The organism is Paenibacillus prosopidis, assembly GCF_003337375.1.
Lineage (GTDB): Bacteria > Bacillota > Bacilli > Paenibacillales > Paenibacillaceae > Pristimantibacillus > Pristimantibacillus prosopidis.
This window is the reverse complement of the sequence record NZ_QPJD01000022.1, coordinates 49881-107551: the sequence shown is the minus strand read 5'-3', so window position 1 is coordinate 107551 and position 57671 is coordinate 49881. Positions and strand designations below refer to the sequence as shown.

48 protein-coding genes (1 of these 48 only partly in view) are annotated in these 57671 nt (G+C 40.6%); 7 read left to right on the top strand and 41 right to left on the bottom strand.

All coding sequences use genetic code 11. The features are described 5' to 3' along the window. The 4 genes from DFP97_RS26925 to DFP97_RS26910 all read right to left on the bottom strand — a co-directional run. Positions 1-703 carry the 5' portion of a DUF2357 domain-containing protein gene (locus DFP97_RS26925; protein WP_114383771.1) on the bottom strand. Its footprint begins 1124 nt before the window's first position, so the window shows 703 of its 1827 coding nt (coding positions 1-703); its start codon is at positions 701-703; its stop codon lies beyond the left edge, outside the window. Next, positions 687-2657: an McrB family protein gene (locus DFP97_RS26920; RefSeq protein ID WP_114383770.1), complete on the bottom strand. Its 1971-nt coding sequence runs from the start codon at positions 2655-2657 to the stop codon at positions 687-689. Before DFP97_RS26920 ends, DFP97_RS26925 begins: the two co-directional genes overlap by 17 nt. Positions 2658-2670: 13 nt before the next feature. Continuing rightward, on the bottom strand, positions 2671-3831 hold the full coding sequence (locus tag DFP97_RS26915; RefSeq protein WP_114383769.1) for a coiled-coil domain-containing protein: 1161 nt from the start codon (positions 3829-3831) through the stop codon (positions 2671-2673). A gap of 172 nt (positions 3832-4003) precedes the next feature. Then, positions 4004-4195 (bottom strand): hypothetical protein, encoded by a 192-nt coding sequence (locus tag DFP97_RS26910; RefSeq protein WP_114383768.1) that lies wholly within the window; start codon positions 4193-4195, stop codon positions 4004-4006. A gap of 419 nt (positions 4196-4614) precedes the next feature. Between DFP97_RS26910 and DFP97_RS26905 the strand changes: the two genes are divergently transcribed. Continuing rightward, positions 4615-5445 carry a DUF5677 domain-containing protein gene (locus tag DFP97_RS26905; protein ID WP_114383767.1) on the top strand — a complete coding sequence of 277 codons (831 nt, stop codon included), beginning with the start codon at positions 4615-4617 and terminating at the stop codon, positions 5443-5445. Between the two features lie 95 nt (positions 5446-5540). Here the strand turns inward: DFP97_RS26905 and DFP97_RS26900 are convergent, their stop codons facing one another. The 20 genes from DFP97_RS26900 to DFP97_RS26800 all read right to left on the bottom strand — a co-directional run bounded on the left by DFP97_RS26900 (position 5541) and on the right by DFP97_RS26800 (position 32528). Beyond that, positions 5541-5801, bottom strand: coding sequence for a hypothetical protein (locus DFP97_RS26900; protein ID WP_114383766.1), 261 nt, complete (start codon positions 5799-5801; stop codon positions 5541-5543). Between the two features lie 558 nt (positions 5802-6359). Continuing rightward, positions 6360-7286, bottom strand: coding sequence for a Fic/DOC family protein (locus DFP97_RS26890; RefSeq protein ID WP_245976618.1), 927 nt, complete (start codon positions 7284-7286; stop codon positions 6360-6362). A 32-nt stretch (positions 7287-7318) separates the two neighbouring features. Continuing rightward, positions 7319-7501 carry a hypothetical protein gene (locus DFP97_RS26885; RefSeq protein ID WP_114383763.1) on the bottom strand — a complete coding sequence of 61 codons (183 nt, stop codon included), beginning with the start codon at positions 7499-7501 and terminating at the stop codon, positions 7319-7321. A 49-nt stretch (positions 7502-7550) separates the two neighbouring features. Beyond that, a complete protein-coding gene (locus DFP97_RS26880; RefSeq protein ID WP_114383762.1) occupies positions 7551-8717 on the bottom strand; it encodes a toprim domain-containing protein in 1167 nt (388 codons plus the stop codon). 4 nt (positions 8718-8721) lie between these two features. After that, on the bottom strand, positions 8722-9024 hold the full coding sequence (locus DFP97_RS26875) for a helix-turn-helix domain-containing protein (protein ID WP_114383761.1): 303 nt from the start codon (positions 9022-9024) through the stop codon (positions 8722-8724). A 380-nt stretch (positions 9025-9404) separates the two neighbouring features. Continuing rightward, the gene (locus DFP97_RS26870; protein WP_147275099.1) at positions 9405-10415 is read right to left on the bottom strand and encodes a hypothetical protein; all 1011 of its coding nucleotides are present in this window, start codon (positions 10413-10415) and stop codon (positions 9405-9407) included. A gap of 211 nt (positions 10416-10626) precedes the next feature. Then, positions 10627-12111 (bottom strand): DNA/RNA helicase domain-containing protein, encoded by a 1485-nt coding sequence (locus DFP97_RS26865; RefSeq protein ID WP_181873697.1) that lies wholly within the window; start codon positions 12109-12111, stop codon positions 10627-10629. Between the two features lie 587 nt (positions 12112-12698). Continuing rightward, positions 12699-13451: a type II toxin-antitoxin system PemK/MazF family toxin gene (locus DFP97_RS26860; RefSeq protein ID WP_114383758.1), complete on the bottom strand. Its 753-nt coding sequence runs from the start codon at positions 13449-13451 to the stop codon at positions 12699-12701. A gap of 380 nt (positions 13452-13831) precedes the next feature. After that, positions 13832-20353, bottom strand: coding sequence for an Athe_2463 domain-containing protein (locus DFP97_RS26855; protein ID WP_114383757.1), 6522 nt, complete (start codon positions 20351-20353; stop codon positions 13832-13834). Positions 20354-20357: 4 nt separating this feature from the next. Beyond that, positions 20358-21335 carry an S-layer homology domain-containing protein gene (locus tag DFP97_RS26850; protein WP_114383756.1) on the bottom strand — a complete coding sequence of 326 codons (978 nt, stop codon included), beginning with the start codon at positions 21333-21335 and terminating at the stop codon, positions 20358-20360. Between the two features lie 237 nt (positions 21336-21572). Beyond that, the gene (locus DFP97_RS26845) at positions 21573-22304 is read right to left on the bottom strand and encodes an HD-GYP domain-containing protein (protein WP_114383755.1); all 732 of its coding nucleotides are present in this window, start codon (positions 22302-22304) and stop codon (positions 21573-21575) included. Positions 22305-22339: 35 nt separating this feature from the next. Beyond that, complete coding sequence (locus tag DFP97_RS26840; protein WP_114383754.1) at positions 22340-24595, bottom strand: hypothetical protein; 2256 nt, start codon at positions 24593-24595, stop codon at positions 22340-22342. Positions 24596-24611: 16 nt separating this feature from the next. Then, entirely contained in the window at positions 24612-25106 is a 495-nt protein-coding gene (locus DFP97_RS26835) for a hypothetical protein (protein WP_114383753.1), read from the bottom strand. A 5-nt stretch (positions 25107-25111) separates the two neighbouring features. Next, on the bottom strand, positions 25112-25510 hold the full coding sequence (locus DFP97_RS26830) for a hypothetical protein (protein WP_114383752.1): 399 nt from the start codon (positions 25508-25510) through the stop codon (positions 25112-25114). A gap of 244 nt (positions 25511-25754) precedes the next feature. Beyond that, positions 25755-26645: a hypothetical protein gene (locus DFP97_RS26825; RefSeq protein ID WP_114383751.1), complete on the bottom strand. Its 891-nt coding sequence runs from the start codon at positions 26643-26645 to the stop codon at positions 25755-25757. A 12-nt stretch (positions 26646-26657) separates the two neighbouring features. Further along, complete coding sequence (locus DFP97_RS26820) at positions 26658-27647, bottom strand: hypothetical protein (protein ID WP_114383750.1); 990 nt, start codon at positions 27645-27647, stop codon at positions 26658-26660. Positions 27648-27649: 2 nt separating this feature from the next. Beyond that, the gene (locus DFP97_RS26815; protein ID WP_114383749.1) at positions 27650-29305 is read right to left on the bottom strand and encodes an ATPase, T2SS/T4P/T4SS family; all 1656 of its coding nucleotides are present in this window, start codon (positions 29303-29305) and stop codon (positions 27650-27652) included. A gap of 12 nt (positions 29306-29317) precedes the next feature. After that, complete coding sequence (locus DFP97_RS26810; RefSeq protein ID WP_114383748.1) at positions 29318-30469, bottom strand: CpaE/TadZ family protein; 1152 nt, start codon at positions 30467-30469, stop codon at positions 29318-29320. A 14-nt stretch (positions 30470-30483) separates the two neighbouring features. Further along, entirely contained in the window at positions 30484-31206 is a 723-nt protein-coding gene (locus DFP97_RS26805; RefSeq protein WP_114383747.1) for an SAF domain-containing protein, read from the bottom strand. A 2-nt stretch (positions 31207-31208) separates the two neighbouring features. Beyond that, a complete protein-coding gene (locus DFP97_RS26800; protein ID WP_114383746.1) occupies positions 31209-32528 on the bottom strand; it encodes a hypothetical protein in 1320 nt (439 codons plus the stop codon). Positions 32529-32770: 242 nt separating this feature from the next. Here DFP97_RS26800 and DFP97_RS26795 point away from each other — a divergent pair, with 242 nt between their 5' ends. Further along, positions 32771-33244 (top strand): helix-turn-helix domain-containing protein, encoded by a 474-nt coding sequence (locus tag DFP97_RS26795; protein WP_114383745.1) that lies wholly within the window; start codon positions 32771-32773, stop codon positions 33242-33244. 48 nt (positions 33245-33292) lie between these two features. Here DFP97_RS26795 and DFP97_RS26790 read toward each other — a convergent pair whose 3' ends face one another. The 9 genes from DFP97_RS26790 to DFP97_RS26750 form a co-directional block, all read right to left on the bottom strand. Further along, a complete protein-coding gene (locus tag DFP97_RS26790) occupies positions 33293-34249 on the bottom strand; it encodes a M23 family metallopeptidase (protein ID WP_114383744.1) in 957 nt (318 codons plus the stop codon). Beyond that, entirely contained in the window at positions 34249-36111 is a 1863-nt protein-coding gene (locus DFP97_RS26785) for a VirB4 family type IV secretion system protein (protein WP_114383743.1), read from the bottom strand. Before DFP97_RS26785 ends, DFP97_RS26790 begins: the two co-directional genes overlap by 1 nt. Continuing rightward, the gene (locus tag DFP97_RS26780) at positions 36104-36808 is read right to left on the bottom strand and encodes a TraC-like domain-containing protein (RefSeq protein ID WP_114383742.1); all 705 of its coding nucleotides are present in this window, start codon (positions 36806-36808) and stop codon (positions 36104-36106) included. The genes DFP97_RS26785 and DFP97_RS26780 overlap by 8 nt, the downstream gene beginning before the upstream one ends. Next, a complete protein-coding gene (locus tag DFP97_RS26775) occupies positions 36805-37116 on the bottom strand; it encodes a PrgI family protein (protein ID WP_114383741.1) in 312 nt (103 codons plus the stop codon). Before DFP97_RS26775 ends, DFP97_RS26780 begins: the two co-directional genes overlap by 4 nt. Before the next feature lie 11 nt (positions 37117-37127). Beyond that, positions 37128-38015 carry a conjugal transfer protein TrbL family protein gene (locus tag DFP97_RS26770; protein WP_114383740.1) on the bottom strand — a complete coding sequence of 296 codons (888 nt, stop codon included), beginning with the start codon at positions 38013-38015 and terminating at the stop codon, positions 37128-37130. Positions 38016-38027: 12 nt separating this feature from the next. After that, complete coding sequence (locus tag DFP97_RS26765) at positions 38028-38372, bottom strand: hypothetical protein (protein ID WP_114383739.1); 345 nt, start codon at positions 38370-38372, stop codon at positions 38028-38030. A 27-nt stretch (positions 38373-38399) separates the two neighbouring features. Continuing rightward, on the bottom strand, positions 38400-40316 hold the full coding sequence (locus DFP97_RS26760; protein WP_114383738.1) for a VirD4-like conjugal transfer protein, CD1115 family: 1917 nt from the start codon (positions 40314-40316) through the stop codon (positions 38400-38402). A 115-nt stretch (positions 40317-40431) separates the two neighbouring features. Then, positions 40432-43077, bottom strand: a complete 2646-nt coding sequence (gene mobP3 / locus DFP97_RS26755; RefSeq protein WP_114383737.1) for a MobP3 family relaxase — start codon at positions 43075-43077, stop codon at positions 40432-40434. Beyond that, complete coding sequence (locus DFP97_RS26750; RefSeq protein WP_114383736.1) at positions 43074-43493, bottom strand: hypothetical protein; 420 nt, start codon at positions 43491-43493, stop codon at positions 43074-43076. The genes mobP3 and DFP97_RS26750 overlap by 4 nt, the downstream gene beginning before the upstream one ends. A gap of 175 nt (positions 43494-43668) precedes the next feature. Between DFP97_RS26750 and DFP97_RS30475 the strand changes: the two genes are divergently transcribed. Then, on the top strand, positions 43669-43941 hold the full coding sequence (locus DFP97_RS30475) for a hypothetical protein (protein ID WP_147275098.1): 273 nt from the start codon (positions 43669-43671) through the stop codon (positions 43939-43941). A 1421-nt stretch (positions 43942-45362) separates the two neighbouring features. Here DFP97_RS30475 and DFP97_RS26745 read toward each other — a convergent pair. The 3 genes from DFP97_RS26745 to DFP97_RS26735 all read right to left on the bottom strand — a co-directional run bounded on the left by DFP97_RS26745 (position 45363) and on the right by DFP97_RS26735 (position 48098). Next, positions 45363-46733 carry an FtsZ/tubulin family protein gene (locus DFP97_RS26745; protein ID WP_114383735.1) on the bottom strand — a complete coding sequence of 457 codons (1371 nt, stop codon included), beginning with the start codon at positions 46731-46733 and terminating at the stop codon, positions 45363-45365. 13 nt (positions 46734-46746) lie between these two features. Further along, positions 46747-47112, bottom strand: a complete 366-nt coding sequence (locus DFP97_RS26740) for a hypothetical protein (RefSeq protein WP_114383734.1) — start codon at positions 47110-47112, stop codon at positions 46747-46749. A 137-nt stretch (positions 47113-47249) separates the two neighbouring features. Next, positions 47250-48098, bottom strand: a complete 849-nt coding sequence (locus tag DFP97_RS26735; RefSeq protein ID WP_114383733.1) for a MerR family transcriptional regulator — start codon at positions 48096-48098, stop codon at positions 47250-47252. An 882-nt stretch (positions 48099-48980) separates the two neighbouring features. Here DFP97_RS26735 and DFP97_RS26730 point away from each other — a divergent pair. Together DFP97_RS26730 and DFP97_RS26720 are read left to right on the top strand one after the other, a co-directional pair. Then, entirely contained in the window at positions 48981-49394 is a 414-nt protein-coding gene (locus DFP97_RS26730) for a hypothetical protein (protein WP_114383732.1), read from the top strand. 556 nt (positions 49395-49950) lie between these two features. After that, the gene (locus tag DFP97_RS26720; RefSeq protein ID WP_114383730.1) at positions 49951-50280 is read left to right on the top strand and encodes a YolD-like family protein; all 330 of its coding nucleotides are present in this window, start codon (positions 49951-49953) and stop codon (positions 50278-50280) included. 933 nt (positions 50281-51213) lie between these two features. On the opposite strand, the gene DFP97_RS26715 is transcribed toward DFP97_RS26720, so the two are convergent. The 3 genes from DFP97_RS26715 to DFP97_RS26705 form a co-directional block, all read right to left on the bottom strand. Continuing rightward, positions 51214-52656 carry a replication initiation protein gene (locus DFP97_RS26715; protein WP_114383729.1) on the bottom strand — a complete coding sequence of 481 codons (1443 nt, stop codon included), beginning with the start codon at positions 52654-52656 and terminating at the stop codon, positions 51214-51216. Between the two features lie 1507 nt (positions 52657-54163). After that, positions 54164-54436, bottom strand: a complete 273-nt coding sequence (locus tag DFP97_RS26710) for a hypothetical protein (protein ID WP_114383728.1) — start codon at positions 54434-54436, stop codon at positions 54164-54166. Next, positions 54423-55190: a ParA family protein gene (locus tag DFP97_RS26705; RefSeq protein ID WP_114383727.1), complete on the bottom strand. Its 768-nt coding sequence runs from the start codon at positions 55188-55190 to the stop codon at positions 54423-54425. The genes DFP97_RS26710 and DFP97_RS26705 overlap by 14 nt, the downstream gene beginning before the upstream one ends. A gap of 383 nt (positions 55191-55573) precedes the next feature. Here DFP97_RS26705 and DFP97_RS26700 point away from each other — a divergent pair, with 383 nt between their 5' ends. Both DFP97_RS26700 and DFP97_RS30470 read left to right on the top strand, forming a co-directional pair. Beyond that, positions 55574-55921 (top strand): VOC family protein, encoded by a 348-nt coding sequence (locus DFP97_RS26700; protein ID WP_114383726.1) that lies wholly within the window; start codon positions 55574-55576, stop codon positions 55919-55921. Between the two features lie 108 nt (positions 55922-56029). Next, a complete protein-coding gene (locus tag DFP97_RS30470) occupies positions 56030-56401 on the top strand; it encodes a hypothetical protein (protein WP_147275097.1) in 372 nt (123 codons plus the stop codon). A gap of 274 nt (positions 56402-56675) precedes the next feature. On the opposite strand, the gene DFP97_RS26695 is transcribed toward DFP97_RS30470, so the two are convergent. Together DFP97_RS26695 and DFP97_RS26690 are read right to left on the bottom strand one after the other, a co-directional pair. Beyond that, positions 56676-56894: a transcriptional regulator gene (locus DFP97_RS26695; RefSeq protein ID WP_114383725.1), complete on the bottom strand. Its 219-nt coding sequence runs from the start codon at positions 56892-56894 to the stop codon at positions 56676-56678. A gap of 493 nt (positions 56895-57387) precedes the next feature. Beyond that, a partial coding sequence (locus tag DFP97_RS26690; RefSeq protein WP_220271197.1) for a hypothetical protein occupies positions 57388-57671 on the bottom strand: 284 nt, incomplete at its 5' end.

The window sequence follows — 57671 nt, the reverse complement described above, 5'->3', positions numbered from 1 at the left end:
ATTTGGTCTGGAGAGTACGTACTGTCACATGGTCAATCTGTCTTGCACGGTATTCCCTCGTCCATCGATATTCCTTTCTAATCCGATAATTTGCTTTTTTATAAATATCAGTTAAAGCTGCCATAACCGATGGATAATGCTTTTTTATCATCATAAACTGTCTTAAAAGTTGAGGTGGGAGTGCTTTATTCTGGTTGTCTGCTGCGGAATAAACTTTTTTCACAAAATCAATAGCAAGCCCCCTCACTGTATCTTCCAAATCCTTTTTCATGATCTCTAATTGATCCTCAGTAACCTGTTTTGTACGCACTTTGAACGGGAGATAATAAGTAGTCCCTTCCGTTATAATCCTAGCCAAATATGTACCCGGAATTAATGGATAATAGTCCTTAGCATATAGTGCTATCGGTGTGGCCGACGGCTTCAGATATACATCGCCATTTTCATCAAGTTCTAACTTCTCATCTGTTAGCGATTCTAACCCGTACATATATAAACGAGCATTTTTGTCGTTCGCTCGAAATAGAATGCTAACCAATTTATTCTCCGTTAATTCGAAAGACATTGCCTCACCTAGCACTTCTTCTTTCGTATAGAAGATTTCAACTTTATTATGATGAATGTTGTTGTAAAGAAAAGAGATTCCCACTGATTCCAAACTTACACTCTCACTCTTTGGCGTAGAACTATACTGTAAAGCCATTGACCTTCAACTCTTTCGCTTTTTGGTGTATAGCGCTCCTCGTTTTCGTGAATTTCGATACGTTTTTGTGTTTTTCTATAAGTTGGTACAATGACCCTTCAACACGTTCCTCAGTGATTTTTCCTATGAGACTCTTTAGTAATCCTTCCGGTCCTCTCAACTTAGTTAAGATACGTTGTACGACCTGAATATCGAATGCATCTTCTCTGCTAAGAAACGTATTAGTAGGAAGATTTTTAAGATAATTGTCAATTTGCTTAACTACACGTGGTCCGATACCGAGATTTTTGTTCTCATTCTGCATGTCAGTATGGAGCTCCCATAAAAAACTCAACTCGTCATCGGTTAGAGATACTATGCTTTCTTGTTTTTTAAATTTGTTATACTGTTCAAATGTGTATGGCTTGCGTGTCTTCTCTTTTACATCTCGTAAGTTGCGATTTTTAAGCATTGCGTACGATTTAACATCCAGCGTAATAACATTAGCGCGATCAAGTACCTTATCCGAGAAATGATATGTTGATTCATCCAAGTTAACAGTACCAACAAACACCACATTCGGACCTATATTTATTTCTGGGCCGTATTGCGCTGAGTTATAAATTTGTTGAGCAATTCGATCGCTATATAGTCTAAGCATTCGACGATTGGGTTCCATCTCCAATACCGAAAGAAACTGTGAAAAGTAGTGTTCGACTCGAGAAAGGTTCATTTCATCGAAACAGATCACGAACAACTTGTTACGCTCTTGTTGTGCATGGAATAATGCGTCTACAAGAGAAGTATCACTAGGACGATAAAGCATGTTCTTTGTGTCTACATATCCGAGCAAATCTGTGTCGTCTGACCATGAAGGTCGTACTGGAATGAAAATGAGCTGACTTGCATCAAGTCCGAGTGCTCTACCATATGCTTGTACTACTTTAGATTTCCCTGTTCCACTCATACCTGCAAGAATCGTAAGCGCGTTCGATTTCATTGCTGTGTGAAAATTATACAAATCCTTCTCGTAATATTGCAGGCCCATCTCATGAGTGATATTAATGAAATGTTCTAAGAATTCTTCTTCCTTGTCCTGCATATCCTCCTCAGCAATCAGATAGATATCGTCCTTAACTTCCTTCTCAAAGTCTACTTCTTCATCTGAACGTATAGATTTCGCATGTTCAGGTTGGATCGTATGTCTAAGATCTTCTATAATAGGGGGAGTTATCTTTAGCTCCCTTTCAATTTCAATGTATGTATCTTGGTCTACGAATAACAATGCGTCGTCGTCATTACCTTCACGATAGACTTTATTCTCCCAAAGCGTAAATGGAATCGTTCTTACTCCAGCATTCGAAACAAACGAAAACCCTCCGTGTGCGTACTCATGTTTATCGAACATTCCGTAAGCAGTGTATGTATTTTCCTCTTTCCATAGCACAATTGACGGTGTATCGTCTGCTTCAATTGAAATACCTTCGGCGGTACCTACGTACTTCCCTTGAATAAGGGAGTCAACAAATTCTTCTTGAGTCATCTGATTTACTGATTTACTAAAGATGGGAATCGCTATGAATTGCTGGCTTACCTTATAACTTTCCAATTTTGGAATAAGACGAATTTCAGCTGCCTTATATACTTCCTCATGATTAGAAAGAACCTTTCTGCTCGGCTTAAACAACACAAGGCTATCCAAGAGGAATTCATATAATTCATTTACACGGTTAAATTCATTTTCTTGATAATTTTCTTGGAACCCATATTTCTCAAGTTCTGTAGAATAACAAGTAAAAAGGGTTTGATTTCGAGGGAAACTTTCCGGCGTTTCGTTAATAACCTTAATAAAAAATTGGAGATAATTTTGCGAGTTCACAAAAACTGTTTTAAATCTTCCAGTAAGTTCATAGGTTTCTTCGTTTGTTGATAATACACCCAAGAAATCAACATCCCATTTTCTTCGCTGTAACAATTAAATTCCTCCCTTAATATCGTATATTGCTATGTTCTTTTAATTCATTATAAGTACTAAACCCTATAACCTTTGTTCCATATCTTTCATTTAACAGGTTTTGTTTCATTGTGGATAAACGGAACTTGATAAACCATATTTCATCCGATTGTTCCAAGATTCCTGTTTGGATCGTCTGTTCCAAAAGATTTGGAGTAATTAAGTTAATCACAATAGAATCAATGTTTTCCAAACCATCAGGCATATTTCGATCGATGATCGTTACCGATCGCCTATTCTTCGAGTATTCTGCTTTCAGTTTTTCTATTTCATTCTCTATTGTATTTTTTTCTTCTATTAATTCATTTATCTTTCGAATTGATTGGGCCTTTTCTATTTCAAACTTAATCGCAGCTTCTTGCGATTTCTTGAGTTCATTTTGAAGATCTTTAATTTTGTGGTCCCTAGAAGCAATCTCAGTTTTTCGCACCTGAATGTCTCGCTCGAGCTTTTGAAGTTCTTTATGTACTTCATTTTTGAGACTCACGGTATGGTCGAAACTCTTTTTTAACTCTTTATTTGTTTTTATTACATCTTTATTCTGTTCTTGCAACTTTTTGTTCTCAATCTCTAGCTTATCATTTTTTTCTTTTAGGCCTTCATTCTCTTCTAGCATGTTTTTCCACTCTTCTTCGCTGAGCATCATACCCTCTTGTTCGCTCTGCGGTGAATCTGATTTATCCAATTCTATTCCTGTCAGTGAGTTTTTTTCTTCCTCTATAACACGTCCGTAAAGTTGCATCCCTTTATTAATCTGTATTGGATCAGTTTGAATCATCAAATACATAATCATATCGTTCATTTTTACTGTGTTGGAGTCTAATAATTCTTCCCAAAGAGTATCCGTATCTTTTTCGCTTAAAGCCACGACATATTCAAAGTTATCAAAATGTTTTTCAGAGAGTTTTCGCAAAAAAACTTTTGCTTTATTAACGTTCTGTGATTTGCTAATTTCTGCTTCAATTCGACTTCGAAACAAGTGTATTTGCTCTGCCTTAATTTTGTTTAAATCGCTAACCCCTTTTATTCCAATTCGTGATTTAGTACCTAAGGTTTCATTGATAACGCAAATCAGCTCTACTAATTTTTTGTCTGAAAGCTCGCTGAATATCCTTTTCCACACTTCTCTTTCCATTAGTGGTATCACCTTCATTTCCCTGTATATGATTCTGCTTTGTAATTATAGGACAACTTCGACAAATTAGAAATAAAATAGTAAAAATAGAAGTGCATCATAAGTCCTATTTAAAGTTGCTCACAGAAAATAAATGTTATTGGGCAATAAAAAAGCCGCCCATTAGGACGACTCACTTTAGTTTAAATCCTATAGTTCTGACCGGCGTGATCTTCGCAATCTCATTTCGCGGTATCACCCAAGTCTCAGCACCGTTTATAACTTTTACGTGCGTACCCTCTGCATCTTCCAGAACACCCTCATGAATTGCTGTTGTGTCGAGCTCCACCACCACCACAAGCCCTAAATAGTCATCGATCCGCATTGAAAGCCCTCCCTTGTTTTAAAGAGCAATTCGACGAGATCGATCATTCTCCTTCAAGGTTCACTAAGCGGCTTTTTTTCTTCATCAAACTTACCTCTATCAAATCGCCCAACAATTGAGTGAGGATGAACTTCTTCGCGACCCACATTAGAATCATGCCGCTCTCGTAATTCGCAAACCGCTGCACTAATCCTTACTGCCACAGTCCACAGGTAGAATGGGATATGTACATGGACCAAACAAGACATTAGTAACAGAATGTATATTCTGTTACTAATGGTAAACTTGCAATTAATGCTTTGTGACTTAATGAAAAAGAACGTCCACAAAGGCGTCCTCTTTTAAATCATAGTCCACACTGATCTATTCATGCTAATATTAGGTTTAATTACATTAATTCACCAAAGGAGATAGATTATATGACCGATCATACTGAGGAAGAATATCCTTTACTTCATTCACTTAGCCGTACCATTATATACGCAGACAAATTACTAGAAGAGTTAGCCGAAATAGGCGGATATACAACAAAAGATGTTGTCATATTCGCACTGTTTAGGCAGCTGCTCGATCAAGTAGATGGAATTTTTATTGGCGTGGATTATAACAACCTTGATTTAGCTAGAACATCACTTCGTAACGCTTTTGAAACTAATTTAGCAATCGAATATATTTTTAAAGATCCAGCACTTACAGCTGATCGAGCTTTAAGCTATAAGGCAGGATCAATTAATCAAGAGATTGATACGTGTGATTATGCTATAGCCGAGAAGTCATTGGAACCTGAAATTCAAGAGGCTGAATTAATTGCTATTCGAACGCACTGTGAGAATGAACTAAATTCACCTGACCTGGCACATATTTCAACTGAATGGAATCGCATAAAAGCTACTTTAAGGAGAGGATCACCTAAATGGTATTCGTTATTTAATGGGCCAACATCTATTTTTAAATTAGCGCAATACGTGAATTTAGAAAGTGAATATAAAACAATTTATAGCGGTCTTTCAGCAACAGCGCACGGAACAACTGCATTAAAAAATGTAGCGTTAGAACAACCAAGGAACAATATCCTTATTTTACCTTTACGAGATGAAGACAGAGTCCTTGAGGAAACACCACTAGGCTTAGGTAGAGCCTTTCTTTTGGGAACAATCTCTTGCATGATTACTAACTACGATCCAAACCCACAAAGACGCACTGAATTCGCACTGTTCCTAGATGAACATATAAAACTAACGAAAACCTGATTGCTGGCTATTATAACTATTCGAAGAGACAGTCTAAAGTGGCTGTCTCTTTCTGGTTTTATAACGTATTACAAGGTCTTGTCTTACATACAGTCTTACTTTTCAATTGAGCCATTAATTGCAACAGCCCCTCGCCGGCTGTTGTTCTTATTGAAGAGCTGATGTTCTGCTTTAAGGAGTTTTCTTAAGGCAATATGTATTCGTATTGCTGTATGACTTTGGCCTTGAGAGATTGCTTCTTCAAAGGCATCCTTGTATATTTTAGAACATCCTAAATTATATAATGTTCCAATTAAAACAGGAATAAGTAGAACGACCATTGAAACAAACATCCCTTTAAATAAGAATTCCTCCATGTTCTACTCCTTCTTCTTAAAATCAAAATTCAGGAGCGTTATGACAATAGCTGCAATTATCATTCCTAAAGCTAGTTGTTCGACTACATTCATGCCCAAGCACTCCTGTCTGCTTATTTTCGCAGTTCAACTTTTCCATCATCATAAATATTAATTCTTAGCAGCCTACCATCTTTAACATGATAGTTATAAACGCAATATTCATACTTCGCTCCGGCTCTTCCGAAATATTCTAGCTTCCCGAACCGTTCATAATAGGCTACTGCTTCTTTTCCTGATTTAAATTGGGGCAATTCTTTTTTAGTCATGCCGTTTGACCAAACGCTCCCTATTCACTTTTCTGGTTCCAGTGCCAATCGTCCAAAGTATTGATCAATCGATCCATTTTTTCAGGTCTAATTCTCCCGAAATTAAACCGATCAATTAATTTCTGATAATGCTTGTCGTAATCAAAAACTACTAACATTCGAAATTCTCCTCCCTCAAAACGAAGTTGTAGATTACGATTTAGCTTGTTCTTCCAGCCCAATCAACGCGCCGGCGACCAACGTGAGAGACTTACAAATCCATATAGTTGTCCCTTTGAATGACAGGTTCATTAACTGCAGCTGCTTGATCCAGCATTTCATTTTTTAACTGTTTAGGTAAATGCGGAACATTCTCTAATCGGATGTTATGAATGGCATCTTGACCTTTCAGCAGAACCTTTACCGTTTCCACTCCGTTTTCAGTAACAATTTGATATTTCTCTACCGGCGCATTAAGGATCTTTGCGTCAACGTCCAGTGTATTATCCATTGCTGGAAGGCCATCAGTCTTTTTCAGAATGTCTTTTAAGGTGATCTTTCCCTTTGACTCAATCCATTTATCATTTTGAACAGAATCGATCTTTTTAGGCTCCGTAGAAGCCGTATTAGCCTCGAATTGAATCGAATGATTTGCGTCCTGCCGTGATATCATACGTTTAAAAACGGAAATGAGGCCATCTAATTTATTTGGGTCATCCGATTCTTTGACGGCCAACATATACTCATTCTTTGGTACGATAGACCAATCTAACTCATACCCGGCCCCCCTTGATAGTTGTTCAAAGAAGGTGCGAATGCTGCGGCCGTTACCTTCACGAAAGTAATGACCAAAATTGATTTCTTGATAGTAATAAGCCGCCTTCTTGGCGAACGCATCTGGACTGAGATCTTTAAGAAAATTGTCTTGTTTAAGCTGATCAAAAACATAATCGGCATGACGGCCAAACTGCTGATAATCACAAAATTTGAAACCATTTTTTCCGATATTTACTGTCCGAAGCTCTCCTGCCCACGGATAAACGTCTTGGAATAAATGTTTATGTAAGGCCTTCAAATGATCCAGATCGAACGTACCTTTAATGGGGATGATGTCTAGTTCAATGTGTCGGAGTGCCGTCCGGCCGCGTTCAAAATCATGGAGTACCTCGGGATCTCGAATGTCGGCCAAATTAATCAAAACATTTGTGCCTGGATACGTGTACTCACTTTTCATTTCTCCTTCCCCTTCCGTTCGATAAAGGCCCGGTTATATTCCTCATCAGTGATCTCACCGTTCAAGCGTTTGTAAAGCAATTCCTTTTCTTCAGGTTGAAGATCGGCATTTTCATAAGCCCAGGATCCGTTCATACGTTTAAATGCTTTATCGAATTGTTCTCTAGACATTTTAGACATTTGGTAGCAGCCCCTTTTGGGTAAAGTTTTATTAATTGTCCGTACTTTGTTATCCGGTTACGGCAAGACCCTCCATAGCCTGAGAAACTGCAGCTGCAGCAGGCTGTTTCTTTCTGTGGGCCAAATACGTCTCAAGATCGTCAAGCGAATACTTGTCAAGCTCATGGTACATCTTGAACATTTTAAAGTTTTTAGAACCGTGAATGGCAGCCTGGAATGCATCTTTACCTTCCTTTTGAATCATGTTGGCCGGATCCTTCCCCTCCGGAAGCTCCGCAACCCAATTCTTGATACCTTCAATTAGAAGCAGTTCCCCTACAGTCAATGATCCCTCACGACCGGCCTTATCGCCGTCATAGATGGTGAATGTATTTACAACACCTTTTTTACGTAGTAAACGTGCATGATCCAAAATAAACTTCTTTGCGCCGCCAGTATCTACGCCGTTCGTTAACCCTGCACTTTCCGCCACAAGCCGGTCGATTGCTGACTCAAATATTAGTACAATGTTTTCTTTTAACTGATCGTATCCTCCTAGGATGTCATCGCCATACAAGTACAAGTGCTTAACGCTAGTCTTTTCGTCATTCACGGCACGCCCATACAGATCAATGACTTTTCCATTACGGTACACCGGAATAATAGCGCGATAGAAAAAGGTATCTAGCCCTTTGTGATTAATTAGCTTGAATGTATTCAATTCTTCTTTCGTGAACCCTTGTTGTTCAAGATGATTTCTCAGCGCCCGTCCTCCTGGCGCATAACCGGCTCTCGCTTTTTTTAAAACATCTAATGAAATCCCACGTGATACCAAGTACTCATAATTATTTTGAGAGTGGTAAAAATCTGCTGCTAATTTAAGGGCTAAACTTTTACGTTTCTGCTCAGTAAGTGCTTTCGGATCCTCAACAGGCAGATTCATTCCAGCCATATCGGACAGCTCCACCATCGCATCATAGAAAGTTTTTCCGACGACTTTCGTAAGAAAATGGATCGCATTCCCGCCTACCCCACAGGAGAGACATTTCCAAGTTTGCGTCTTTTTCTTGATTCGTCCATTATCAAAATCATTCTTCCCGCAACAAAAATCCGCTACGTAGTAATTGTTATCTCCTACGCCAGCCTTCGTCTGGTATCCGTGATTTTTCATAACTTCCATCATGTCGATACTGGAAAGCACAATGTCGATATACTTCTCTGTGAAATGAACTGCCATTGTTTTATCCTCCGTTTGCAGTTATCTTTGCCCTGCATTTCTTTTTCAAATATTTGAACGCTTCTTCGTCCTGTAAAATAACATCCTGGAAGTCCGATGGGATTTTACCGGCTCGAACGATCATTCTATGCGTATCCTCGGATAATGCCAGTGCTAGGCGGATCAATACATCTTCCGATGGCGGTGGAACCCTATCTTTTTCGATCTTGCTCAAATAAGGAGTTGTCACGTTCGCCATTTCAGCCACTTCAACTTGACTAAAGCCCTTACCGGTCCGCAAGGATCGTATATACTCTCCAAAGCTCATAAAACCCCTCCATAACAATCTAAAAAAAATTGCATTTCACTTCAATACAATTATATCAAAAATTGAATAATTATGCAACTTTTCCATACAAAAATATACAGAAGCTGGCCAATATGATCACGAGCAGCCAATAAGAAAAAGCCGCTGATCTTCTCTTTTCGAGAAGACTGGCGGCTCTTGTTATCTGAGGTGGGTTTGGATCCTTGCTTGTTTGAACGCAACTGCGAAGCCCAGTGAATTAGCATGAGCCTGCCGGATGTCGTTCTTGAAAGAGAAAACCATGTGTAGGAGAGGCTACAGCTTAACCAAAGCTACGCAAGAAAAGAATGGCCCGCAGTTGGTCCAACTGCAGGCCATTGTTTATTAAATTGGGTATTATTTTATTTTTCAGCATCAAAGAAATATTCGTAATTCGAATCATCAACCTTAATGCTTACCTTATTCTCGCCTTCAACTGCGGTGAAAGTGATCCAAGTGATATTGGGATTGGTTGCAGTTGACCAGCCATCAATCTCCAGGTCGTTGAGCTTTATTAAAGGATCCGATTCAATAGGGACATCGAAATCAATATTTATCTGCTCGCCACTGAATGTTTCCACCCGATCGCCAGGCGCGATCGTGAAGTAACCATTGCCGCCGCTATTCGGAAGAAAATAGTGGGCGCCTATAGTTAGTGATTCTCTATATGAGAGGACCGGTCGATCATTCGAATTTATTGAGAACGTTTCGTCATCCCCATCTGCACTATCAGAACCGCTTACACCACCGTTTCCAAATCCAGATTGACCTGAATTATCTTTGACTTGTGGTGAATCAGAGTCAGATTTGGAACCCGAATTCCCCCTGGAGATGCCTTCAGAACCGAAGGTATTGTTATGTCCAGATGAAGAACTTGAATAAGAACTAGGTTCATCATAGCTTGAATAAAGACCCCAACCAATAAAGATGATTAATAGCACCCACCAGAAGCGATGTCTCTTGTAATCGTCATGAGTGTAATCATAGTAAAGATCCCATTCGGCTCTGCGTTTTACCTGGAGTGGATATTTACTTGCACCGACCTTGCGCATCATAATCCAATAATCTTCATTACTTGGAACATTGTCATGAAGATTTTCTGGAGCTGGGTCTAATAACTTTAGAAAGTTAATAATTGCATTATTTCGAGCCATGGCGTAGAATACTACCTCTTTTATAGAGCGAGGAGTACTTCTATTCACGAGATGACCATCAATAACATTTTGATTTTTTAAAATCTCTTTTCTCATAGCTTCACGAATATCGAACCGCGCAATCTCAATTAGGTCAGCATCCACTTTTTCATCCGCTCCATTAACATCCAAAATTCCATCCGACAAATTGTTTCGATAAAAGAAAGTAATTCCCTCCAAGATGATTACTACCATATGGAATTTAGAACTAGGCTCTGTAATAACACCACCTCAATTGATTATCATTGAAATTGTCAAAAGAAAATAAAGTATTAGAGAAAATAAAGTTGTAAACTGGCACTTCGGTGCTCTTATAGTAGCAACTCGCACTCTTGATTTGTTCTTCCGGAAGTGTCGTTTCGGCGCGGCCGGTATGACGGGCAGCTTCGGTTTAAAGTTTTTCCCCCAGTATTTTAAGACAAGCATCGAGCAAAGACACATTTTTGTAAATTATGATCGTGATCTCCTGCCGAGCCCTGGTAAGCTTCTGGTAAAGCATTTTATCCAAGCGATAGTCAGGAGCCCCTGACTCCCTTTTTGATACGAGTTTTCCGTCTTGGTCGTAATGAAAATTCTGGTTTATGACAACAGCGACTTTATCAAACTCTTGCCCAATAACCGCATGTGCGTTTTTATCTCCTACCTGATATTTATCATACGATAACAGATTGTAACTTGACGTAGTATAGTCAATTACTTCGTAATCATTCATTTTCAACTTTTCTAAGAAGAATCTCAAGGAGTCAGGATTATTAAAGTATTGCAGATGAATGTTTTTATATTTCATCGTGGGATGAATTTTATTTCGATCAAACAAATTAATAATAAAGGCTGCAATTTCCTTGTTCGTTCGAATTCTCTCGGTGAGTAGATATTTTTTATGATTCAATTTCTCTATTTTCCCTGCAGAATCCCGCCTCGCTTCTTTAGAAGTAAATACCTGATCCGGATCATATGAAAAAATACACTTCACATTATTTTCGCTAACGTATTGGATGATTCTTTCTAATTGTTCACTATAAATCCGTTGTGTCTCGTCAATAATGATTAAATCGTATTTGGGGGTACGTGATAAGGCAAACTCAATGTTCTTGATTGAATGTACATTCCAAGAATAAGATTTACGCAAATCATGGTGTCCTTGTCCGAGATTACCACAATGGAATAAACAGACATTCCAGTTTAGAGCAATTAAATCCTTTGCAATATCATAGGTCAACAGCGTTTTTCCGGTTCCTGGTCTCCCTTCAATAGCCACATAAGGAATAGTGTTTGAAGAAACTATTTTAAGGATATCTCTTTTCGTTGCCAACTGGTTATCATTTAGGAAATAGCTCCCGGTCATAAACTTCTCCGTGGAGTTTAATGGAGAAACCAGATATACGCTTGGCTTAAACAGAGCGTCAATATCCTGAACGAAAAGATGATCTTGAATCTCGATGTCAGTCTTTAATGCTGAAAGGTTACTCAATAATAAATTGTCGTCCTCGTCCAATTCAAATACTTCTTCAGTCTGAACAATGTAAGCATAGATTTTTACTGGTTTGCCTAGCGCTCTTAGGTAGTATTTGTTTTGGATTAACTGCTTGGTTATTTTTTCAGGCGTACTGGTGTGTTTTAATTCTATATCTAACGTAAAATTGTTTCCAAACCGTAATAGATCAAACTCTTTCGATATTTGCGGAATTTCATAGCCAATAAAAAATTCATCTAACTGATCGGAACGCAGTCCATTATTAGCGACAATTTTTTTGACAAACTCAAAAATATCCTGCCCCTCCTGAGGTTTAACCTTAACACCAAAATACTCCAGGTATTTATTGAATCGGGCTTGATCCAGATTATGAAATACATCACCATAAGATTTTAAGTTCATCGAGCGCATCTCGTTTGATCCCCTCTGTTATATATATCTAACTTCCATATTCTACAGCACAATCCAAATACCTACGCACAAATCTTTAAACAATATCACCGTAGGGATTAAAAAAATTACCTAATTTATCCAGTGCTGGCCGGAAGCGCCGGTTTGGCGGGCGGCTGCTGCAGCTCGTACAGTCCGAGTCGAAGCCCTGCATCGCGATCGGCGCGCCAACGACGGCAACCGCCTCGTGCAGTTGCAATTCTGCTCCAGTCTAAAACCTTTTTCTGCAAAGCTGACGATATTTTAAAGCATAAATCGCGTCAAATCAATTATTCCAGTCTAATACTTTATTTTCTCAGTACAGAAATAACAGGAGATTACTGTGGAAAACAGGAGAAGCAATACTGTGAGGGAATAAAGAAACCAGTTTCTTTAAGTAAAAAAAGAGATGCTGCAGCAGCATCTCCCTCGAACGATCCTAAAAAAGAAAAAAGCCCCGCATACGCAGCAGCTTTTTTCAACCCGTGATATCGCGTTACCGCGAACTAAACCCTTATCTGTACTATACCATATTTTACTCTATAAAACAAGGGAAAATCTCACTTTGGAAGTGTAATGCCGACTGCCGCCGCCGCTTCCGCAAGCACTTCTGCTCCGGCCATTTTCTGCAGCTTCATGAAGAGGCGTTCATAGTCTTCGACCAGCTCTAACTTCATTTTTAGATCCTCAATCTCAGCTTTCCTTTGTAGCAGTTCGTATTCGATGAGCGCCATTTCATGATGCATATCAAGCAGCTGCGCGTGATAAGTCGGAAATTGTCCGATGATATATTCATCAATCGATTTCATCAACACCTTGTTCGTTATTACACTAACCTTTTGGGTAATTCGTTTCTTATCTACCCAACGGATTCCATGCAGGCGAATCCGAGTCGGATTTCGGAAACCATCAGTTACTAACCCATCCAATTCATCTGGATACTTCTTTTTATGAGGCTTGACCGATGTACAAGGAATCACCAGCACAGAAGTAAAGTCATTAACGAGTACTATGCAAGGATGCTCAAACTGCAGTTCCGATCCGAAATTAGTTGCGCCCAGATCTACCATTACAATATCGCCGTAATTATACGTCGTTGTCACCTTAGATGCCGTTAAATTAGCCAGCCAGCGGTCATGAAAGATAGTCCAGTGACCTAAGTTATATACGCTCTCCTTTTGCAGCTGATCCATGATATTCCACATTTTAAGCTTCCATTGGTCATATAGAATCGGATTGGCGTTTGCCTGGTCGGCCTTCGCGGTTGGTAATTTTGTTTGAAGCTTTATATCTCTTCTGTTAATCGGAAACAAGATATATTTCCTCCCATTTAAGTGTAGCGGCCGGATAGCTTGCCGCCCAGGCACAGAATACCATACCCCAGCTAGTTCTTCCGGAGGCTCGTTACGATGCGTTTTCCAGCAGCGTAATGAGTGGAAGAACTGTTTAGGTCAAGAGGGAAACTGGAATACCGCAGCGTGCGAGGATATGCCGGGAAAACTCTTGAGCTAGACGCGGGTGTGGTAGCATTCCTATCAGGTGGCAAGTGCCGTGAAAGAGGCCGCGAAAGCATCCGGCATGCCGGATGGTATCCATGCTTGTCATCGTATCGTAAATTAAGATAAAAGGGTGTATCTTTGAGCTGGCCTTTATAAAATTAAGGGGCTGCAGCTTGCAGCCCCTTAGAATAAAATTATGTGTTTGTCTCTTGCCTATGAATGTCTAGGTAGATCCTCGTGTCTCCTTTTATTTTTATGATAACTTCATCTGATTCTTCATGTCCGTTTGACCAGGTTGCATTAAAGGTGAACGTGTATGAACCATCCGGAAGCTTTTCATTATACGTTGTATCCACCATTTTACCTGACCAATTAATTTTCGTCTTTGAACTGAGAAGAACACCAAAATCAAATGGCTCTCTAACGACTAAGACTTTAGCTGCTTTTGTTGCAGACGTACCAGTGTTGGTTGTGGTAGCTTCCAAAACGAATGCTTCCCCTGCTACAAACATATTTGGTGTTCGAGGAGAGTTAACATCACCACTTACGCTCTTGTTGTATGCTAGCCGTAGTTCTTCATATCGATCCGTGTGTTTAACCTGTCCTTCTATCCTCAGATCTAAGACATTTATTGTTTTAACAGCATCTTTTTCACTTGGAAGTCCATGTTTGTCTTTTACACTGAGACGTACAGTATAAACTCCTGGATGATTATCTGTGACCGAGCTAGGTAATATTACGTCTTTTGTATCAAAAACTTTATTATAATACCCGCTCGGTCCATTAATCGTCCACGTATATGTCATTTCATCGCCATCCGGATCTTCAGAAAGGTTCTTGAGAGTAATAGCGTCCCCTTCATACACCGGTTTCGGTGACCAATCAAAGTCCGCTACAGGTGGTCGATTCGTAATGAAATGAATATATGCATAATGGCCTTCGTTCCCCGCAACGTCATAGTCTAACACCGTGAGACGGTATTCTTGGCCAGTAATTAAACCTGAAACCGTATAGGACTGTCTATTGAGTGCTAGCGGGATACTATACTCTGTTGTTCCATCACCATTCAAATCTATATTCGTTACACTACCGTCCGTGTTCACTTTTTGTAAATAGAACGTTCGTGTAGCGTGGCCCGATGAAGGATCAGGATCACTAAAAGCATTAAACGTTACGGTTACTGCTGTTGGCTCAACATCCAACTGCTCATCTACATCGGCCGGCTTGACGGTATCTACGAAGAAGAATCCATTAACTGAATATTTCCCCCATAAATAATTGTCGAATGCTCTTGCTCGCCAGTAATGTAGTCCATCGGCCAGTGCTGCAGGCGTATGGTTTGCTAATGCTGTTGCTGAATTCGTATCCGCGACTTTTACACCGTTTGATGCTTGGAATACCTCATAATCAATCGCTGTAATCGGATGATTCTCCGGATCGACGGTAAACACTCGCAGCTGCGGACGATTCAGATTGGTATAGACCGGGTTTTCTGCATTAGGGCCGTTAAACGATAGCAAATTCGTCTCCGGTGGTAGGTCTAACACAAAATAGCGAATATTACTCAAATCCGACCAAACGCCTGCAGAATATACTTGTCCTTGCACCTTCACCACACGGCCAGGAACAATACTTTCTGCCAGCATCGAATAATTTAGTGTCGATCCTTCAAGTTCCAGATGAAGGGCAAGTTCATTCGTATCCGCGTAATTAAAGGATAATCGGTACATTTCCTGCGGATCATTTTCTGCATCGAAATACGTCCATGTGACGGAAGGCTCTTTGGCCAGCACAGTTGGAGCAGCTGCAGTTGTACCGGTTGGATACGAAATCGTCATGACCGGCTTTGTTTGGTTCACAGGAGGTAAGGTATCTTTGAAAACGATGTACTGCCCCCAATATGACCATGCGCCGTGTATATCTTTTACTTGCTCCTGTACAATCAGCTCTACACCCGGACGGTTATAGTATTGTCGTTTTCCTGTTGTCCATATAGTTTCGTCGGCCCAACGCGTTCGGAATAGTTTGTCCGATAAGAGATGTGCAATATCAGGATCATAAGATGTATCGAAGGTGTCATAGTCAAGCGCCTCCCCTTCCGCAAACACCCTTCCTGTAAATCTGATGTCCGGCTGCGCCACTGGCCTGCGATGCACATACAAAAGCTTTTTCACCGGCTCTGACCATTTCCGATAAGCTGTCAATCCAGGATTGTCCTGCGCCCGGAATGTAATCTCATATACGCCAGCCTTTTCAAGAGCATTTATAGTTGATCCATAGGTTTGTCCATTATAGACACTCAATCCTTCCGGATTTTCGAAGAAGTTTGGATTATGGCTGTAGCTCCATTCTTCTGTACCCATTGGATCGTTCTCCACGTCCTTGAACAACTTATCATAGAAGATGGGATCATTGACGAGTACGGTTTCATACGTCTCTTCCGTGTACGTATCGCCGTAATTCGTTTTCTTCACATTAGAGAATACCGCATTAGGCTGTCCAAGCGACATTAACCCGGCAGAGCCCTTTAAGTAAGTACCGTCAGCAACCTCTAAAACTTTCGAGTGATTGACATAAACCCTCTGAATGCCATTTACAGACTCTACTTTGACCGGGTACGAAGTAAAAGCATTACGCGTCAGAGCCGCTGATTTCAACAATGTTTTAGCACCATTTACTACACGATACAAGGATAATGTATCTTTACTCCACTCCATAGCGTACATATTCTTCTCATTTTGAATTTGGAAGCCTGCACCTATGATTTTTGCATTTGCAGCATCGTTGACACTTGCGCTAAACTCTAATGCGTAGTTTTTCATTATGCTTCCAGCATCGTAGAGTAAACCGCCCCAATCGTCATTCACGATTTCAACGGTATCAGCGTTAATCCCTTTTAGCCCGCTTGTTCCGCTTGCTGAAACAAATGGCATGACATATTTATCGTAAAAGACAAATAGAGAGCCATCAGGCAGAATAGGCGTTGCATAATCTGCAGCATACTCCTGCCAAGTAACTGGCGTCAATCCAGGATCGGGAGTTGACGCGATAGCACTAAGTTTCGTTGCGTTAAACAAAGTGGCCGAAACCTTCCTTGGCGCATTGAAATCACTATAACTCGTTAGACCTACAGGATTAAATACAGGAAAAATGATTTCGCTGTTTGCATTAGCAAATATTTTCCCGACGTTTGCTGAAGCCCCTGCATCTACCCAAGTGCCAATTTGATTTCCCCACCGATTAAAAAATAGATTATAAGAACTGACAACCCTACCTTGACTATAAATATTCGTATCACTAAAAATCAGAGGGTTAGCATTTAAAGCCACTTCAGAGTAGGAATGTCCCCAATCATCTTGAGAAGTAACGACGCTTCGAGCATACGTTGTTTGAAAGTAGGGGCTGCCGTCACTATAGGTTGAACTTTGAATAGCATGAAATATAACGTTCGCATATTCATCGCTGTTACTCAGTTGTACATAGTTGATGAAAACATAATTACCATCATCGGAAACGGAAGCATGAGATAATCCTGCCGCACCTCCTAAGTTAACCGTACTCTTAACGCCATTAGCTCTAACTTGAGTGATGTATCCTCTGAGACTTTGCAAACTATTAGCATAACGATCTTGAAAATTGTACGTAAAATAAACATCGCCGTTATTACCATAGGTCATATTTATATTCGAATAGTAACCTCGGTACTCACGTTCACCTGAAACCTCCCAAACCAGATACTTATCCTTTAAGGAATATTTGTAGAAACGAAGCTCCATACTAAAATCTCCCCAAGTATCGGTTACGCCGTAAGCTTGTCTATGTCCGAGATACATGGATTGACCGTCTGGAGAAATTTCAGTAAAGGCAATATTAGTACCGATAGCATCTTGTGAACCAGCTGAACGGTAGAATGAAATTGTGTCCTTAAATACACCGAATTTATCATAAGACACTATCTTAACAAGATCCAGATCCGCTGGGTAATTCGTGCGATCAGAAAAGTAAAACGTTTCATCTGGTCCCACATTTAGAAAGGTTAAAACATCATCGGTAACGATTGAGAACGTTCTTAATATTTCACCCGTAACTGCATTATGCTCAGTAAAATTAAACGTTCGTGTAGGTGCAGCATACGTCTGAGAATAGGAGTAAACACGGCTTCCGGCAAAAACCGTTCTAATTAGAGATCCACTTGTTAACTTCCAAGTTGGCTTTCCTACTATATCGGAAGCCAGTTGGAATTTTGTTCGTGAATTCGGACCGTTTCCTGAGTTTGGATAACCTACTGCAAAGTTAGCCATTACAGCGTTCTTTGTCGCAATCGTTGTCGTATCCGCTTTCCAGCCTAGCTTATCTCCATTCCCACCTGCATAAGGCTTCATAAGTGTCCATGAACGGAAGATGGATGAAGCTGTATAGTTAGTTACAGGTGGTCCGCTATCTTCTCCCTGCCCTGGCTGCTGCGTAACCCCAAATGCGCTAAAGTTAACTTCCGGGGCATAGTTTAAAATATCGGTAGAAGCTATTCCAGAGTTGCCTTGCATCCCGTAATCTTCTGTTACCGAAGCGCGATATTGTCTTTTTCCGACTTTGTTATAGTTTAGAGCGTGTGTTGTTTTAAAATCACCTTCGTACAGCTTGATCCAAGATTCTTCATCAAAATTGCCATCACCATCTTGGTCATAACGTTCTTCAATAACAAGGCTTTTTAATATATCCCCATCAGGGCTGTCCGCTTCCATGTACAGCATAAAACCATTGTTTCGGTAAGCCTCTAATGGAGCAATCACTTCAATAGTTGGAGGTGCGTCAGGAACTACTTCTAAAACGAGAGTCCCCCAATCGCTCACTCTTCCCGCTGAATCGTAAACTTTGCCTTCAATACTATACTCACCTAAATCGGCAGGTGCATTTGTAAACCATCCATTCGTATAGGAAGCATCCGTAAGCTTTTTATATCGAGTTTCGGATTTACTAAAGTCTATCGTTACCCCTCTATCCGCAAGAGGCGTATAAGAATTTAGAAGATGATGTGGATACGCAAGGTCTCTTCCTTGTATAACACGTGTTATGCCGGCTACAACGGCTACTGGTTTAGGATCGATTACTTGTAGAACAGCCGTATCCCTTTTAGATCCTACTCCGTCAGTGGCCGTAAATTCAGCACTATAATTCCCAGGCTGCAAGTAAGTCGTATTTATAAATTCAAAATCGGTAGTATTCGGAAGCACTTGTGTAAGGTTGTCTGAGAATTTCCATGTGTATCCTGTTAAACCGTCTGAATGATTGATTAGAGAAGACGTTTCCCCTGCTACAATGATAGGTGGTTGAAATTCTATATCCGCTTTAAGGGCAGGTGTTGGTGGCGTTACAGGCGGTGGTACAGGTTCAGCAGCCGCATTAATGGTCAACTGCGCCCATTCAGATACCTTATTCGCACTATTCGTAACACGCAATTCTACAAGATACGCACCTTCAGCTGAAAAATCCTTGGCAACAGGTTTTTTATTATACGTAACCCCTGCAGGCGTTTTAAACTTCCATTCTCGTATTGTTATAGCTTCTTTTCCGGGTGAATAAGACAAAATATCGTCCAGCTTCGGATCATCTAACGGTTTCATATTTAGCTCAGGTTCAGACCGGTGATCCCCTTCCAAGTGACTGATAATAGCGACTGGAGAAGTTGGTTCATTTTTCTTGTTAAATACAACTTGAAAAGGTTTGGTATTATTGTCCTCATTTGATTCAGCAACAGCTAGTCCAAAGTCTGTTTTAGCTGTGATTTTTTTTATTCCACTTGTGGAGGAAGTTACATTAACTGTTACGGTTTTAATCGCACCCGGAGGAACATTAGATATAACCTCTGACTTAATACTTGTGCCTACGATACCTACGGTAAATGGCCCACTATTTTCTTTGCCTTGGTTTTTTGTCGTTATTTTGACAGGAACAGAATCGCCTACCCAAGCATCGCTTTGAACAACTAGCGGATCAATAATAAGGTCGGGCTTCTCTGGTGGTGGATCAAGTGGCTTGGCAGGAATATAAAACATTTCATACCACCATGAACCATCTGGCTCCCATATGTTCCACATTTGAACGACTCCAGGACCGAATTGAGTTGGTTTTTGCTGAATGATGGCATAATCCAACAGCGTATCCCCTGTCCAATTCGTACCTTTCCGTCTGTTATAACTTTGCAAAAAAGTAGGTGATTCTTTATAGGGATCTACGATTTTTTCAAGCCAAGATGCAGCTTCAGGATCACGCGATAAATTTGTTTTTCTTATTTCTTTTGTTGTACCTACAGTAGTTGCCCAAGGTGTACTAACCCAATTTTTAGCAACGTGTAGTGTGGCTCTCGAATCACTACGAAACTTCCAATTTCGATATAAATTTCCTTCTGCATCCCAACCAAGATAGCGATATTGACCAAGATCAAAATCGTTATCGGCTACATCTGAGGGACATCCATACACCACAGCTCTTTCGCCAATACCAGCCTGATTTAACAAGAACTTTTCACTTAATGGCTTACCATTTCTACTTTGTAAAGGTATATTGTAGTAATCAATATATTCTTTTGCTTCGTTACTATATGCAGCAGGTGCAGGGCAGTTTGTTGCGGCTGCGACTTGTCCATACAACGGTAATGAAGTCACGATAAGGAGAAAGGATATTAAAAGTAATAAATACTTTTGTAGCAGCTGCTTCAATTATTTAACCTCCGATCCAAATCGAGACTCCTTCAATATCTTTACCTTTATATACGAGAAAGCTCCTGCCGTCATATTTCGTTTCAAAATTTCTTCCAGAGTCGCTATCTTTTTTACCGTCAACTATAATGTAGTTGCTATAAGCCTTTTCGTAAGAATTAGGATAGTACTGCTTTAATAAATCTTTTATCAAAGCTTTTATATCAGAGGTTGATGCATAAGTATCAATTGTCGTTCTTTTAAGTTCATCACTATATCCGATCCACAAAAGATAATCATCGAACACGTCAGAACCCTTTAAATTAACTCCTACCTCTTGACGACTATACATCGTTGTTCCCTTAAAACTCGGAAGTGACTGAATCATTGTATTCAACTGTTCCTTCGTTTTTGGATAAGCTACAGTTACAGGCGGATTGATATATTTCAGCGTATTCGTAATCATAACAACCGCCTCTGCACGGGTCGCGTTTTTGTTGCCTCCCATAGATCCGTCAGGGTAACCAGTCATGATTTTGATCTGTTTAGCTACAGCAAGGTATCCATATGCAACACCTTCTTTGTCTTTTCCAGCGGCACGAATGGTCATTCTAGCGATTTCTTCGCGTGTGATCAGTTGCTTTGGATCGAATTCAGAATTTTTGTATTCAGCAACTTTGATAATGGATTGTTTTAAACCGGTTGCAATATAAGCACGATACCATCCTGTATCATCGGTGAATGGTGTGTCCGTATCTAACAGCTTATATTTCATTGCAGCTACTAACGACTTCAGAAATTCAGCACGCGTCATATTTGTATTTGGTTTAAAGGTTGTCGCATCATATCCGTTAATCCATCCTTGGTTAACAGCTGTAGCGATATCTTCTTTTGCCCAATGCGTCTTTGTATCCGTAAAGGCGGCAGCTGCTGCTACTTGTGCCGATGCTAAAACGGTGACTGCAATCGTTAATGCAATGAAACTACGGAAATTTTTCTTCATGAATAATCGCTCCTAATAATTTTTTTATAGCGGCCAGATAGGATTCCGCCCTGGCGATGCGTAACCATGGGTTTAGTAGAGGCTCCGACTAAAAGGAAACTGGAATACCGAAGCCCAAAGCGAGGATATGCCGGGAAAACTTTTAGGTGGAGAGCGTTCCATGGTACGCTTATAACAGGCGGAAAGCCATCAGAAGGCCGCTCACTTTGAAAGACAACAGAAGCGCACTATAATACCTCATGTATTAACGAGAGATTCAGTAGAGATAGCTCCAAGATACTTCTCGAAAGTAAAAATCTTTTCTGGCATTAGACTACTTATTTCATTCACGTAATCTATTGAATTAACATCTTTGAACATTTTAAAAAAGAGATGCAGGACAAGTGGATCAAATTGTTCTTGGGATCCCCGTAAAATCCGGAAAGCTTCTTCATGTGATCGACCAGGTTGGTAGCCCCTATCCTGTTCAGTAATAGCGCTATAAACATCTGCGACCGCGGCGATTTTACCTTCTAAAGGAATAACATCCCCTTGAACACCTCTTGGATAACCCGATCCGTTAAGACGTTCATGATGGTATTTGGCAATGTTAATGACGATCTCAGGCATCTTCAAGCTAACTAAAGTATTAACAGAGTCAACAACATGTTTCTTAAGTTGTTCTCGGTTTTTTCCAACAAGTTTTTTACCATTCAATATAAAATCAGGGAAAGCAATCTTGCCAACATCATGAACTAGACCGCCAAAGAAATATTCCATTGCGCGACTAGCATCCATTTTTGTCGCCAAGAGATATGCGTAAATTCCCATCTTTAAAGAATGGCTAGATGTTTTTGGGTCTCGGAGACGCAGGGATTCAAACAAACATTGGGATGCAAATACATTAAAAATATTCTTCTTTTCGGCTGATAGATATCGACTAAAATCGGAAAGAATAGGTTCAATGGCCCGATTTACTGGATTTCTCATATTCACTCTCCATACGGGCCACTGATGATCAGCCCTTATTCTGCTACGTATGTTTTACTTACTCGAACACTTTCTCTTTTTCCTGAATTGGTTACTGTTACAAATATTGTTCCTTTTGTTTGGCCCAGCTGTGCAATGGAGATGGTCGTCGTATTTGCACCTGCTCCAACGGTCGATGTTGCAAGTACCGTTGAAGTTAGTTTTGTTCGATAGATTTTGATGACATCCCCTGCTGTTAATCCTGTTACGGTCACTGTATCGTTTGTACCTACCTTGTTATTTTTAACGGTTATCGCCTTAATATTTAATGCACGTGACGCTGCTTCAGCATTAAAGTTCTTTACCATTCGAGCGCTCTCTAAGCTTCCTGGCGATGTAATCGTAATATAAATGGTTCCTGCTGCTGCTCCGATTTGTGATACTGAAACGAATCCATTTACTTTTGGCATGGCCATGGGTTCAAATTTTGTTGCCGTCCCTCCGATTTCTAACATCGGATTAGTAAATGTAAAGGTTCCTGAAGCTCCATTTGTTACAGCAAATTCGATATAAGCTGTAGATGCGCTAGTCGTAAATGATCCGCTTTGTGCGGAAGAAGCATTAATATGTGTCGCAAGCGTTGCACCGGCAGAAGATATTGAACTAATCGTGACTTGTCCATCATGTTGCGCACTAAAGGAATATAAAGTAGATGGTGAGGCTTTAACACGTACATAACTCCTCTGACTAGCTGCGGTAGCTGTCAGTTTAAGCTTGTAATTACTAAGGACTTTCGTATTCACATGTAGAGAGGTCCATTGTGAGACTGGAGGCAACATATTTTTAGTTGCTCTAGCTTCTTGTTCTTCAAAGCTTGTAACGCTACTACCTAACTCTACTTGAGCATTTGACCAGTTAAATGTACCAGCTGCTGTTGAAGTAAACTCAACACGGATATAAGCAGCAGTACTTTCCGTTGTGAATGTAGCTGTTGGACTTGCCACTGTAGTCGAAAGCTTAGATGCGATAACATTTTTTGAAGCATCGAGTGTTCGAACGTTAACGGTGCCGGCATTTGTATTGGTTACTTGGAAAGCATAGCTTTGTGATCCAAGAACAGGAACATCATAATACGACAGTTGTCCAGCTGCTGTTGCCACAAGCCTTAGACCATAATTACTTGTTGAAGAGGCATTCGCATGTAGAGTCCAATTGGACACTTGTGGTAATAAGTTTTTGTTTGCTGTACCGATAGCCATTGGCGTGGTAGTTGTTTTGTTTGCATAAATCCGAATAATGTCAGTAGGGTTAAGGTTGGCAATCGTCACGGTATCTGCAGTACCAACGTTATTAACGATTTTAATGTTATTCATAGGTACTGTACTTGCCGTTTCTGAGTTATAGGCTTTTGCCACACGGCTACTTTCAGCCATAGATCCTCTCGTTAGCGTTACATAAACCTGCCCGGCATTTTTACCTAACTGGCTAACCGTTAATGTTTCTGAGGTAGATGTAGCTGTTTTTGTTGCAATGGCTGTACTATCCCGGTCCGTTGCATAAACCTTAATAATATCTCCGGACTGCACATTTCTAACAACGATTGTGTCCGACGTACCCGTTGTAAAATTGGTGACCACAATATCAGCTGTAATAAGGGCCGGCGTCGCGGTCTCTGCTCGATAGGATTTACTTACACGACTACTTTCCTGTGCGGATCCTGTTGTTCTAGTGAGGTAGAGTGTTCCACTTTTAGCACCTATTTGAGCAATTGAAATAGACACACTGGTTTGACCGCTTGCTACTGTAGCTGTACCAATAATTGTTGAATCGCTTGGAGAGTTATAAACACGGATGATATCTCCCACAGCAAGATTAACGACATCCACAATATCAGATGTTCCTGTAGGGTTATTTGTAATCGCAATTTGTGTAGCGTCTAAGAAAGCTGACGCCGGTTCTGCAGCATAACTTTTAGGTGTTCGATTACTTTGGCTATCCGTACCGGAGGTTACGGTAACATAGATGGTACCGGCCGCTGTACCAAGCTGTGTAATACTTATGACTACGGCAGAAGATCCTACTGCTACAGTCCCTGTGCCGAGGGTTGCCGTCGTAGAGGGATTGGCATATACCTTAACGACGTCTCCTTCGAAGAGATCGGATACCGTAACGGTATCCGCTGTACCCGTTTGATTATTTACTACCTTTATGGTCGATACATATGGAGCTGTCGATTGCGCCGCATAAGCCAGTTGCGGAACGATCATTACTATTGCCAAGAAGATGGATAAAATGAGTTTATATTTTTTCACTTTTTCTTTTCACTCCTTAATTGGGCAGTGGATATTGTTCAATGACATTCTTATAAATGTAGCCGTCATATGAGTATTTGCTTGTCTTTGGACTTTTCACGCGAATCTCATAAATAACGGACGGCCCAAAAATAGTTTTATAGATACCATACTGATCATTAACATAGTTATAGGGGAATGTAATACCGCTCGAATCATCCACGTAATCTTCAAAGATTATTTCAACAGGATCATCGAGCAAAGTATTGGGTAAAGGCATCATATCCTCTTTTAATCGTAAATTTCTTTGCAAGGTTTCTTCAAAAACATTTCTTGCCTGATCCCGTCTAAAAACAATATATCCATCTGCTTTTTCGATAGGGTCGATCTGCAAAGCGGCATCATGCGCAGCGTATTGAAGACTATAGGTCATAGCATTAATGACTGATGTATTTGCCGCACGATCTGCATTGGTAGATTCCATTAATAAAAAAATTAAGGTAAGCGCAGTTATTAGTAAGGATCGACCCATAGTCTCTACCTCTCCATATATTCGCTCATCATAGTCGCATGACGAGTGATGTATTTAGGAGCGTTATCTGACCCTGCTAAATTTTGAAAAATCCAAAGCGGTGAAGCTTTCACTTTTAATGTGCCTTCAATGTATTCCCCGCGTGGCATCGGAACGTTCGTGCCGGTAAAGGTTACCGAGCTCTCCGGGATGAAAAACTTCACTCGCAATGTATCTTTCATTTCTTGAATAATCTCGGGTGTAAAATAGCCGTTATCGAGTGAAGCTGCTTTTGCTATACCTTGATTTAATACAATTTCCACAGCGTTACTTCTAACATTAAATAATTCATGTAGGGGTGGCTGGAAGAGATATAAGATAAGAAAATAAACAGTTAAAATCTCGGCCAACGCTTTATTAAACAAAACAGTTTGGCCTCCTTTCTTGGGGGAGACTTGTGATCCCCCCGAAAGCGAATGGTAGCTGATTAGGATTAAGATGGCATTTGGATGTTATTGAAAGTATCTGACATGTCACCACTAAGCCCGCTAATAAGGCCCCAAATTAAAAGAAATACTACAATGCCAATCGAAAGTACGACACCAATAATTTCAAAGATCTCACCTAGCGATTTACCGAACATTTAACATACACTCCTTTAGTTTTGGTTTACTTTAGTGTGGTTAAGCTATTACTCATAGAACTGATCATTTGCATAACGACAAACATGATGTTCATGATATACACGAACAATGGCAACCAAACAATCGGATTTACGATATTGGTTAAAGTGGTCCTCCTTTTTTGTCTATTGGCTCTAAGAGTGGCGATATAAGTATCCTCGCGCTTTGCAATGAGTTCATGTACATTTTGCTGGCCTGCGTTTTGCATGCCTGCAATAATCTTACATACCTCTTTTGCTTCTTCAGTACCTATATCGTCACCTATTATGTTCATCACAACGTCAATACCGGATTTGTTGTTACGAAGTCCTTTATTAATGGACCCCCGGATGCGTGGTGTGTACAATCTCAATTTACGAATCAGATCCAGGATATTAATGACCTGATTGCCGGCATCTTTGAGCTCATCGGTAATCATAGAGTAAACCATGAAGAGCTCTTGATTTTTTAGATAGTCATTACGATTTTGATACATCTGAAAAATTGCTTTCATTGTTTTTCGTTTTGGATTCGTAATGAGAGTTAGAAATAGCAATGGGCAAGCTAAGTACAATACTTTAATTACGGGAGCTAACCCAGGTTTATAAAAAAAGTTGTAAATCCCGAATCCTAACAGGCCAAAAGCAATGAGGAACCGCCAAATTTGAAATCGCTTGGCATTTAACTTAAATGGATAACCGGCATTCATAAATTCTTTTTCTAATTCTGGCGAAATAAATACATCTCTCATCTTTAAATTTTGATATTTAATTCGCTGCAAGATGGTCTCTTTTTCAGGAAGTTTTGCATTTAAAATATTTCCTAAGAGCTTGGCTGCAAACAGATATATGAAGATAATGATGGAGTATAAGACATATGTAGCAATGGTAAAACCCAATTGATGCCCCTCCTAGTAATCATTTGGCTGGCGCAAGAACCAAGACGCAACAACGCGGGCCATGCCTATAAATAAAACGGATAGGAGAAAACCAGCGCGACCTTGAGCGGTCTGAAATTGATAATGTAGAATGCTTTCATCTGTAATATTCAAAAACAGAGCAAGAATTAGAAACGTGCCTGGAAAAGCGATCAAATGAAACCAACTTAGATTTTTAACATCGGTCTTTTCAGCCGTTTCGTTTTTAATATCTAGAATATTTTGATGAATTTTTGCATCAATTCGTGTTAATGTGTCACCTACAAACTCCTTAGTTGTGAGAGCTTTATATATAGTGAAGCCAAGTTCCCTGGCAAATGAGGTATTAATGCTGTATACAAAACTGTCGATACCAATCATTAATTCTTCAGGATTAACGTAATTTTGATCAATCCTTATGATCTCTTGCAGCTGTTTTTTAAACGGAGAATCCGGATTTTCTTTTACTACTTCACGTAGTGTTATCTTCATTTGTGGCTGCAAAGAACTATTGTAAGTAGATGCGATTGCTCCTGTCAGCTCAGCAAGCTGATATCCTCGATCTATTCGCAATTTGCGAAGCTTTACACGGTACCGCATAAAATTTCCGTAAACGAACAAAACCGCAAGTGCTCCGCCAAACAAGTAAGAATGAGACAAGCCCCCAATAAAAATAGAAAGAATACCAAACATCACAAGATGATAAATCACGAAATTTTGTACTGATGAAGTCTTTTGATAATTCTTCTTAGTTATCATCAGCATGTTATCCAAATCACGGTAAATATTCTCTAAAAATGTGACATCTTTCACTATGCCAAGATGAACATTCTTACGCTCCATTGCATTTTTTTTCATGCGGTTCTCTACTTCAATTTTTTTATTCAAGCTAGTTAGAGCGCCTTTTAAAATGAGGTAAACGGCATATGACGTAATAATGGTAGAACCGAGATAAATTAGACCTTTAAGAAGGATAAAAATCATAGTTAGTTCCCTTCTTTCTTCATAAACATCTCGAGAAACGATGCAATACGTTCCATCGCTTCAGCGGTTTGTGTTTGCTTCTGAACTAAGGCTTCTGTCGCTATCGCTAGACGATACTGCGGATCCGCTATTGCTGGATTAAAGACTACAATTCCCTCTCCTTCAGGTATCGGAGATTTACGTTCAAGCTCTTCCAAGGTTTTTATCAAAATATCGAACCATTTTTTATTTTTGTGCCGCATTTCCCTCTGCAGCTGCTTGCTTAGATCGGCACGATATTCATACTCATTTGTTTTATCGTTTCGTCGCATAATTTGATGTGTACTAATCTCACCATTTTCACGATTAAAGCGAAGCTCCTGGACACTCTCCACCCATTTAATCGTTTTGGACTCGTCCATTTGCAATAAAATAATGAGATCCAAATATTCAGCAACACGTTTCGTTTCTGCTTGTAGATCCCCTCCCCCATTTGAACGACAAATGAGTCGTGCCCATTGTTCTGGTATCGTGTCAGGCCTCCAAATATGGGTGGTGGTAAGAAAACCTTTCTGTAATCTCTCGCACATAATCATGGCGCCTTCAGCTTCTACGATACGAACCTCTTGAATGACACCGTAATCTGCATCGGTACGAAGTGCTTTTTCAAGTGCTTGTTCAAAACTAGAACCATTCAGAATCATTTCAATAAATTTTTTATTAGGATTGTCAACACTGATTTGAATCTCATAGTCATTTTCAATACTAATTCCCGTTAAATCATCGGCTCTCTCATGAATGATGGCACGCAATAACGTTGTCTTCCCAGTTCCCATAGGACCCGATATAACAGCATTGGGCTGCGTTAAACTAATACCTTCAAATAACGGTAATGATTCTGTTGGAAAAAGATTGTCTTCATACGATAGTTTTCTTAAACTAACTTTATTTCGAAGTACTCGCCTAAAGGTAATTACACTACGCTTTACCCTAGGCTCAATCAAAATGGAAACCCGTTCACCCGTATAAAGATCAAGCTCAATTTCCGGTTTCTGTTCATTTATTTTTGCACCGGATTTATGAGTCTCAAGTGTACGGATGATTTTTTTAACGACATCATCCGAAGAAATTTCAAATTTCATTCGTTCGAATCGCCCACTATCGGGATTATGCATCCATATTTTTCTACCAATGGATTGCATAGCATAGCTGCCAGGCATCATGGTCCAATAAGCAAGTGCATTTAATCCATAATTTTCATGGAAAATAGCGTGTGCTAAATTACTGTATTTCCGCTGCTCCACATCAGAAAATGTATGAATGTCTTTGTAATAGATGGGAATGTGAATGTCACGTAATTTTCGATTAGTTACAAAGGTGTCGATCTTTTCGAGCATAGCGGTTACCGATTCTTGCTTTCCAATAACGGCATATGACTCCAAATTGATCATATCATCGCCTTCTTTTGTAGCTGCAATGGATAAGAATTCGGCTTTAAGTTCCTCTTTAAATTGCTCACATACCTTCTCGAAAGAAGATATATTAGAAGGACTTGCTACTTCTTCTAAAACGCCAATCGGATAAGATAACCTTTCATCGTTAGATCCGCGGTTATGAAGTCCGTTGTTTTTACTGTATTGCTGCAAATTGAATCTGACGGTCTTCTTTTTGGAATTCACGCTTTACCTCCCTCATCGCGATAATGCGAACCAACTTTTTGATTTCTTTCCCGTTTCTTTAAGGGGAAAATTATAGAAATCGAGAAGCCCATTCACGATCCGATTCAGCTCACTAATATATTTTTTTTCGTTAAAGGCCATTAGGTCTTTCCGAAATTCAACGCGATATAAGGTATTGTAATAAGGGATGCTGGCCATGCATGGTAGTTTGTATATTTCAGACAAATGCCTATGTGTTTCGACATCTGATGATGGAAACATTTTGTTACAAACAAGCCAAATATTTTTCGCATGATCAATATCTAATCCAAGTTCTCTTTCAAGTACTTGCTCTTTGTAACGGAACCAGTTTTCTTTAGCAGCTGTGCGCTGGTTAGTATAGACAAACATAAGATCACTGGATAAAATCGCTTGGACTGCTAGTGGTGTATCCAAATGATGACCAACATCTAAAATAACTAAATCGAATCGTTGTTTGGCCAAATCAATTAAGTGCTTAATGCCTTCCGGTGTGTAGGTGTAAATTTTCAACATATCTCTATTGCCTGCCAAGTAAAATACACCTGGATGTAGCTCGTCCATTTTTTCGTCTAAATCCTCGGGTTGCATTTGCCGTCCATCAAGTACGCCCCATAGTTCATCCAAATATTTTCCTTTATAATCGATAAATGTTGTACCTGGATTCCAACCATTAAGCCCGATAACACCGACACGAATATTGCTGACCTCTGTAATTTGCTTACTTAGCAATAAGAGGGATGAGCTTAGACCTACGTCATAAATAGTTCCTAGCGCCGCGACTACTCGACTGGATCCTTTCGTTGAAGTAAAAAGTTCGGCCTCGATTTGTTCAGCGATTTGTTTCCCAGTTAGATAGGGTGGTAATACCCGGATGTTATGAGCTTTGAGTGTACTTTGTATCGCTTTAGCTTCCGTGGCATCTTCATATAGTTGGACGAAATAGAACATTTCCGCCACTGGGTTTTCCGAACGAATTTGTATCATGGTTTTAATATCCGCGTATTGATCCGAAACGACGATGATACTTTTTTCTTCGAATTTCAGATTTTCTCCTAATATGAAGCTTTCAACACTCTCTATTTCATTCAGTTCATGGAAAGCATCAGTTACACCGGACTGATTAAGTAGAATATATGCTTTCATCAAAAAACCTCCATTTAGCGATAAGTCACAAGGAATTTATAACCTTCGCTGCCGTACTTAATAATGAGCTTCCGTTGATTTTCATTCACGACGATTTCTAAATTTTTAACCGCTCCCGAGGGCTTTTGTCGTCCATCATCCTCTGTTGTCACCTCTTGGTTATTTCCTGCCTTAGAATAACTAACGGGAATATCGGTCAACGCGTCCACATCTGATTCGGATACTGCAGCCGGCTTTACAGTTTTTTCTTCATCTTCTTCAAGAGCATTCCGTGAAGTTTCTCCCTGCATTCTTGTTTTATCTAAAACGGGCATCAATGAAATGTGATCTCCTCTGAGCAAACTTCCGGGCACCATGAGTATCCAATCATTCGGGATCGGCATGTTTGACTCACCATTTCCCGGTTTTAATTCGTCTAGACCTAACATATCTTCTATAATTTGCTCGTTCACGTATATCGTCCGGAGAGCTTCTTCTCCAATGATCAAAGAGCCATTAGTTAACCGGTTTGATTCATTTGGTTCAGTCTTCCGATTGGATACGATTTGATCCGCCTTAATGTTTACTACTTTCAAATCGTCTTTCTTAATGATCTGTCCTCGTTTAATTTCTTTCGCCGCCTGTATGACCTGTACGGTTCCCCACTTTGGCTCCACCCATTTTGTCCAACCTATTAATAGCATCGGACCTGCTGCAATGACGGTTGCGAACAACAGAAGTCGTAATATTTTTTTCACACTCAACTTCTCCTTTTCCAAAAATGCCAAGATCGTTTTTGTTTTTCTACGGATAAAAATTCCGCCATAATCATCGTTAGTAACTCTTCAGTCCTTAAATCGATGGTCGTATCATTCGGCATATACGGGGCTTGATAGAATGACAGCTTATAATCTTCTTTCTCTTGCTTCGTGAAAAGCTTATTGATTTCATTGAAGCGTTGTTCACTTGCTAAATTGATTAAGATATTTAGCTTTTTAGAGATATCACGGCTTTGAAAGAGGCTAATAGCAGCTGTTAGTCGATCGAAATCCCAATCACTCGATCCTGCGGTTACGATTTGAATATTGGCTCGTACAAAAAGATCAATACCCTCATTTAGCTTATTGTTTTTAATTATCTGTCCTAAATCCAATACCGCATATTCATATTCTGAGATGATGCGATCAACAGAAATTAATCTATCATTCGAGAATAGATCGACTCCATCAATGTGAAATCCACCAGGGGTATGCTTAGATTCTTGAAAATCCATGAACCGAAAGACGTTTGGACTGCACAAGGCATCATTTAGTTCAAAACAAACCGTTTTGAACCCTCTGCCGGCTAGAAAACGTGCTGTCTGCATTGCCGTCCAAGTTGATCCAGTACGTCGATCAACACCGCCTACAGCGATTACTGGTGTACCAACCATTCTGTCCTTATAAACCACAACTTCCTTAACCACTGATTTAGGTGGTGGTGGTAGATCCATGTTAGAAATGTACTCAATGATAGTGGGGTCGGAATGAATATGATCGAGTAAGTTCTGATCCGGCCCATTCGTCGATACTCTTTCCTTCCCCTTCTCTTTTTCTTTCGAGAAATTCTTTTTAAGAGATTGCAATTCTTTTAAATTTGCTGCTTCATCCGTTTTCACGTCCCACCGAACCGCGTTTCCGTAGGATGGCTTTAACGCCAGTTGTGCTTTTATCAAAGGCGCTATAGAAGGTCGATCAACATCCTCATTGTCCACATCTACTAGCGGAGCTACGATGTCCAACACTTGAAGCCCTAACAAGGTAGTAATGGTTGAATCTCCAGGAACACGTCCTGGGGCAATAATGACTATACGAGAATCCCTTAATAAGCGAAATTGCTGAATCCCTCTGATGAACGAAGCGTCATCGACGCAAGTCATATCAATAATGAGTGTTTGGACGTTAGCTTTCGCAGCTGAATGGCAATGAATTAGAAATGTATCGCTCGAAAATTCCCCAGATTCTTCAAACCATATACTGTTATCTTGTACGGCATGGCGTATGTCATAGATGTATTCGCTACTACTAATAATTCCGTACAATCCCATTCACTCCAGTACAAAATGATTTCCCTAAAATGTGCATATTTTATAGGTCTATGGCGCATTGTATTTGTGACTATAGAAATAATACCTATATACATTTTATCTTAATAAAGATACGATGTAAACAAAAATTACTTAAAATATCCTTTTAAAGAAACTACAAAGAATAGTCGTATTTTTTCTCTGTGTGATACAATAATTAAAATAGGCAATAATACTTACAAGGACGGATGATATGAATGAATATTGGTAGTAAAATTCGCGCCCTTCGTTTAGATAGAGATATGACAACTCCAGAAGTAGCCGCAAAAGCGAATGTCACCCAATCTACAATAAGCGAAGTTGAAAATGACAACCGATCACCATCACTAAACACATTAGAAAAAATTTGTAACGCTTTGAACGTACCAATTATGGAAGTTTTACCGATCGAGCATCATCTTGGTCTCCTTCGTTACTCAATCTCTCAAGATGAAAAAAATATCCTAACCTACCTTCACTCCCTTACAAAAGAAGAACGAGAAATATGGTTTGACGCTTACAACATCGTTAAAAAAATGCCTCTAAATGAAAAAAAACAATTTATCGCAACCAATGGATATTCATTCACGAAAGAAGAAAAGGAACTCCTGGATATCTACAGTCAACTTTCACAAGAAGAACGAAAAAATTTCTACGCCTTATTCAGTTCTCTTCTAAAATCTAAAAAATAATCGGTTGGCTGCTAATGAAAGCAAGAATAAGGGGGGGATTTCCCCCATTTATTTGTAGAATAAGAGCGGATTCTTCTTTACCCCATTTTCATGAATCTCGTAATGCAAGTGGGGACCTGTGGTTCGACTACCGGTATTGCCACTCAGAGCAATAGCATCGTTTTGTCTTACTTTATCCCCGACATTGACGAGCATTACACTTAAATGTAAATATCTTGTAACGTATCCGTTTTGGTGGTTTACAGTAACCATGTAACCTCCTGTTTCTGTATAGCCAGAGAAACTGACTACACCACCCGCTGTTGCTCTTACTTCCGTCCCCATAGGTGTTCCAATGTCTATTCCACCATGTAAGGCACCTTGCAATCCGGTTATAGGATCGATACGAGTACCAAATCCACTGGTCACTCGATACACATCACATGGCCAAGTAAATTGATTTATGACAGGCGTAAAATTTCCTGGTGGTATATCGATCGGCCCATCGACCTCCGAATTATCATCAAGATCATCCAAATTTAAAGCTAAGTAGTTTCGAACACTTTCTTTATCTTCAGTTGATAGATTTAATCGGCTCATCACTTCGTCGAGTGAGCGTTTATGATATACAGTTTCCGTTCTTGTACAGATAAAGTGTTTTTTCGGCGGTACGCAAGCAACCTCTATTTTTACATCCTCGCTCCAAATGAATGCCTCTTTAAAATAACTATAGATATGGGTAGGGTTACTCTTCGAAAAATCTTGTTTTAATAAAAAGGCGTCTAGTGCAATCATTTCCTGCCAATTTATTAATTGATCACCGGATTCACTCGCAATTCGCAAAGCAGCATTTCTGTAATCGTTATACTGTTCAGGTTCTGCAGCCGGTATAAACAGAAGAAAAAAAGGCAGCGTTAAGAGCATAAATAAAACAATGATGATCATGATTCCAAAAAACAAAAACTTTAGAGCTTTTTCCGGATCTTGTGCAACTTGCAGCCCTATTTTAACCGCCCATGCTGGCATTATCGACCACCAGCATTTCCTATGAACATTTCATCTTCTTTGGTAATTTTGACGTTTACCGCAAGTCGTTTGCTACCAGCGATTAACAAGCCCTGACCTCGCTTCGCTTGGGATATTGTTTCGATCTCCATGTCACTTAATGACAAGAGCTGTGTAAGTGCCTCGATGTCGTTTTCACCTTGACCCATAATGAACTTATAAGCCGGGTTATCCAAAAGCGCTTGACCATATCGTTTAATGGCCGGATCCATGAAGTCAACCATGTTATGAGTAATAACCCATAAGCCACCTTCCCGTTTCCGGATCCGCTTGGAGGTATTTCTTAGAAACATCAGAGCTTGCGGCGTATCTGGATCAGCCAAAAGATAGGCTTCATCGACGGCTAAAATGATTTTTTCCTGCCAATCAGCATCGATCTCACTCCATGCCCAGGATAGAATGTTGAAAAACTGTGCTCTTCTAAGGGTGTCATCTGCTTCAAGGAGCTGCTGAATATTAAGTACTACGATCTCGTCTTTGGCTTGTAAAGTTGTCGGCCCACACCACAAATCTTGATCGGCACCTTTAGCAGCTGGATAAAGAAGCAGCTCTAAATCTTCCCAATATTTTTTGTATTTTTCACCTTTGGCGCGTTGTTCTATGACTACATACAAATCCGCCATGGTCGGCCAATCTTCAGGTTTAAACGTTGTGAGATCTGTATCCCAAAAAATATTTTTATGGCCATACATTTCTTCGAGCGCCATTTCTAAGCATGAAAGATGCATTTTCGAAAATGTTGAATCGTGTTTTCCATCTTTCAAATACAGCTTGAAAAACGTGCGTAAGAAATTAAAATGTAGCGCCAATGGTCCGCGAGATATTTCTTCTTCACTGTAAAGACGACTCTTTTCGTCCTCATCATCCAGATCCAAAGGAACACGCATACGCACTTGCAACGGATTGATACGACTTTTCGATCCGTTACCGGTATCGATAACCGCTCCATCGCAACCCTCGGCTAACCCTGAATACTCATCTTCCGGATCTATGATGATAATCCGGCAACCTCGGCCGAACTCTTCTTTTAACCATTTTTTAATGGTGGTAGATTTACCGACACCTGGTCGCCCTAAAATAGTGAGATTAGAGTTTGTTCGATCACCGCCGCGTGTCCATATGTCAATAAGCACGATACCACCAGTCGAATCCCTTCCAAGTAATACCCCATCACGATCGTTAATACCGGAGTAAATGAAAGGATACATCGCAGCTACGGACTCCGAGGGCATATTTCGGTAGCCAAAATTGAAGATATCCGGATGAAGGATGCCCCACGGACCTACAGAAAGCAGGCCTTCCTCTTGTTTGTGAATAGGTGGGCGGGCTTTCATCCCCATTCCAGCAAGTCGTTGCTCTACGTTTCGTACACGAATGTCCAAAATTTCGGGATCGTTGGCTGTTACGAGGATAACGATTACGGCGTTATATACTTTTTGTTGTTCCTCATCAATCTTTTGAATAAGCTTCTCGCAGTCCTCAAATTGCTTTTGAGCGCGTCTTCTGGCTACGTTGTTGCCAGAATCCATCCTGGATTCCGCTTCGCCCATAGCCACCTTGATTTCATTGATAAGGTTGTAGGGATCCGTAGGAATGGCATGAACGGTAATGGTCACACCCGGCATTTTTGTAATTCGGGATAACCACCCTGGTCCCACTTCAGTCGGATAAGCATTTATCACCAACACCCTAGAATGGACTTCTCCAAGCATGACATCTTTGGGTTTGAAGTGTAGTCCAGGAGGACTTATATAATCGAGCAATCCGGATAAGGCTGGACCGCCTGCAGTTGCAGATTTTTTCTTTTTAGCCGGTTCAACCATAATTAACCTCCATTGATAAACGCGGTGGTAAGTAAGGGCCGCTGGATTGCGGCGCTCTCTCAAATGCAGCCTGTAGAGGATTAAGAAAAAGAAATTCTAACTCTCTTAATTCTTGATCATCACATACATGCGACTCTAACTCCGCGCCGGATAAATTATCTGCCAGTTCAATTGCCTTGTTCTGTAACTGCTGCATATCAAGTGCTTGTTTTTTTGCAGATAAGGGATTTGTCAATAAAATATAGAACATAAGTTCAATTGCCTCGCCGCTGCTTGCAACATTTGCTGCATTGCGGATCGAACTATCCAAGATTCTTCGGCGCATATAGTGGGTTTCTTGGTTACGCAAAGCTTCTTGGTTGCTTATATATTCGTCAAGATCTACAGGACGCTGCAGTGCAGTTATTCCCCACTCGCACTCCATACCATTAATGACTTCGAACAACATATGTACTTTTCTTTTTTGCTCTTTTTCGGAGAGCAAGGAAAGGTTGATAGGTTCTACTCGCACAGCTGTTACAAGATGGTTATCACGCCGCCAAAGGAATCCCATATTGACGTCGTAAAAAGGCAACCAAGCCTGTACGGAGGGAACATTCGATTTGGAGGAACCGGTAACCGGATGTGTTTGTGCGGGGGTTTTAGGTTGATCCTGTTTCTGTGCTTCCTTGCCCCGGTTTAAAATTTTTTTGATCACCGTTGTTTCCTTCCTTCACCAAAAATGTAAAAGTAGCGTCGAGGTTTGGATATAAATTTTTTCTGATTAATAAAGCTAGAGATCATCGATGTCCCAAGTCGTGGATCCACTTTGACGATAAAGAAAACAACTGCTGTAATCCCAGGTACAGGAAGAATTTTCACAAAACGGCTTACCGAAAATAGATCGAGCAGGAATGTAAGCCCTAGCCCAATCAATGCACCCAATGCACAAAAAATAAGCTCCTTGATCCCAAATCCCTCAAAAAATTCAAACCTTCCACCAACGTTCCTCGGTATTAAATACATCGAAATCACCCTTATTTTTTCATAATGATTCGCATCATTGCGGATTGGCCAACACTCTGTACAGCTGCCCCACCTACACGTCCGATACCGGTTGAATGGAGTTTTTCTTTCAATATGGTCGGTGCTTTATATGTGACCCAGAGTGCAGCTATAAATAGGCAAAGGTTCACAATCCCCGGAACCGTTACCCACTTTCCAGCAACGTCCACCTTGATCGGTGTGAGTGTATAAAAACTGAACTTTAACATGGCCATCTGCAATGCTGCAGCAAAGATGATAACAAGGGTGTCTTTCCACCATGACTGCCAACCTTGGCTATCTTTATTAGTCAATCCTAAAGCGCTAAACGAACCCATCCATGCTGCCACAGCCAGTTCACTTGCACGAATAAAGCTTTGAATGATAATAACGACAAGCATTATCACTGCAAACAGAATCGCTACCGCAATAAATATCAATGCAGATCCCGCTTGTGCCATGAGGTTATATAACAAGGTAAAGTTGCTGCTATCGAGATCACCATATCCGGTTCCAGGAAGGGCAGCGACTTCAAAACCCATTTCAATACCAAAACCGTACATGTATTTCATAAGCCATGGCATAACCGCAATTACACTGGCCGAACGAACAGCACCTATTAACAAATTGGTTGGATCGGATGTTGGTTCACCCATTTGACGTAGTATATATATCATGTAAGCTTCGTAGGCAATTTTAACAGCCAACCACATGCCAGCTACTTCTTGGGTGTATAGAATGCCGGTATTAACTACCGGCATATCTAACACCACGGTCCCCAACTTTCCGATATAAACGAAAAACGTCAAAACGAGTTTTATAGATTCATCGGCTAAGTATTCCAGGAACCCGGCAACTAAATTGATAAAATTTTTTACCATATGGAATCGGCCTTACTTATAGTAGCCAGTGATGAGAGTTACTAACGTGGAAGCCGTTACCCCAATTACCGCCGCAATAAGAATCCGTTTAATAGCCTTGTTTGCATCCGTGATCGTACCACCGTCACCATCAGCTACCTTCTTTCTCCAAGCTTGATAACCGATCATCAATCCTGCCGTTGCTGGAATGATAATTGTTGTGAGCCAGGTAAAGATATCATTAAGGAGTGACGCTGTACCGGTTGCATATTTTGATCTTCCGAACGCACTCGCATATGTAACCTGACTTACGAACAATGCAGTAATCACATAAAGGGAAATGACATTTCGTTTTACATTTTTAAAAATAGTAAGCATAATTTGTTTCCTCCTAGTTGAATGGATTTAATCAATTTCGTCTAAATCAGTTTCTTTATACTTGGCGTTATCTTCACTTACGTTTGGATCATAAGTTTCATGAGCTGCAGCAACTTCTTCGCCTGGATCTGACTGGCTGCCGTTAACGTCCGGAATGAAAATTGGAACCTTCTTAATAATTCGATCATCGTTATCCTCACGCCATTTGAACAATTCATCACATGGCCATTTGGTTATGTCTGGACAAGGAAGCTTTGCAGGATGATATCTCAATCGAAGTAACAAAGACATTTCTTTAGGCCATCTCATGATCTCATCCGGGGTCCGCAACTCGCGTCCTGTAAGGCTCGTAGACATTCCGGTCGAATTGTTATTCTTACCACTGATGGACGATGAGATATTATCCGTTTCGACGGTGTAGCGGCCTGTCATAAAGCTGATTTTCTTTGCTGTTCCTTCATCGGCAGTCAAAATGTAAATCCATGTGTGGCAGTTACCCAAAATGGTATCCAAGCTGTCTGCACCATAGGTTTTCTTGATTTGCCCAATACCTTGAACAACAATGTTCCAAAGGATTCCCCGACCACCTGAAACCGTAAGCTTGGCAACAAAGTCCTTAAATTTAGGCATATTACCAAACTCATCGAGAAGCATATGGACACGAATGGGAAGCCTGTTTCTTGTCTTTCGAGAAAGTTTCACAAGTGCTTGATACGTTTGGTCAACGTAAAGAGCTGCTAGTGGATGGCGAGTTGTATTCTCATCCGGAATGATAAGAAATACAGCCGTTTTCTTACGCCCCACGTCCTCCAAACGGTGATCTTGGGAACCGGTTAAATAAGCGACTCCTGGATCCGCAAAGAGGCGAAGCATAACCGAAACGCTACCGAAGAAACTACCACGCATTTTCTCCGGAGAAAGTCGGGCGGTAGCAAATGCGTCCCTTGCCGGATGATCTTTCGGCAGATTTTTGAAAAATTCATTTAGAGGTACGTAGTCCATCAACGTATTTCCGACCTTAACCTTTAGAACTTCGCCAAGTTCAGCCAAGGTCTTATAAACGGATGTCATATGCTTCTGATCTTCTTTTCGGGCTTCATTAGCAATTGCGAAGATCAATGCAGCAATGACAGATTCCGATCCGTCCTCCCAAATCGAATCACCATTTGAATCTTTTTGGTGAGCGAGTAGATGAGCCGTATTCCATGCTGCTTCTGCAGCTGCAGACTCGTTCCCATTTTTCAATGCTTCGAGAACATTATTCATCGGATTCCATTTGTTGCCCCGACCAGGATCCAGAAAATCCAGCACCACAACTTCATAGCCCTGTTCCTTGAGATAATCGGATGTTCGATCAAAAAGTTCACCTTTCGGATCAGTGAGGATCATGCTCTCGCCGGCTTTTGCATTGGCATAGATAGTTGGATAAACGACAGTTCTCGTTTTACCGGATCGCGTTGAACCGATGATAAGCTTATGCGTGTCCTCGGAATCCAACCAAGCTTTACGCAACTCCGGATCCATCCCTAAGATGGTCCCGCCTTTTTCAATTTCTTTGTCGATATGCCATACGGTTGAACACTTGTCCGTTTCATCCTCCGTCTGCCAACGGCTTGTCCCAAACTGCCCACTTCCAGCAGCTTCAGGACCCTCTACGCCATCCATCTTGCGATTATTACGTTTGATCTTCGTATCCCAAATTGTTAAAACACAAAGCAAAATGACGATACCCTGCAGGGTCAAAAATATCTTTAAGAGATCGATGTCTAATATCGTATTAGCCAATGTCTTAATGGGATTAAATTCTTGAATCCACATGCGCGGGCCTTGAACTTTGTACTCTTTCACGTACAACGGGAACTGGATCAACGATGGAAGTAACAATACATCCAAAAGAAAAATGAATCCGACAGTTATCCAGCGAATCTTTTTCCCCTTTTTCAAAGTTACCCTCCCCCCGCATAGTCACTCTTAGTATCTGTTACGAGAATTAAACAAGACATACAATCGATCTGCTGGCTATTCTGTAAGTTCATACCCAATTCGTTCACCTCCTTAATTAGCGTTCTTGTTCTTCGCTTTGTTGTTGACGATATACTTGTTCCCGGATAAGCTGCTGTTGCAAGATTTTTCCTTTGGCTTCCGTCTGTACGCGTTCTTGTTCAATTCCCCGCCAGATCGATTTCCAAACCCCCTGTGCCATTCCCATTGCAGCGTTTCTTTCATATTCCCTAAATTCCCGATCACCTTTCCACATCCAAGGAGCATTCACGCGCAGCGTCTTACATACATTTTGAAAGTCCTTTTTGCTGATATAAGGTACTCGACCCCAGGCTTTAATTTCGTTACAGTATTTCTCAGCTGAAGTAAGCGCCTTGTCTAGCTTTGATTCGGGAATATTGGCATTGGATCGCACATTCCAATCTTTCACCATTTTGGTTACTTCCTCAGAATTAAGCCCGGCTGCAAACATTACTTTCGCGAAATTTGAAACTGTTTCATTTTGCGCATCCTTAATACCAAAATGTTTCCGAATCACTTCTACATCATCGTTACGCCGTTTATCGGCGTTACTTAAAGGCAGTTCTTTTTCGTCCAACAATTGACCCTTACTATTCCAATGTTTCACTTTATCATCAACATGCTTCGGATCTGTTTGAATAGCCTTCAAAATTTGGACAAACTGTTCAGCTGTCCATTTAGCCTCTTCCTTATCGTTCTGTTTCGGTTGTGATTTCTCCATATTTGGGACAGCTTCCGCAAGTTTATCTCGATCCAGAACAATTACCTCTTTTATGCTCCATGGGTATTCGGTTTTAATGCCGATATCCTTCGTTATCTTTTCCCATGTTGGTTTTTTCAGGTAATTGGTTTCAACCTTCTCTACGTTTTCTAAGATCCGGTTTAAATCGGGAACGTGATTCTTAGATGCAAATTCCCACATAATTTCTTTTCGTTCATCTGAAGAAAGGCCCAACTGTTTCAATCCGACCGCCATACAGTAAGCCGTCCATCCTCGTTCTTGATCAGTCATTTCCGGTTCAAAAACAGCCTTGCCCAAGTTTTCAACAAAGGATTGCTTGGCTTCCGGAATCACCGTAGATATTTCCTCCGGTCTCCATGGATATGCCTCATTAGTCCCCATGTTTTGATTAAACCGGATCCAATCTTTTTCGGACATGAACAACTCTTTGGATTCAGCAAGATCCTGTTCTGCATTTTGCAGAAGTGCAGCAGCTTCTTCCGAATTTAGACCCATTCTATTTTGAAAAAGTCCGATAATCTCTTGATCGCTCTTGCCCGAAAACTTTAGAACGGCACTCACAGATGAATGATTCAATTCAGTATCAATCACCGGTTGATTGTACTCGTTATCCAGCAATTGATTGATTTCGATTGCATTCATTCGCAGATCAGCTTGCTTTAACCAGGATTCAAATAGTTCTATTTGGTCTTCTTTCGAGAATCCAAGTAACCGTAAATGTTGTGCCGAATTACGAACGACTGCTTGGGATACATCTTCCGGTGCACCGGTTGCTTGTGAAAACTGTTCGATTACGACTTGAGCTTTCTCTGGCACGACATTCATAAAGTTATCTTTCTGAGATTCACTAGCAGCTTTTAATACAATCTGTGAAACCCTTTTTTGGATATCAGCAAACGCCTTATTTTTTGCATCCTCGATTTGCTCAGGTTTGAAGGTATACTGCCTTGTCATCATTTCAACGGCATTAAAGTATTTGTCTAGCGGTTCCCGCTGAGCCGGTTGTTTCAAAACCCAATCGGATATTTCATCGACTTTCGTCTTAACGTCGTCCGGCATAAATTTATATGACAAGCGCCCCCTTTGGGGCATGATGGCTGATAGATCCGAAAGCTTGCGGGCTAATTCGACGTTTGTTTCTTTATACAATTTCGGAGGTATTCCCACCGACCGAACAGCACCAGCAGCTTTCATTTCAAGCTCAACTTGCTTTTGCTCCGCTCGAACCTCACGCATTAGCTCCACGGTCTTAACAAGATCCTCTTTTGCTATATGCCGAATCAAATCACGTTCGGCGGTTTTCTCTTGAGATAATCGCAATCGTTCTTCGCCATAAATTTCACTGACGAACATTTTTTTGATTTCCTTTGTTTCAGGATATGTAAGCAATCCCCGCTGTCTTTTCGGATCCTTTTCCCAAAGTACCAGGTGTACGTGAGGATGTCCTTGCTCCTGGTGAAATGCAGCCACCCAGCGAAGATTACTTTCTGGGATTCCCATTTCGTTAGCCATTAGTGGAACGGTTGATCGAAGCATATCCTCCCATGCTTCCCTATCGTCGTACCCCAATCGGATAGCGTCCGTTTCTTTTAGACTTAAAATGCCCCGCCAAACGATGCCCTTATGTGAGTTTAGCTCTTGCTGAACCTCCTTCACGTTATTGACTTCATCCGATGAAAACAGGCCATGACTTCTCGGACGCTCATGTGCATATTTGACATGCCCAGCTGCAGAGTCCGGCGATATGTAAAATTCCTCTTCTAAATCCAATTCAAAATTATCTTCCAATGCAGATTCATCTAATATCTTCTCAGTGCCAAGATCCACGCCGGGCCTCATCCCGATGTAAGAAATATGACTCATGTTTTTTGAAGTGTTTTCTGCAGAAGGTTTATAGAAATAAAGATGCATAAAGAACGGTGAATCAAAAGCTTTACTCATGATGATTCCTCTCTATTAGAACCCTTTTCATCAATCATCAATTCATCAAGAGGCGTTTTGACAAAGTTGACGCCTTTTCTCCGTGCAGCTTCATAGATGGCCGGCATATTTTTGGTTCCCAAACTCGCCAGAACCTGATAGCACATATACATGGTTGTCGCAGCAGCATTTGCAGATTTAGAAACGATTTTCGCAATACGATTCTCTGAAACCTTAAACTCTTCCTTGATCAGTTTCCGGAGTATCGGTGTTAAGGTATCCATCCCGTCCTCTAACGCTTCTCTCTTGCAAGATTCACGAAGCAATCGGCGGCACGTATCCCCTAAATTTTTTTCACCTCTCCTGGCTCTCGAGCCTTCTAGCAGCAAAGCTAGTTCTTCATCTACGTCAAATCGCATCTGTGGTCTTTTCGGCAATATCATCACCCCCTTGCCATAATACGCCACTCCAAACAATTAATATAAGCATTTATACCTATAGGGAATAATTCCTATTACCCCCTAATGTGGAATTGATATGAACCATTGGAACTATTATAATATGAAATATGTGGATTTGATATAAGCATTATTCCCTATAATGTGGAAATCAATGTGGAAACAAAAACCTTATAATCTAACAGGCTTTGCCTGTTACGTGTGGAAAGGGCGCTCCACGCCCCTTATCCTGCATTACAAAATCCAGCCTTCGGCCGCTTGGATTTTGGCTGCCTCTTTGCGTCTGCTTACAGCAGCCTGCATGGTCGGTAAAGTAAGACAGGGACCAGCCAAAATCAGGCTGATCCCTGTCTTACTGTTCTACCGTCCCCCCTACCTCGTGCTGCTTCGCGCTACTGTCGTAGCATCTGCTCCAGGCTCTGGTTGAAAACGTTGGCCTTTGACCAACAACCGGCGACCGTACAACTCGCACGCCGCGAGATACGTGTCCATAAATACGATTCCCTGCACTTCATCTAGAAATCCCAGTTTATTATCGATGTTCGATCCGTAACCAAAAATCGCCAGGTAAGTAGATAGAAGAAATATGATTGGTTAACGATCAGCTTCAGAAAGCTTCTCACACAAAACGAAACTCAAGATAAGAGCAGCCGACACACACGTGCGAACCGCGGAATCAAACCTAGCTTAAATTAAGAAACATCAGACACAAAATGAGTTATTAAGAGACATAATGAATCTAATAGAGTGTGACTCAAAATGACTAAAGCTATCCCTAAGGAAGCCTCTTCTTCAATTAAAGAGCCTCCTATTGGTCTTCTATTACTCTATTCAGGAAAAACCTACTATCTCTCAACACGATGTTTGGTAGAAGCCGAAACGAGCACGCCAGGCAAGGTTTGATTTCCGGTGGGTATCGAACTCCTGGGAAGTAGATGAGATTAGATGGCAGGTATCCGGACCGACAAAAAACAACCGACTCTTTATGTGTCGTAACGATGAAGAATGTTTTCGCGAAGAAAACGTAATATGCTATGCATCGACGGACCATCCGGAAATTCCGTTAACTCAGCAACCACGATTTGGATTGAAGCCAAAACTCAAACACTATCACTAATCCGTAGCAGCTTCATTCGAGAACGACGATTATTGTTCTTCGCAGGTATGGGCGAAGACCAAGCACTAGCACCAGGCGACTAGCTAAGTAAACTGCTGATGGCATTTCCAATGGCGTACTATGTTCAATGTCCGTTTCAGTATTGAGAATAGGATACATAATGATTCATAATGAGTTAAATAAATATTACTAAAGAAACGAAGCACACCGTGGTCTGTCCGTTCCAAAAATAAGTTATTTAGAAACGTAATGACTCAAATTGAGTCTTATAACAGATGTTCAAGCAGTAACGCCAGACGACTGCCTTGAAGGCCAGCAACATACGGCATTACCAGTGACATGCCGTATTCTGATTTAACAATGAGACTCAGAATCGAAATGATTCAAAATAACTCGAAATGACACATAATGTGTGAAAACATTTCTCGAAAGAAACGTTGGTCGCAGCTCAATCATCAATACCAAGCAATAGCCTCAATAGCTAATGGCGAGCAATGCTGTGTCCTGTCGCCGGCAACGGTGACCTAGGGAAAATAGTATTTCATCAAATTTGACTGTTTGTTATCCATTATCCGCGCTGGAACAACACATTGAGTCTAATACTATATTTCCTTCCTACAGTAACCAACGGCCAAAAAAAACTATGCCAACAGCTCTCCATGGGATTGCACTCGGTTAAAAAGAACGCAAAAAAGCCCCCCTTTTCATAGGAGGGCCTGATAATATAGTGCTTATTTTGCGAATGGATTTCTTTTAAATGGTGCTGCTTGCTGTGAAGCTGCAGCTGTCTGCTGTTGGGCTTCTTGTTGACCAAATGGATTTGAACTTTGGCTTACTCTACGGACAGTAGGATTCAGCGGGTTTCTATTGATCTTCTCCCCTATTTCAAAACCGGAAGCCGATTTTTCCTTTTCGATCCGGAGTCTTTCAAGTTCCCCCGCTTCTTGGCGAAGATTTTTAGCTCGTTCAGGTAAACCAGCCATACTTGCAATCGTATAAACAATAGCATGTCGTTGACTATTCGAGCTTACGAATCCGGGATAAATACTGACGTTTGGAAGCTCGTTTTGAAATTTCATGCGAATAAGTTCGAGTGTATCTTGGTTCAACATATCCGCTCGTTCTTTTGGCATTACTACGACTAAACCCATAGCTGTCATATCCTTGCTGTAATTAAACCCGTTAGCTAGTACGTTTTTCCCCTTGTAGGTTTCAATGATTTGTGTAATCAAATCATCCTTGGAAACTGCTTCATCCAAGTTGATTTTCTTCTTAGCGTATGTAAGAACACCGCCTGTTAGCAAAATATTGTTAAACAGGTCTGCTGCATCGAGTGAAATATGGCTTTCAAGGCTTGTTAGAACATTCCATTCATGAATGATGCTCGTAACTTTATAGTTGCTATAGAAATCCCAAGTCAATTTTAAATCTGGGAATTCTGGATCTTCGTAATGGTCTTGAAATATTTTTTGATTATCCAGGATTGATATATTCTCAAGTCCACGGTACACGCGGTCAGTTTCATCCTGCCTTACGTCTTTAAGTTTTGGAAGCAGCTCTGTTGTTGCATTGTATGCATTTAAACTTTCAACTTCATGTGGAACTGGTAAGCTAATGATGGACGCCACGGGAATTGCCAGATAATCAGCAATTGCATCAATCAAGACGTTAATTGCTCCCGTTCCAGTACCACCGCCCATTGATCCGACAACATAGATCAGTTGGCAATTAGACATACGTTCGGCTATTTTCGCGAATATTTCTTCACCGTTATCGAGGAAAGCTTTTTTTCCGATTTCGGGATTTTTTCCTACACCCTGTTCGTAACCCTTCAGCCCGAATTGAAGGTGTTTCGGAATGTTTTTGAGAGGCTTCATATCTCCCAAGTTGGAGTTAACGATGAGACAAGGATAAACTGGTTCACCATCTTTAAAAGATCGGATACCAGCAAATGCATCAACAATTTTGGATCCACCTTGTCCAAGTCCAATAAATCCATATTTGATGCTTGCTTCCGCATTCTTTTGTTTAACAAAACCTTCAAGTGGCCAAACTCCATCAATTAAAGCTGCTCTATTTTTCAGATCAAGATCCTTTATCATTGTTCATTCCTCCTTAATCTTGGGTCATTACTTTTGCAGTAATTTTGCTACCATTTAAAATTAACGGATCTTCAATTATGAGATGTTCCATGATGGACATAGCTTGTTTACCATATGTAGTCAAATAATAATGATTCGACTGTCCTTGTTCCCAATGATCTATAAACATTGCACCTTCGAGCTTAGCAATACCTACATCAACCGTGCCTCTGTATTTCGTTACCTTTGCATCCAGGTCCGGATCATGCTGTGCAAATCTGTGTGCAATATCTGACTTGGTAATATCTTTTTCCTCCATGATTAAATAGAAAATGTCGAGTACCGTATTCCGTAGAATCTTTCGGCATATGGCTTGGATTTCAATAGTCTGTTGGGTCATTGTATCCTCCTTCCAAACGAGTCGTAACGATTACAAAAGATTAGTTAAGAGTCATAAAGAGTATATATAAAATATACCATGAATTGCCTATTTATGCAAGTAAAAATTGAATAAATATGCAACTTTTATGGTATATTCTAAGGCATTATTTCATTCCGTAATCGATCCTCGATATGCTTAGATTTGTATTCCTGGATGAACGAATCACGTTTGTTAATGTCCTCAGAACTTTGAAATAGACCTGTTTTAATTTTCCTCTCTTTCGCAGGTTTCTTCGACCATAAATCTATCGCTTCTTTAGTAAGCTCAGATTCAATACGACATCTGGTTATCCATTTTGTCAAATCATTATTGCGCTCTAGTACCGGATCCCTGGCAGCCGCAATCTCTTTGATTAATTGGATTTGCTCGTCTATTTTATTTTTTAAAACATCATCTTTACTTTGCAGTTCAAGCATTTTATTCTGTGTTCCTAAGTTTTCGGCTAATTGTTTGATGAACTGAGCTACCAAATCAAATTTCCGGCCATTCTCTTCAAGAGCTTGAAGAACCGCTTCATTGGTATCTTGATTAACTGTACCGCCAGGCTTTGTTAAGGTAAGTACTTTTTCCAAAGACGGTAGCGTGTAATCCTTCTTCAAAAGGAAGATCATTCGTAGTCTAACGATAGCTTTATAGTCAAATCTATGATGGCCGGTGCTTTCATCAGGTCTGACATAATGTTTAAGAACACGAAACACGTTCCTAATATCTTGCTGACCTTTTAAGTCTAGAATCTCCACGGTATTTTCAGTGTTATAGCTCTCGCCTTCCTTCAAAGAAAGCAATTCACCTTCAAATATGCGGTCTGTCCAGCCCTTGTCCTCCAGAAGCCTGTATAATGTATCCTCTTGAAATACTACACTGATTCTTTCCCGCATTTGTTCCCTTCGTTCACGTTCATCGGGTGTAACAATAGAAACTCGATCAGAATCAAACTGACTCATAAAATTCCCTCCCTTTTAGTTGGAATCAAATGATATTGATTGCATTCAAACTATAAAGAATGATGAAATCAATTCCATTCAAATATGCGATCGGTCCAGCTATGTCAACTAACAGCTCGTTCTCGTTCACCGGGTGCGACAAACAAATTCAATTAGAATCAAATGGAATGGATTCCATTCAAACTGGAACGATTGATTAAATCAATTCCATTCAAATATGTGATTGGACCAGCCCTTGTCCTTCATTCGTTTCGTTCTCGTTCACCGGGTGTGACATACAAATTCGATCAGAATCAAATGGACTCTTAAAATTCCCTTCCTATTAATCGGAATCAAATGGAATGGATTGCGTTCAAACTACAACGATTGATAAAATCAATTTCATTCAAATATGTGATTGGACCGGCCAATCTGTTTCGTTCTCGTTCATCAGAATGATAATTAGAATCAAACCGACTTTCAAAATTCCCTCCCTATTAATTGGAATCGAGTGATATAGATTGCATTCAAACTAAAAGGATTGATAAAATTAATTCTATTCAAAATAGATTGCTTGACAATTCATTCAATATAATTCAATCATAATGCCACCATTCCTTATTAAACAAGGGGTGTAGATTGTCGAATCAATCCGAATCAATGATTGATTTCAAGATCTACATACACCATAAACCAGCGTCTAGCATCAGTAGGCTGCGCTGTTGGTATAGAGCGTCCTCACCGTCAGAATGTTGGCGCAAGTTGTTATAATAGACGGAATCCGACAAGCCATGATATATTCGAATTACAAATCCGTAAGCACCAATCGATAAGGTTCCGCATGGAAGCACCTCAGCGGGAGCCTTTTTTCGTTAGGCGTGGGAGTAAGGGAGAAGAGGCACAATGAGTAAAACTGATAAAAAAGAAATTCTCGGAATGTTAGGACTTAATGAAGATCAGGAGGTTTTCCGTACGTCAGAGTTTGACTTTGAAGGAAACGGAATAACCATCGCTTGGCAAGGGAGAGGGAATCAAGGGGAAAACAAAAAAGATCTTAACGTCAGTGCGGCGAAGCTTCTCATCGAGAACGCATTCGATCAAACTCGTGACGATATAGGTGAAAACCGTATGGGAGATTATCAGTCACTTATTCCGATTCTAGATCATATCGGAGCGCTGATCCGCTCAAACTTGCCATATAAATACACGGGAATTAATCTCGAATTAGTGAAAGAATATATCGACTGGTTTATGCGCGATGATCTCCACAAGTCGCCGGAGTTCCAAGACATTCTCGATCAGAAAGATGTTGAATAACATGGCATTTCGAGAATGTTTAAAGTGTGGTCGAAACGATTTCGAGGGGGACAAGGTTCATCTTAATTTTCTAGTTATTAAGGTGGACAAGCGGATCAAGGAGAATAAGGGAAAAGAAGATAAAGAAATATTTCTTTGTGATGAACATTATGAGGAATTTAAAAAGGAATTAGCAGAGGGATAGTATGGGGACTAACGTGAAATGTCCGGCCTTACTCAAACGTTGACAACCTTAGCTGACATATGATGTTTAGTTGTCATTTAGTTGAAATCTGCTAATCATATGCTTAGGTTGGCTGTACAACGAGGAAAATTAAGTTAAAGTTCTAGATCAAACGTATATAAATCTACTAGATTGTCAAAGATAGAATCAAAGGTGGATTAACGACAAACCAAATGGATGCTAATGAGCACCACCTGGATCGGTCAAAAACTTATATATCAATAGCTGACTTTCCGCCCGTACAGCTTCTCGAATTTTTACAACTTACCTATCGAAAACATTTTGGATGACGCTCGAACAAATGTTCTGGTATAATGTGCGTGAGGTGATGATATGACGACCGCACAATCAAAAAAATTGACCGGTAACGGATTATGGGAATCGTCAAGGATAATCTTACCGGAGCACCTGGCTTCCTTAATTATCCAGCGTCGCGATACCTTTACACAAGAAAAGCCTATACTTGACGGTGATGAACTTGAAATCATCTACCGTAAGATAACAGAGTCTTTTACAAACAAAACTGAGATTACGCTAATCCTGTTCGACCGTTTTGAAGATACACGTGCTATTGGTGTCATCGAACGGGTCGATACATTTGGCCGTCGCGTTCGAATGGATGGAGAATGGTTTCCCATTGAGAACATTATAGCAGTTGAATAAACGACAAAAAGTCTTCTGACATTCAGGAGGCTTTTTTCGTGTTAAACGCAATCCTGGTTCTTTCAGACAGTGACTGGGATGAAGGGATAGCGCCGGCGGCCGACTCGAGCAGCTGCAGCTCACGCTACGGGTCTTCAAAAGCTTCGCCTTATAAACCGTTATTTATTCTTATTCGATTTATACCATTCCCTATAATGCAGTCTACAGAAACCTCTTGCCGTATGCATCTTGTTGCAATCTTCTATTGAACAAATAACATTAGGTTTAACGGGATTTAGTGGCTTATATTGTTGTCTGAATTTCTGATATAAAGGATCTCCGTACCTATACCATCTCTGATGATGCATTGAACAGAGACCCTTGGCTTTTATTGGATTATCGCATCCATCAATTGTACATTGATTCATTTATTCATCCCTCCATAGGTTTTCCTTGAAATCGGAGCAAGCAGCTGGAGCTCACGTTCCCTGGTCTTCTGGAATTAGTCAGCAAAACGATCAGCTAGCCGTTGTAGCTGTGCTGCCCGCTGTCTGCAGAACAGCTACAACGCAATCCTGATTCATCTGGACGTCGCTATCCAACGGCGGGATGCAGAGAGAGCTAAGGGATCAACTCAACTCATATCCCATATAACAGTAGAATAGCACCAGCTACGCAGGGGGCGGAGTTCCCCAGTTCAAATTCCCCCAATAGACAGAGGGATGTGCAGAAAGAGAATACCGGAAAAGAGTTACCCACAAGTGCAGCGCGGAAAGGACGCAGTGCTACTCCACCCACCAACTCTAATCTCGAAGTAGAAAAAGGATCCCGCCCACCACCCTACCCCCTGTATATGGAGTATGAACTATTTAATTTAAACGATTTTACCACATACGAATATATCCCCTCCCACGTACAATGTTCGATAGCTCTAATTCAAAAACGACCAATTTATTAATCAGGTGGTTCAGGATCTGGCGCTTCTGGTTCAGAAACTTCTGCAGCCGGTAGTCGATCGATCCGTGTAACACGTTTAAGCTGAAAATCGGCATGAATAATCTCTGCATCACGAATAGGCACACTTGGCGTTGCTTCGGCCAACGGGAACACTATTACATTGTCCGAAGCCGGTTCGTTTAGTGGAGGTTCAGGAAGGCGTACCACAGTCAAACCGCCGCGACCTCTGCGTGTCTCGACGATCACACGACCGTCCGCTCTCAGCCTGCAAAGAATCGCCTTAAATGAGGTCAGCGGGCAGTTGAGGCGTGTAGCCAGTTCCTGTTGTGTTCCGGAAAGTTCCTTTTCGGTTTTAAGTAGCGCCAAAAGATCGGCTTCCCATTCGAAAAGATGACTGCGCTCCCGATCAGAACGGGGTTTCGCACTCTCCCAGCAATTGCGTGTCTGATAGAAAAAAGGAAGACCAGATAGCTCTCGAATTACATCTGCTTTTGGCGCATGAAACTTAGGGCTACGAAAAACATAGCCCGCTTTATAAACCGCATCACGCTGCGTAAAAGGCTTTTTACCGGCCTGTGCGCCTTTGGAACAGCATGAAATAAACCAATCCCGCAGCGCAGCTTCAGCGCGCTCTTGTGGCCAATCGGATGCTTTCATGGCCAGAGCAAGCGTAAGTGCAGTCTGTTCCCGTCTGCCTTCCTGGCAAGGGGATTCTAGCAAATATTGAAGAGCAGGATGATTCATAATATTACCTGTATGTATGTTAAAGAAACCCGCGTTATCCGGCTCGTAAGGATGATTAATATCACGCCAGGTTTTAAACACTTCAAAATCGTAGCAATTACTTGGTTCAAAATAGATCAGATTTTGCTCGGTTGGCGTGCGGAAAATACGATTTGCGCCAACAGCTGCCGTATCTGATCCAAGGTCAACAGCCATGTGACCCATGATGGCCGTATACAGTCGAATGGCTTTGGTTGTTGCTCGGACCGGCTTCGAAAACACATATGTAGCATGATATCCACCACTCGGAGTTTTAATAATCGACGTAGGACGAGGAAGACCCGCGTTGTCGAATCTCTCTAGCACTTCTACAATCGTTTCCCCAATGATGTCCAAATCAAACACAAAAGCATTCAACCAGCGAAGCGATTCCGTCCAACGAAGATCCCGACGATAATAGCCGTTTGGCGTATAGTAGGTCGTTTCTACTTCAGGATCAGATAGAACAGCAAACAGCGTAGCTTTTGAAGCCAAGCTTTTCATGCGCTCTTTCCCACCTACAAAAACCCATTGTCGATCGTTATTATTCGAAGCAGACAGCTTGGAACGAAAGCGCTTCGGTCTTTCTATCATATAAGCACCGTACAGCAAAGAAAAAAAAGCTTCAGGTTTGGTAAGAGAGGTGAATGATTGATCGATAGCTACTATTTGTGTCACAGGACTGTCCTCCTTAAAAAAGGCAATAGGAAAGCAAGCCCTCTACATCCCATTTTCAAAAAATGGAAAAAAGGGGCATCAAAATGTGGAATCAAATCAAGATATTAGAGCTATGTGCGCTGTCTACCAGGCATCTATCCTTATCCGAAAAAAAGGCGCAAAAAAATAAGCCTCCGAAATCCATTTTTTGAAAAAAATCTAAAAGTAGTTCGGAAGCGCCAATCTCCTTATTCGGTTTTGGGCTTACGCCAAGGTATGTACAGGCTCCTTTTCAAGTAGGGGTTGGCAACCCCAGCTGGACCCCTTTGACAGAAAATTAAAAAAGCCCTAGCTCTACCCGCACACAAGGGGAGATCCAGGGCTTTTTGTATGTAAAGACACACAAATCACAACGAAAGTGCTCTCAAACACGCTACAAAGGGTTGAATAATACTCTTGTAGTGTGATAAAATAGGGTCATAAGTTGCTTAAATACAGCAAGTATTAACCTATTAAAAAGAGTCATTGTTTAGCGCCTGTTTCACCGATTGTCAGATCGGATGGAGCAGCTTAAGAGCTACCAACTCTTAGTCGCTTGAAACGGTGGCTTTTTTTCTATTGTCAAGGGATATAGCATTCTTTAAAAAGAAAATCATTACACCAATAATATACCACATTAATAGAGTCAAAGGAAGTCGAAATTTGGGAAACATTGAAAAATAGTAGGAACTAATGACTAATTTGATAGCAAAGAACCATTGAAAACCCTTTTTTTGTGTCGTAATACTCAAGACAAGTTGAGCGTACCACTTCAAAAATATAGTGGAAATAGTAGATTTGGAGATGGAAACGTATCTCTTTAAGAATATAGTACAGCCGATCCCAAACAAGTTTAGAAAACTGTCTAGCTTATTTTGTTGTATTTTGGTTATTATTTCCCTCTCATTCTAACATACCAATTAATAGAATGGAATGACATTTCAAAACTGTATAGCTGTACGTACATACACATGTACAGATGTACATGTGGCTGTACATACAGATGTACATCTGTATGTACTCCTGTACAGCTGTACAGGAAACTGTATTGATTTATAGATGTTACTTCCTCGCAAGTCCCGTTAAAAATCCAATGGAACCCAGATGTTTTTTTCGGGGTCGGACGATATACGGGGAATTAGAACAATTGTCTGGTTGGGCTTGAGACCTTTCAATCTTTGTAACTAGAGCTTAGGCTGCATACTCCAAACGATTTGATTCTAAATCCATAAAGAAAAGAAGAGATCATTTTGACGACATGACAAGCTGATCACAGATACAGAAGATTCGATATGTAATAACATTCGGTAAGAATATCTTACAGGGGTTCGACATATTAGGGGACTTCACTATCAAATATAAATAAGATAAAATGATCGATTACTCTAATCCAGTCGTATGATCGACTTATCTCGTAATCCATCAAACCTGCAGAAACCTGTACATATGTATGTACATATGTACAGGTATACAGGCAAAACAAAGAGGGCTATTTCCTCTCTGTTTCAGTACGATACTTCCTTAATACCTCTTCTAGAATCTGGACCATGTCTTTATTAATCGTAAGTGCGTGTACCTTAAGCCACCTATGCAATTCAGCATCAAGTTCAAATGTAGCTTTCTTTTTCCCACTGATCTGCACCAATTCGTGAGCAGGACTTTTCGCAATTTCAGTCGGTAAAATAATTTCTTCTTTATTTTCTTGGTTCCCGGAGGGGGAACGCATAAGCGATTTAAATTTATCAGCCTTATTGGTTGACACGCTGCTTCAGCTCCTCAACAAACCCTATATATGACTCCAATACGCCTTGATCAAACTTCGTACTGTCCTGGATACCTTCCAGTACAAACTCTTTAATACGGCTACGCCGTTTAATAATACTGTCAAACACCATCGGGCCATATTCATCCTTTGCCTTATCAACGATGGAATTGTCTATACCGGCTCGTCCATCGCTCATAGCGATCAGAATACCAGCCAAAGCAAGCCGTTCATTCGTTCGTTGCTGAACGACAGTAAGTGTTTCAAGATATCTCTCTAGAGCGGAATAGCAAAATGGCTCAGACTGTAAGATTACAACTGCAAAATCACTCGCAGTTAGCCCATTAATGGTCTGATCCCCAAGGTTTGGCGGCAAGTCGATTAAAATATAATCATAACGGTCTTTAACCATATCAATGGTTTTTCTCAGAGCCTGGGTAGCATCCCCTTTGTAGTCTCTATATAACCACCGGCTAAACGTCGATAGAATATCTTCTGCAGGTATTAAATCAAGATTATCTGTGATGCGTACAATATATGGAGTTGGATTTTTCTCCTGAATGGCTTCAAGAATCGTTTGTTTTGTAAAGTCGTAAATATCCCTTCGTGTGAGAAACTCAGTTAGGTTACCCTGACTATCAAAGTCAATAGCTAGAACGCGAGCTTCTTTTGACAAAAGATGAGCCGTGATCGCACAAGCTGTCGTTTTACCGACCCCACCTTTTTGGATACCAAAACTAATGACAATCCCCATTGTTTACCTCCTTTAAAACTGTATACCTGTATTGTAACACAATGAAAACGAAGAGCAACAACTTTTTTATACCTGTACATACAGCTGTACATATGTACAGCTGTATGTACAGGATTTGGTCCAATTTTAGATAATTGGGAGGGCAGCTTTCTCCACCAGGTGCAGAAGGAGTGATTTAGGGGCATTCTGGCCTATATATGTAGTGAGAAATAAAGTTATGGACTGACGATGCGTCAATAAGCATACGAGCAATTAATTGAGTAAACCTAACAGACTCAATGTAATCTTGAGACTAAAGACGTAGAAGTTGACTACATTGTACTGACGATCTTTTGAAGAGAATCCTTTATGATAAGCAAATAAACGATTAGAGGTAATAACTAATGGAGATTAGAGAAACAGTCATTATTCTTTTCTACGAGGATTACGAATTAGTATTAAAGTTTTATTCCGAACAACTTGGCATGAAAATCCGTCAACGTGGTAACAGCTTATCTATTTTGGATTTCGGCGGCAGTTACCTTATGCTTGAGGAAAATGGTGTAGCTTCAGATAAAGAAAAGACAAGGTCGCAAAATCCAACGGTAATTCGATTCAATGTTAATAATTTTGATTCAGCCGTATCGGAGATTGTGGCACGTGGAGTAAAGGTTGAAGTGAAGAGCTTCGAATGGGGAACGATAGGAGTAGTTTTTGATCCAGAAGGAAATAGAATTGAATTAAAAGATTAAATGGCCGAGCCTCCCCTGAAGGAATATCTGTTGAGATGATCAGCGCCATGATCCCATCCTTTAGTTATTTACAAAAATATACTTTGAAGTAAGAATGAATTCCCTCGTTTGATGACGAAAATATCAGAAAAAGGTGGAATTATGTTGCTTAAATCCGGATTTATCTTAGCTGCCTATTCGCATTTATCATCTGCTATGTTTAACAAAACACCGGTTAAGGGAAGGCACGACGGAGAGAGCTTGCCAAAAGCGGTGATCGAAAAACCTGTACATACAGCTGTACATATGTACAACTGTATGTACAGGTTTGGTTTAAATATAACTCTACATCGCAGTTCGGACCACATACCAGCTGCTGGTCACGCTTTACCTACGTTACTCGGTAACACCAAACGTTACACCTACAATAAAGAATGTTCAACATCCAAAAATCATCTGATTTATCCTATTCCGGTAAGCTTGCATGCTGCACCAATGTAACCTTCAGGAATATCATCTATTTTGCAGACCCTTGAAATCGTCTCCCGACTAGGTTTTAATATTTCTCTCCCATGGCGGTCAATGTATTCACCGAAGAGTGATGTCGAGTAGCTAACCTGTACATACAGCTGTACATATGTACAGCTGTATGTACAGGTTAGCCTCAAGTTTAACTCTATAACCGCAGTTTGGACCATTTAATCGTCCGCGAGTCGCGCTGTGCCGATATTACTCGGCAACAACCACAAGCCTTACACCTGCAATATAGAATGGTCTACATCCAAAAATCATCTGATTTAACCTGTTTTCCGGTAAGCATACGCGTCGCAGCTACTAATGCCTTCATCGTTTTACCGGCAGGCATATAATCTCTATTTTTGCAGACTCTCGAAATGGTCTCCCGACTAACTTTTGATATTTCTCTTATTTTCTCTTGTTTGATCCCATGGCAGTCAATGAATATACCAAATCGACTGCGTTCCTTAACAAACATTTTTCTCATCCTTCCACGCGAGTCACTGTATAGCATCAGTATGGACAAGACTACGAAACTATAAAACATCGCAGTTCGGACCACATACCAGCTGCTGGTCACGCTTTACCTACGTTACTCGGTAACACCAAACGTTACACCTACAATAAAGAATGTTCAACATCCAAAAATCATCTGATTTATCCTATTCCGGTAAGCTTGCATGCTGCACCAATGTAACCTTCAGGAATATCATCTATTTTGCAGACCCTTGAAATCGTCTCCCGACTAGGTTTTAATATTTCTCTCCCATGGCGGTCAATGTATTCACCGAAGAGTGATGTCGAGTAGCTAACCTGTACATACAGCTGTACATATGTACAGCTGTATGTACAGGTTAGCCTCAAGTTTAACTCTATAACCGCAGTTTGGACCATTTAATCGTCCGCGAGTCGCGCTGTGCCGATATTACTCGGCAACAACCACAAGCCTTACACCTGCAATATAGAATGGTCTACATCCAAAAATCATCTGATTTAACCTGTTTTCCGGTAAGCATACGCGTCGCAGCTACTAATGCCTTCATCGTTTTACCGGCAGGCATATAATCTCTATTTTTGCAGACTCTCGAAATGGTCTCCCGACTAACTTTTGATATTTCTCTTATTTTCTCTTGTTTGATCCCATGGCAGTCAATGAATATACCAAATCGACTGCGTTCCTTAACAAACATTTTTCTCATCCTTCCACGCGAGTCACTGTATAGCATCAGTATGGACAAGACTACGAAACTATAAA

What these genes read in the sequence shown, in the direction of transcription:
- DFP97_RS26790 (WP_114383744.1), bottom strand. Translation starts at nt 34,249, where the DNA reads ATGCCAGCATGGGCGGTTAAAATAGGGCTGCAAGTTGCACAAGATCCG.
- DFP97_RS26810 (WP_114383748.1), bottom strand. Translation starts at nt 30,469, where the DNA reads ATGAAAGCATATATTCTACTTAATCAGTCCGGTGTAACTGATGCTTTC.
- DFP97_RS26735 (WP_114383733.1), bottom strand. Translation starts at nt 48,098, where the DNA reads ATGAGTCAGTTTGATTCTGATCGAGTTTCTATTGTTACACCCGATGAA.
- DFP97_RS26845 (WP_114383755.1), bottom strand. Translation starts at nt 22,304, where the DNA reads ATGAGAAATCCAGTAAATCGGGCCATTGAACCTATTCTTTCCGATTTT.
- DFP97_RS26875 (WP_114383761.1), bottom strand. Translation starts at nt 9,024, where the DNA reads ATGAGCTTTGGAGAGTATATACGATCCTTGCGGACCGGTAAGGGCTTT.
- DFP97_RS26850 (WP_114383756.1), bottom strand. Translation starts at nt 21,335, where the DNA reads ATGAAGAAAAATTTCCGTAGTTTCATTGCATTAACGATTGCAGTCACC.
- DFP97_RS26740 (WP_114383734.1), bottom strand. Translation starts at nt 47,112, where the DNA reads ATGACCCAACAGACTATTGAAATCCAAGCCATATGCCGAAAGATTCTA.
- DFP97_RS26775 (WP_114383741.1), bottom strand. Translation starts at nt 37,116, where the DNA reads ATGTATTTAATACCGAGGAACGTTGGTGGAAGGTTTGAATTTTTTGAG.
- DFP97_RS26720 (WP_114383730.1), top strand. Translation starts at nt 49,951, where the DNA reads ATGACGACCGCACAATCAAAAAAATTGACCGGTAACGGATTATGGGAA.
- DFP97_RS26705 (WP_114383727.1), bottom strand. Translation starts at nt 55,190, where the DNA reads ATGGGGATTGTCATTAGTTTTGGTATCCAAAAAGGTGGGGTCGGTAAA.
- DFP97_RS26795 (WP_114383745.1), top strand. Translation starts at nt 32,771, where the DNA reads ATGAATATTGGTAGTAAAATTCGCGCCCTTCGTTTAGATAGAGATATG.
- DFP97_RS26695 (WP_114383725.1), bottom strand. Translation starts at nt 56,894, where the DNA reads ATGTTTGTTAAGGAACGCAGTCGATTTGGTATATTCATTGACTGCCAT.
- DFP97_RS26865 (WP_181873697.1), bottom strand. Translation starts at nt 12,111, where the DNA reads ATGAACTTAAAATCTTATGGTGATGTATTTCATAATCTGGATCAAGCC.
- DFP97_RS26905 (WP_114383767.1), top strand. Translation starts at nt 4,615, where the DNA reads ATGACCGATCATACTGAGGAAGAATATCCTTTACTTCATTCACTTAGC.
- DFP97_RS26785 (WP_114383743.1), bottom strand. Translation starts at nt 36,111, where the DNA reads ATGGTTGAACCGGCTAAAAAGAAAAAATCTGCAACTGCAGGCGGTCCA.
- DFP97_RS30475 (WP_147275098.1), top strand. Translation starts at nt 43,669, where the DNA reads ATGTGGAAACAAAAACCTTATAATCTAACAGGCTTTGCCTGTTACGTG.
- DFP97_RS26770 (WP_114383740.1), bottom strand. Translation starts at nt 38,015, where the DNA reads ATGGTAAAAAATTTTATCAATTTAGTTGCCGGGTTCCTGGAATACTTA.
- DFP97_RS26700 (WP_114383726.1), top strand. Translation starts at nt 55,574, where the DNA reads ATGGAGATTAGAGAAACAGTCATTATTCTTTTCTACGAGGATTACGAA.
- DFP97_RS26885 (WP_114383763.1), bottom strand. Translation starts at nt 7,501, where the DNA reads ATGTCTAAAATGTCTAGAGAACAATTCGATAAAGCATTTAAACGTATG.
- DFP97_RS26835 (WP_114383753.1), bottom strand. Translation starts at nt 25,106, where the DNA reads ATGGGTCGATCCTTACTAATAACTGCGCTTACCTTAATTTTTTTATTA.
- DFP97_RS26765 (WP_114383739.1), bottom strand. Translation starts at nt 38,372, where the DNA reads ATGCTTACTATTTTTAAAAATGTAAAACGAAATGTCATTTCCCTTTAT.
- DFP97_RS26915 (WP_114383769.1), bottom strand. Translation starts at nt 3,831, where the DNA reads ATGGAAAGAGAAGTGTGGAAAAGGATATTCAGCGAGCTTTCAGACAAA.
- DFP97_RS26910 (WP_114383768.1), bottom strand. Translation starts at nt 4,195, where the DNA reads ATGCGGATCGATGACTATTTAGGGCTTGTGGTGGTGGTGGAGCTCGAC.
- mobP3 (WP_114383737.1), bottom strand. Translation starts at nt 43,077, where the DNA reads ATGAGTAAAGCTTTTGATTCACCGTTCTTTATGCATCTTTATTTCTAT.
- DFP97_RS26900 (WP_114383766.1), bottom strand. Translation starts at nt 5,801, where the DNA reads ATGGAGGAATTCTTATTTAAAGGGATGTTTGTTTCAATGGTCGTTCTA.
- DFP97_RS26745 (WP_114383735.1), bottom strand. Translation starts at nt 46,733, where the DNA reads ATGATAAAGGATCTTGATCTGAAAAATAGAGCAGCTTTAATTGATGGA.
- DFP97_RS26730 (WP_114383732.1), top strand. Translation starts at nt 48,981, where the DNA reads ATGAGTAAAACTGATAAAAAAGAAATTCTCGGAATGTTAGGACTTAAT.
- DFP97_RS26880 (WP_114383762.1), bottom strand. Translation starts at nt 8,717, where the DNA reads ATGGCAGTTCATTTCACAGAGAAGTATATCGACATTGTGCTTTCCAGT.
- DFP97_RS26820 (WP_114383750.1), bottom strand. Translation starts at nt 27,647, where the DNA reads ATGATTTTTATCCTTCTTAAAGGTCTAATTTATCTCGGTTCTACCATT.